Below are 55,701 nucleotides of genomic sequence, written 5' to 3' on the forward strand. Positions count from 1 at the left end.
GGACCCTGCCGCGAAGGCAAATCAGCTCTGGTCGATGGGTTGGTGAAAGGCGGGAGGACGGGAACAACCCACCCCGCACGGCGGTCCGACCACAACGGACGGACTCCTGCATGCCCTCCGTCTGCCCAGCTCACCCACTCCCGCGGTGGGTTCCCGCCTCCCCGGCACCCCGTGCCCCGCCAGGGACGCCCCGCGCCGAACCGGCCGCACTTCCGGAACGGGGCTCCGGTCAGGACGGTTCTGTTCCTCGGGCATTGCCCGACGACCGCGGCCGGCTCGCTCCACCCGGCTGAACGCACCCTGCCCAGCGCAGACCCGCCCGCCTGTTCACCTGACCGGAGCGGGCCGGGACGTGCCAGAGTGTCAGGCATGGATGACGTCGACCGGTCACCGGTCCCGGCCTTGGCCGAGGAAGCGCTGCTTGGCCTCCTGTTCCCGTTCTGGCAGCTCGTCATCGGCGTCGTCGTGCTCGTTGTCCTCCTGGCGTCGGTGGGCAGACTGGCTCGCCGCGGTCCGTCGCGGATGACCACGGCACTGCTTGTCACCGCTGCGGCGATCGCCGGCTTCGCGGTCCTCGGCGTCCTACTGGAGGGCTGAGTCGGCCCGCGGATTAGACCGGTGGATCCGACGGGCCGATCAGACCGGCGAGTTCGGGCCCGCTCCCGGGAAGCGCGCAGGACCCGGGTGGCGCCCAGGGCCGGGGAGCGCGCAGGACCCGGGTAGCGCGCTACCCGGATCAGGTTGCCGGCGTCGCGGCCAAGCCGGCGCTCGCGGCCAAGGCCAGGCGGCCCGTCAGGTGGAGCGGGTCAGGGGTAACTGGACACCGCCGGCTCGGCCCATCACGCCGGCGGGAGGCAAGCACCTGGACCGGCAGTTCGCCCGACCCGTTGCCATCCCGGTCACAGTCGGCGGTTGGCCAGGCTGGGTAGCTCCGCTCGGATCGACCGCAGCCGGTCCAGGTCGAGATCGACCACGGTGACACCCGGCCCGTCCGGCACCTGGCCGAGCACAGTCCCCCATGGGTCGACCACCATGCTGCGCCCATAGCAGGTGCGGCCGGGATCGTGGTCACCCGTCTGGCCGGCCGCCGCCACGAAGCACTGGTTCTCGATCGCCCGCGCCCGCAGCAGGACCTCCCAGTGGTCCCGGCCCGTGTGCATCATGAACGCCGCCGGGACGACCAACAGCTGTGCGCCACCCTCGGTGACGAGCCGCCGGTAGAGCTCCGGGAAGCGCAGGTCGTAACAGATCGACAGACCCACCGGCAGCCCTTCGACGTCGACCACCACCGGCTCGTCACCGGGGGCCACCGTCGCGGACTCCAGGTACGACACCCGGCCGGGGATCTCGACGTCGTACAGGTGGATCTTTCGATAGGTGGCGGCGAGGGCTCCCGCCCGGTCGAACACCAACGACGTGTTCCACGTGTGCGCGGGATCGGGGCCCGCCTCGTGAAACGACCCGGCGATCAGCCAGACGCCGAGCCGCCGGGCCACGCCCGCGAAGAACCGCCCCACCTCGCCGTCGACCGTCTCGGGGGCGGGCATGCCGGCGGCGGGACCGAGGTAGTCGACGTACTCCGGTAGGAGGACGAGGTCCGCCCCGGCGGACGCCGCCCGTTCCACCAGGGCCTCCGCTGCGGCGAGATTCGCCTTCCGGTCGTCGCGGGCGTTCAGCTGGCAGACGGCGACGCGCATGACGCCAGAGTACGGGTGGGCGGCCGGTCAGGACCAGGCGTGTGCCCGCAGGACCGGTGGCCGGTCAGGCCGACTTCTCCTCCCGGTCACGCCGGGCACGGCGGCCGGTGAACTCCCGGGGCACGATCGTCGGGTTCACGTTCTCCAGGACCGCCTCACGACTGATCAGCACCCGCGCCGCGTCGGGGTTGCTGGGCACCTCGTACATCACGGAGAGCAGCACCTCCTCCATGATGGCGCGCAGACCACGGGCACCCGTGCCCCGCAGCATGGCCTGGTCGGCGATCGCCTCCAGGGCCGGCGGCTCGAACTCCAACTCGACGCCGTCGAGCTCGAAGAGCCGCTGGTACTGCCGGACCAGGGCGTTGCGCGGCTCGGTGAGGATCCGCACGAGGGCCGTGCGGTCGAGGCTGCGAACGCTGGTGATCACCGGAAGACGGCCGATGAACTCGGGGATCAGCCCGAACTTCAACATGTCTTCTGGCATGACCTGGCTGAAGATGTCGTCGGTGGAGCGTTCGGACACCGCTCGCAGGCGGGCACCGAAGCCGGTGCCACCGTGGCCCGTGCGGGCCTCGATGATCTGGTCGAGGCCGGCGAAGGCACCACCGCAGATGAACAGCACGTTGGTGGTGTCGATCTGGATGAACTCCTGGTGCGGGTGCTTGCGCCCGCCCTGCGGTGGCACGTTGGCGACCGTGCCCTCCAGCATCTTCAGCAGGGCCTGCTGGACCCCCTCGCCGGAGACGTCCCGGGTGATCGACGGGTTCTCCGACTTCCGGGCGATCTTGTCGACCTCGTCGATGTAGATGATGCCGGTCTCGGCCCGCTTGATGTCGTAGTCGGCGGCCTGGATCAACTTGAGGAGGATGTTCTCCACGTCCTCACCGACGTAGCCGGCCTCGGTCAGCGCGGTGGCGTCGGCGATGGCGAACGGCACGTTGAGCATCCGGGCCAGGGTCTGCGCGAGGTGCGTCTTGCCGCAGCCGGTGGGACCCAACAGCAGGATGTTGGACTTCGCCAGCTCGACGCCGTCGTTGCCGGCGCCCGGCGCGCCGGCCGCCTCGGCCTGGATGCGCTTGTAGTGGTTGTAGACCGCGACGGCGAGCGCCTTCTTGGCCTGGTCCTGACCGACGACGTAGTTGTCGAGGAACTGGCAGATCTCCATCGGCTTGGGAAGCTCTTCCCACTTCACCTCGCCGGACTCGGCCAACTCCTCCTCGATGATCTCGTTGCAGAGATCGATGCACTCGTCGCAGATGTAGACCCCGGGGCCCGCGATGAGCTTCTTGACCTGCTTCTGCGACTTCCCGCAGAAGGAGCACTTGAGTAGGTCGCCGCCGTCACCGATCCGTGCCACCTACGTTCTCCCTGCACTCATCGGCCGGAACCCCGGCCCTGACCTGCGGACGCTGCGCACCGTCCGTCTTCTCGTCATCCACCGGTCCGACCGGCGAAGCGGTACGGAACCGACGTTACCCGCTGGCGGTGGTTTCTCCGACCCCCAAAACGGGTGTGTCAGAGGTCGGCCGGGTACGCGCCCCGGCCGACCTCCGAACCGAACAGCTCAGCTGGCGGCGTTCGCGGCCAGCAGGCCCTTCTTGCGGCTGGTGAGGATCGTGTCGACCAGCCCGTACTCGCGGGACTCCTCCGCCGTCATGATCTTATCCCGATCGATGTCCTTGCGGACCTTCTCGATCGGTCGGTTGCAGTGCCGCGACAGCATCTCCTCCAGCTGCGTCCGCATCCGCAGGATCTCCCGGGCCTGGATCTCGATGTCCGAGCCCTGGCCGTACCCGCCCTCGGTCGCCGGCTGGTGGATGATGATCCGCGAGTTCGGCAGGGCCATCCGCTTGCCCGGCGTGCCGGCGGCGAGCAGCACGGCGGCGGCGCTGGCCGCCTGGCCCAGGCAGACGGTCTGGATGTCGGGCCGGACGTACTGCATGGTGTCGTAGATCGCCGTCATGGCCGTGAACGAGCCACCGGGCGAGTTGATGTACATGATGATGTCCCGGTCGGGATCGGTGCCCTCAAGCGTCAGCAGCTGGGCCATCACGTCGTTGGCCGACGCGTCGTCCACCTGCACACCGAGGAAGATAATCCGGTCCTCGAAGAGCTTGTTGTAGGGGTTGGATTCCTTGACCCCGTACGACGTGCGCTCGACGAACGACGGCAGGACGTAGCGGTTGTGTACGGCCGCGAACTGGGGCGGCAGGCTCAGGTCGGTCATCGTCAGCTCCTCGGTCAGCTCAGGGTCCCGGCGCCTTCCGGAACCTGGGCGGCTCCGGTGATCACCTTGTCGATGAAGCCGTAGTCCATGGCCTCCTGGGCGGTGAACCAGCGGTCGCGGTCCGAGTCCGCCTCGATCTGGGCCTGGTCCTGCCCGGTGTGGAAGGCCACCCGCTCCTGGAACATCCGCTTGGTGTAGAGCATCTGCTCCGCCTGGATGGCGATGTCGGAGGCGGTGCCGCCCATGCCGCCGGACGGCTGGTGCATCATGATCCGCGCATGCGGCAGGGCGTAGCGCTTGCCCTTGGTGCCGGCGCAGAGCAGCAGCTGGCCCATCGAGGCGGCCATGCCCATCGCCACCGTGGAGACGTCGTTGTCGATGTACTGCATGGTGTCGTAGATCGCCATACCGGAGTAGACCGAACCACCCGGCGAGTTGATCCAGAGGAAGATGTCGCGGTCCGGGTCCTCCGCGGCGAGTAGCAACAGCTGCGCGCAGATGCGGTTGGCAACCTGGTCGTTCACCTCGCTGCCCAGGAAGATGATGCGTTCCTTGAGCAACCGGTTGTAGACCGAGTCGTCGAGGTTGCCAATGGTGTCGCCACCGCGGGCGTCGATCGCCCGGAGCGGCTTCGCTGGGATGTGCATGTCGGTCATGGCAGCCCTTCGCTCTCCGTACCGTCGTGTCCGACACTAACCGCTCACCCGGGCGGCATAGCCCCGGTCGGGGCGCTGTTCGCTCTCAGCGCAGCCCCGTCAGGCGTACCCGGAAAAGGGAGCGGGCCACCCCTCGCCGCAGGCGGCGAGGGGTGGCCTCACCCACGATCAGTGCTCGTGGTCGTGGTCGTGCGCCTGCTCGCCCTCGGCACGCAGGGCGTCCAGGGTGACCTCGTTGCCAGCCGAATCCTTGATCTTGACGCGCTCCATGATCGAGGCCAGCGCCTTGCCCCGCCGCACGTCGCCGAACACGGCCCCGGCCGCGCCGGAGCGCACCAACTGGTCGTAGTACTGCTGCGGAGCCATGCCGGCGCGCTGCGCCCGGTGGACGATCTCGTGCCCGAACTCGTCGTCGGAAACCTGCACGTCCTCGGCGTCGGCGACGGTGTCCAGCAGGAGCTGGATCTTCACACCCTGGGTCGCCGCCTCGGTCAGCTCGGCGTCGATCTGCTCCTCGGTCTTCTCCTCGGCGGAGAGGTAGTCCTCCAGGGAGGCGCCGATGCGCTCCAACTGGTCGACCATCGCCTGCTTGCGGTTCTGGACCTCGTCCCGGACGACCCCCTCCGGCGCGGGCACGTCGGCGGCGGCGACCAGCTGCTCCAGGGCCTTGTCCCGGGCGGCGTAGACCTGCTCCACCCGCTTGCCCCGGGCGACCCGCTCGCGCAGGTCGGAGCGGAGTTCCTCGATCGTGTCGAACTCGCTGGCCAGCTGGGCGAACTCGTCGTTCAGCTCGGGCAGCTCCTTCTCCTTGACGGTGCGCACGGTCACCGCCACCTCCGCGTCCCGACCGGCGAAGTCACCGCCGACGAGCTGGGTGGTGAACGTGGTGTCCTCGCCGGCGGAGAGGCCGACGACCGCCTCGTCCAGGCCCGGCAGGAGCTGCTTGCTGCCCACCTCGTGGGAGATGTTGGTGGCCGAGCCACCCGGCACGTCCACGCCGTCGACGGTCGCGTTCAGGTCGACCTGCACGTAGTCGCCCTCGGCGGCGGCCCGCTCGACGGTCTTGAGGGTGGCGAACCGCTCGCGCAGGTTCTTGACCTGCTCGTCGATCTCGCTGTCGTCGATCTGCAGCTCGTCGACCGTCACCTCGACGCCGTCCAGGTCCGGAAGGGTGATCTCGGGACGGACGTCGACCTCGGCGGTGAAGTTGAGGGAGTCACCGTCGTTGAACTCGGTGATCTCGACCTCGGGACGGCCGAGGGTCTTCAGGTCGTGCTCGCGCACGGCGGCGACGATGTTCTGCGGGATGGCCTCCTGCACCGCCTCGTTGAGGACGGTGCCCCGGCCCACCCGCTGGTCGATGATCGCGGCCGGCACCTTGCCCCGCCGGAAGCCGGGAACCTGGACCTGCTGGCCGATCTCCCGGTACGCCTTCTTGAGGCTCGGCTCGAGCTCGACGAACGGCACCTCGATGGCGAGCCGCACGCGCGTCGGGCTCAGAGTCTCGACGGTGCTCTTCACAGGCGTACTCCTTGACGGATCTCGGGTTGAGTCTGGGCGCTCTTACAGCCCATCGAGTGTAGGCGAGCCGGCGCGGCCGACCGGCAGCGCCCAGGGACCCCGCGACGAACGGCGGCGCCCGGACAGCCCGGCCGCGGACGACAGTCGGGGTGGCGGGATTTGAACCCACGGCCCCTCGCTCCCAAAGCGAGTGCGCTACCAAGCTGCGCCACACCCCGTGGCGACGAGCAGTCTATGCCGTCGGCCGGGCCCCGGGGTGCCGGGGCGTCACCCGACGCGCAAACCGGTGTCCCGGCGCCGGCCGGAGGGTCGAGGTGAGCCGCCCCCGGGATGCGGTAGAACGCGGTGACCCGGCCCCGGAACCGCCCGACATGCCGCAACTCGACCGTCACCGGCCGGGTCCGCCGTCGTCGATCGCGCCGGTCGCGACGCGCCGCACGGGCGCGGCTGCACGACCCGCGACCAGATTGGGTACGCTGTCGGCGCGCCCGGCAACAGCGGGGCGCACGCGGGCGTAGCTCAATGGCAGAGCTTCAGTCTTCCAAACTGACGGTGCGGGTTCGATTCCCGTCGCCCGCTCTACAGTTCCAGTGCAGGTCAAAGGCTTGCCGAGCGATCTTGGACCTAGCTACAGAGATCGCAAACAGAGATCATCTCTCACGGTTGTCTCACAGCAGGCTTGGAAGTGCCACCGAGCGCCTGCCGCAGCGTCTCCCCCGCCTCATTCAGCGCCGTCTCTTGGCTGTGCACGTACGTAGACAGCGTGAAGCTCGCACTCGCGTGCCCTAGCCACGCTGAGATGACCGCCGTGGGTACCCCCGCAGGTGCATCAGGGTTCCGCAGGTGTGCCGCGCGTCGTGCAACCGGATCGCCGGAAGCTTCGCCCGCCTGGCCAGCGCATCGAACCGGTCCCCGTACCACTCCGGCCGGTACGGGGAGCCGATCTCGTCAACCACGACGTGGCTTCCGGTGCACACCTCCCCGGTCGCCGGGTCGGCCAACGTGCACGGCTTGGCGTACGCCTCCCCCGCCTCTTCCCGTTCGTCACGCTGCCGCAGTTGCAGTGCCGTGAGAGCAGCCACCAGGGCGTCATCAAGGGGCAGGGTTCGCTTCCCCCGCTCCGTCTTCGGTTCCTTCTCCACGATCTCGCCGGCTACGGACGTGCGCGCCCACCGGACCGTGATCGTCTTGCCGATCAGGTCGACGTCCGGCCAGCGCAGGCCGAGAACTTCACCACGGCGCAGCCCGTACATGGACAACTGCCAGGCCGCGAACAGTCGATCGTCGGCAACCGCGTTGAGGAACACGGCGGCGTTGTCAGCGGTCCACGTCTGCATTTCCGTCTTGGTCTGCTTGGGCCGCTCGGCCAGCTTGACGACGTTGCGACCCAGGAACCCCTGCCGCACCGCATCCTCAAACACCGCAGACAGCGTGATCAGCATGGCGTTGACGGTGCGCGGCGCGAGCTTCGCGGAACGGACGTTGCCGACCCGGCGACCGGAAGCCAGCAGCCCGGTGACCATCTTGTCGACGTCAGCCTTGGTGACCTTCTGCGCTTCCAACTGGCCGATGTGTGCCTTGGCGTGGTTGAGGGAGTCCGTGTAGGTGCGCCTGGTCCCCGTGCTCAGGTTCCGCTTGCCGGCTAGCCACTTGTCGATCAGTTCGGCCACGGTGGTTTTCTCCGGCCGAACGAACGTGCCGCTGGCCCGGTCCGCGATGATGCGTGCCCGCTTGGCGCGTGCCTCTTTCAGGCTGTCGCAGGTGTACGTCCGCTGGTCGCGGCGCCCGTCGGGCTTGCGGCCGACGTCGATGACGAACCGGTACCGGATGGCACCACTTGCGAGCGTCACCTTCTTGATCGGGTCAGCCTTCCTGGCCTCGGCCACTACTCCCCCTTCCTGATCTCGCTCCGGCTGACCGGCAGCTGAGGCAGGGTCATCCCCCGTCGCTGCATTTCTTGGCGATGCTGATGCAGCTCGCGTTCACGCTCATGCGCCTCGGCTTCCGACTCCTCGGCCCGCCGCAGCATGGCCTTGTGCTGGATCGCGTCGGCGGACTCATCTCCTGGGGTCGCCATCGACGCCATCCGTCGGGCTTGATCACGGTCAGACTCGGCGTGCATCCGCGCCAGGTTCCACGCCAAAACCAACTCGTCGTGCTGTCGGAACAGGCGCAGGAACTCGCCGCCTTGGTGCCAGCTATTGAAGTCCGCGCTGCTGATGTCGTACCCGACCACCTGACCGCCGCTGGTGAGCGGTTCGGTTGCGAGGGGCTGCTCGCCGGTGAACCAGAGCAGGGCCGCCCCGGTGTCGACCGGGCGACCGGGCAGCGCCGTAGTTGTCGGCACATCTCCCACCGGGAAGACCAAACGGATCGGGGGCACGCCAAGCACGTAGGCAAGCGCCGCAACCTCGTCCAGGTCGACGCGACGCTCACCCTTCTCTATGCGGCGTAGACCGAGCACAGGAATCGGCTGTCCGAGCGCGCCTAGGCGCTCAGACAGTTCGGTGTAGGGCATTCGGCGGGCTTCGCGGATCTGCCGCACCATCGCGCCGATGTTGCTACTCGGCGTGGGCGGTCCGGGGTTCTCATCAGTCACGCCCGGCAGTCTCGCATCAACTTGATGCGCATGCAAGGCATCCTTGACACTCCCGCGCGTTGCGTGCATCCTGTGCCTTGATCGTATCGATCTAATCCGCCCGCGCATCGGATACCTCTACCGAGGCGCATGGTTCTGATCCTTTGGAGCGTGGGACATGCAGAGTTTGTCCAGCAATCGAGCCATCCCCGACCCGGCGGCGGAGCCGACCATCACCGTCAAGCGCGCTGCGCTCGTCCTCGGAATCTCGATCCGGCACGCCTACGTCGCTGCCGAACGCGGCGACCTGCCGTCAATCCGGGTCGGCCGCAAGGTGGTCGTTCCGACCGCGCGGTTCCTGGCCAAGTACGACCTCGACGACACGTCCAGCGCCCCCACGGCCGCGTGACCGTCAGGTTAGGGATCTGACGGCATGGCCGTTACCTGCGGAAATGCCCCGCCATCTCACGCGAATCTCACCGCTCAAGGCAGGTCAACGGACCCGCCGAGCACCCCAAACGAAAAAGGGGCCGGGACCGCCACAGTCCCGACCACCCCAACCACGCAACTACTAGAGGCAAATCCGGTGACCATCGTAGAACAACCCCCACCCTCCGGTGCTCAGTCGACCGGGCATGCCGTGCCGCACCCGGACCTGTTCACCTACATGGCCGAGGCAGAGCAGGAACGGCAGGCCGAGGCCGCTCGGATCCTCGCCGAGACTCCGCCGGTCGCCGTCGACCAGGGCGACGACGAGGGCAGCCCGCTCGACTACGCTCGCCGGTTCCTCGACTTCCACCGCGCCAACCGACACGTCTACAAGCTGTTTGAGCACCGGATCCGCCGGTACCAACGCGAGGGTGTGACGTACATCGGTGCCGATCTGGTCCTGGCCAGCATCCGCTGCGACTTCACCGTTGTCACCAAGTCAGAGCCGTACAAGATCAACAACAATCATCGGGCGTTCCTCAGCAGGCTCCTGCTACACCGGAACCCGGCGCTGGGCAGCATGCTCAAACTCCGCCGCAGCATCGCCGACGTCGACCTTTCATGGATCGAAGAGGCTGACGCCATCGACGGCTACACCGCCGGGCAGGTGGCCGCGTGACCACCTTCGACATCGACCACTGGATCAGCCGGGCCCAACACCACCGCGACAACAACGGCGGCTACATGTACGAATCCCTCGCCGTCGAAATGGCCGCCCGCCTCGGCTGGGACACACCAGCCAAGCTGGCCCGCCAGGTCGGCAACCTCGCCGACGCTCCCACCCTCTACGCGCACTGTGAACCCGTCGCGGAAGCCGCCGCCCTGCTCGAATGCCTCGGCTGGGCGCAAGGCGTCCTGTTCGCCGCGTGGTTCCGCTCGCTTGAGAACTACCGCGAGGTCCGCGACCACTTCCCAGCCGGCCCCGGCCGCACCGACCTGAGGTGTTCCGCGTGACCGCCACCCTGGAACCCACCATCACCGCAGCCGACGTCACCGCCGCCGCCTGGGCGTGGCACAGCGCCGGGTACGCCGTTGTGCCCATCAAAGCCAACGGTGAGAAGCGGCCCGATGGCAAGTGGAAGCAGTACCAGTACGAGCAGCCCACCGACCGGCAGATGCAGGAATGGTTCGGCGGTCAGCGGCGTACCGGGCTCGGCCTAGTGTGCGGCGCAGTGTCCGGCGGCCTTGAGATGTTCGAGCTTGAAGGCCGCTGCGTCGCCGACGGGGCGCGGGAAAAGCTGGTGCCCGCCCTCAAGGCGGCTGGCGTCTTCGACGTGTGGAAGCGGCTGATCAATGGCGGCGGGTACGCCGAATGGTCGCCCACCGGCGGACTGCACCTGTTGTACCGGCTCACCGACCGGGAGGTGCCCGGCAACACGCCGGTGGCGCAGCGGCCCGCCCGCGAAGACGAGTTGACGGCGGACGAGTTGGAGATCCGGCGGAAGAACCCTTCCAAAGTGTTCCGCCGGGTGCTGGCCGAGACGCGCGGTGAAGGTGGGTTCGTTGTCGTCGCGCCCAGCCACGGCACCACCCACGGCAGTGGGCTGCCCTGGTCGTTCGCCGGTTCCGCGCAACCCGGCCAGGTGCCCACCATCACGTGGGATGAGCGGGTGGCCCTGTTCGCGGTCGTCCACGCGGTTCTCGATGAGATGCCCGCCCCCGAACCCCCTCGGCCGCGCACGCCCCGGCAGCGGGACGACATCGGCGACCGGCCCGGCGACCTGTGGGCCGCACAAACCGACTGGCCTGACGTCCTCGGCCCGCACGGCTGGCAGCACGTCTACCAGCGCGGCGACATGGACTACTGGCGGCGGCCCGGCAAGAACCTGGGCTGGTCGGCGCGCACCGGCGGCCGGCATGACGGCCTGTACGTGTGGACCACCAGCAGCGAGTTCCCGGCCGAGGTGCACATCAGCAAGTTCCGAGCGTTCGCCATCCTCAACCATGGCGGCAACGACAGCGACGCCGCCTCCGAACTGCGGCGACTCGGGTTCGGCAATGACCGTTCCCGGCCGGTGGCCGCCAACCCGGCACCCGCGCCGGTCGCGGTAGCGCAACCGGAACCGCCGCCACCGGTGGACGACAGCGACACCAAGCCGACCGAACTGGTGCGGCTGCCGAACCTGCCACAGTCGTTCTGGGAAGCCCGCCCCCAACTCGGGAAGATCCGAGACGCGGCCTACCACGTCGGGTACAGCGCCGATGCCGTACTGGGAGCCGTGCTCGCACGTGGATCCGCCATGGCCCATCACAAACTGGTGTTCGACTTCGGGCGTGGCGCCGGAAGCCTGAACCTGTTTGTGAACCTGCTCGGCCCGTCAGGGTTCGGCAAGACGAAGGCTGTCGAGGTCGCCCAGGAACTGATCCTGCCGCCGTCGTTCCTCGCCCACGTCAACGGCGAGGTCGACCAGGAACGGTTCAAGGACAGCGTCGGCCTCGGCACCGGCGAGGGCATGTCCGAGGTGTTCATGGGGGTCATCGACCGAGAAACCGGTGAGATCCACCGGAGCGGCCCCAACAAGGGTGACCCGAAGACAGAGAAGGTCCGCGCGCAGGTCAGGCACAACGCCTTCTTCTACATCGATGAAGGCGAAACGCTCTCCAAGATGATGCGTGAGCGGCAAGGAGCCATCATCGCCCCCACCATCCGCACCGCATGGGTGGGCGGCACGCTCGGGCAGACCAACGCTCGGGAGGAAACCACCCGCCTCATACCTAAGCGGTCCTACTCGCTGGGCATGGTCATCGGCTACCAGCCGGATGTAGCGCAGGATCTGCTAGCCGACAGCGGGCCGGGTACGCCTCAGCGGTTCCTGTGGCTGTCCGCCGTCGACCCGCATGTCACCGACGAAGCCCCCGACCTACCTGCCCCGTTCCGGCTGCCGCTCTGCGACGGGAACCGGCAGCCGGTTACCGGAACGATCACCTGCTACCCGGATCTGCGCGCCCAGCTACGGCGGGAACACCTCGCCAAGGTGCGCGGCGAGGCCATCGTCGCCGAGCTGGACGCCCACGCATCACTGATGAAGTGCAAGGTTGCCGCCCTGCTCGCCATCCTCGATGACCGCAAGCACGTCACCGAGGATGACTGGGCGCTAGCCGGGGTGGTCTGGGAAACCTCGTGTGCCATCCGAGACAGGCTGATCGAGTTCGGCAAGCAGAAGGCCGCCCAGGATCACGAGCAGCGCACGGCGGTCTACGTGGACCGCGAGGTAAGGGCGCATGCCGCCAAGCGTGAGGCCGACTCGAACGTCGAGCGCATCGCGCGTTGGATCGGGCGCCGCATCCACGAGGGCGGCAGCGCAACGAAGGGGGCGACCCGCAAGGCGGCAGCCGGACGAGACAAGCCGCTCTTTGAGCCCGCGCTACTCCACGCAGTTCAGCAAGGATGGGTGGTCGTCGCTGATGACGACCGGGAGTTGATGCCTGGCGATGCGAGGCCGGTATGACCGCCACCGCACATCGCCGCAGAAGGGGGACAGGGGGACATGTCCCCCTGCCCCGGACGCAAACCTATCTTGAAAGTCACCCCTATTACCTCTCACCTCTCCTATTTGTGCAGGTCAGAGGTGTTGTCGTTGCGTCACTTCCGGTAACTGAACTTCTGTCCCCCGAACGGGAGGGGGACACGTCCCCCTTGTCCCCCTCCCGGCACGCGGTGGCCGCCGCCCTCTCCCAGTCGGCTCTCGTGTCACGGACCACGCCCCCGGCGGACACCGCCACAGCGGCGCCCTTGACCTGACCCCAACCACCGACGCACCCGGCCCCCGGCCGACCCGCACCCCCACAGCGGAAACCTCCCCCTCCCAGATGCCGCTTTTGACCTGACCGCCACCAGCACACCCGCCGGCTCCTGGCCGACCACCACACCCACCACGGACACCGCCCACATGCTCGACGGGCTAACGCCAGCACCCACCAACCCGGACGCGACCCACCCGCGCCCCTGGCGGCCTACGCCAAAACCAACCCCTACGCCGAAACGAACCGGCCCACCCGCAAACCCACAAGACGCGCAAACCCCGGCCCGGTGAACCCGCCAACATGGGCAACCCGCCAACCCCGTCCCGAACCCACAGCAGGCCATGACCGTCCACCACCGACCCGCACAGCCATGACGGCACCACCCCGCCGGGACACCCGTCCCAACCGGCACGACACCCCACGGAGCAGCACATGCAGCACCCCACCTATGCACTCGACGGCATCCAGGACGGCTATTACGGCGTGGCGGATCCGGACGACGCAGGCCGGTTGACGTTGTGGGAGGTGCGGGCCGGTATCCCGCGTGACTGGCCGCAGGGCACCCGGTGGCGACCGTGGCCGCCCAGCTTCACCCACCTCGACCGGCCCGCGAGGGACGAGGCACGCGACGCCTGGTACCGCGACGTCTACTACCCCTGGCGTGAGCAGGTGTCAGCGGCCATCGCCGCCGACCCTGAGGCGGCCCGTGCCGCGTTCGTAGAGGCCGCCGGGCACCAGGAGCTACCCCCACGCCGCCGCAAGCCCACACGGGCCACCAAGGGCACGCCCAGAGGTGGAGGGAAACGCGCCACAGAGGCGGCCCGTCGGCGCGATGAGGTGGCCCTGCTCGCCGCCGCCCTGCATTCCGGTGGCCGATCCTGGCGTGCTGTCGCCGCCCTGCTCGCCCTGCCGAAAACCTCGGTTCACCGGCTGGCCGCCGACCACGGCCCGGTCGACGTGCCGGAGGCCGCTATTGCGGCGCTCGCCCTGGCCCGCGCCCACGACCTCACCGAGCAGCTACAGCAGATGCGGCAGGCCGCCGACCCTGCCACCCGCCGCACACTCGACGTGCGGATCAACGCTCTGGCCCGGCTGCGACACGAACTGGCGGAGCGCGCAGGTGCGGCGGGTGCGCGGTGAACCGCACGCGGTCCGACACACAGACCACCGACGGGTCCGCGTACACGGCGGCCCGCCCGCTGCTGGGCGCCCACGTGAGCGGCCCCGCCGCCGTGGTGCTGGCGAAACTGCTGGACGAACACCTACCGGACCGGCTGGCCCGCCTGCGGCTGCTGGTGGAACGCGGGCAGCTCGGCGCGGAATGGCTGACCGAGACGCTGCACACCTACCGGGCGGTCCGGGCCGCCGCCGATGCGTGGCGGGATGCGCCTGCCGTCGCTGCCGTCACGGCAGACCCGCCAGCGGCAGCCGGCCGAGACTGTGAAGGAACGGAGATCGGCACCGAAACGGCGGCTGACCTGCTCGGGGTCACCCCCAACCGTGTACGTCAACTGGTGCGCGGCGGGGTGATCAACGGGCGGCATGTGGGCCGGACATGGCGGCTGGACCTCGCCGACGTGAAAGAGCGAATGGAGAAATCCGCGCATGAGCGCATTTGACGAGATGCGGGAGATGTTCGAGGCCGCCGGGCACAGTCCGGCGATGGCCCGGCAGGCTGCCATCGGCCGGTACCGCAACGAGCAGGCGGCCCGTGAGGCACTGGACGGGGTGACCGCTGCCAGCAACCCGGAGGCTGCCGCCCTGGCCGCCGAACACCTCACCCCCGGATCGGCGCTGCCGGTCGTCGACCAGGCGGAGATCCGGCTGTCGTCGGCGGCGTCGACTTACCTCGGGATGGGGCACGCCGAGGCCGAGCAGTACGCGGCCCGGCACCGGGAGCGGGCCGAGTCCCGCCACGGCGACCAGATCGCATCCGCCCGGTACATGATCTCGCTTGCTGAGGCGCTGTCGGCTGTTCCGGTCGGCCCGGTTGCCGTGCGGCCCGCCGCCCCGGTGCTCAACCCGGTCGGCAACCCGGCCGCCACGGCGGAAAGCCTCACCGCAGCCGTCAACCGTGCCGCCGCGCAGGCAGGAAGGCGTGTCGCCGAGATCGTCGCCCAGCGCCCGACCACCGTCCGGCGGGGTGTCCGATGAGGCGCGTCAAGGTGCTGCCGCTGGCCGACGCGCAGGCCGCCCTCACCGCCACTGAGCAGACGCTGACCCGGTGGACCACGCAGGCCGCCGAACGTGGCAAGGCCGCCGACCTGCTCGCCGCCGAGCTGGCCGAGCAGGAAGCGCGGGCCGGTGACGACCTGGCCGCCAGCGACGACCCTGAGACGGACCTCGCCGCAATCGCTGACCGGTTGCAGCGGCTGCGCACCGAGCAGCAGCTTTCCGCCCAGGCTGCCGCCAGTGCCCGCGCCCAGCTCGACACCGCCCGACGGACGATGCTTCCGGCCATGGCCGAGGTGCTGCGCAGCCGGGCGAAGGAACTGCGGGAAGCCGCCACCGCCCGGCAGGCGCGCACCGATCAGATGCTCGCCGAACTGTCGGCGTGGGAAGGCGTCTCGTACGGGCCGGTACCGCGCCGCTCGGCGCTCGGCGACGGGCACACCTGGCGTTCCGTGCCGCTGACCGAGCGGATCACCGAGCGGGCGCAGTGGCTTATCAACCACGCCGACCACCTCGCCCACCTGGCAGAGCACGCGGAAGCCGATCAGGTTCTCTCGGCGGTCAACGCCGGAACGCCGGAGATGACCGACGTGGAGCGGGTCGCGCTCGGCGTCGCCGACTCTGAGCCGGCAGACGCCACCAACTGAGGCCATGCCGTGGGGGCGTCAACGTCACCGGGACCGGTAGCCGGATCGAAGGAACGGGAGCGGCTTTCACCTCCTTTTGCCGCCGAGATCGTTCCTGCGCCCCTCGCCGGGGCGGGCCGGCTACACCCCGACGCCAGCCGGCCCGCCCTGACTCACACGCCCAGGAAGGCGCCACCATGAGCAGCACACCCCCTACGGCAGGCGAGCATCGGCTACTGCTCGCCGAGTCGGTTCCGGTCCTTCCGGCCTGCCAGTTGATGCTGGCGGCGCTGGACGCGGACGGCCCGCAGGTGCGGCACCTGATCGACCGCGCCGACCCGCAGGCGTTGATCGCGTCGCTGATGAAACTGTGCGCCTTCATGGGGGTCGCCGCGTACGGGCCCCACCTGCGGGCACAGATCGCGGTCCTCGCCGCTGACCGCGACATCCACGGAGAGGCCGGTATCGACCGTGTCTGACCGCACCGTGTCCGTTCGCCTGCGGCTGATGGTCCGCGACTACACCAGCGGCGCAACCGAGGCAGAACGCATGACGCGCCGTCTCCGCGACTCGCAGGAGGCGCTGGGCAGCACGTCTCGGCGCACCGCCGCTGACCTCACCAAGTCGGCGAAAGCCATGGACGTCTGGTCGAGGCGGGCATTCATCGGGACCGCTGCGGTAGCTGGCGGTGCTGCCGCTGCCGGCGGATCACTCAAGCTGCTGGCGCCCGCCCTGGTGGCGACCGGCGCGGCGGCTGGTGCCCTTCCCGGTCTGGTCGGTGGCGCTGCCGCCTCGCTGGGAACCCTCAAGGTCGCCACCATGGGGGTCGGTGACGCCCTCGATGACCTGTTCGCCAACGATGATCCGTTCGCCCGCCTGTCTCCGTCGGCAAAGGCTCTCGTCAACGAGATCGGCCGGTTGAAGCCGCAACTGCTCGACTTCCAGCAGTCCGTACAGGATGCGGCGCTGAGCAGTGCAGCGGGCAACTTCAACCGGCTGGCGACCACCACCCTGCCCAGGTTGACCAACGAGGCGGTCATTTTGGGGCGGGCGTGGGATCGCACCTTCACCGCCCTCACCGACGCGGCCACCGATGCGACGGTGCTCGACGGCATCGGGGTGGCCAGCCGCTCAAGTGCCCGCTTCATGGACGAGTTGGCGATACGCACGCAGGCGCTGGCCCGGTCGGTGGCCATCCTGATGATGGCGGCGGATCCGCTGACCCGACTGATCGGTGACCGCCTGGTCGGTGCGATTGACCGCATGAACGCGGCTGCGGAGAAGGCACGCCGCACCGGCTCGCTGGACGAGTTTTTCCGCTCGGGTGTGGAGACTGGTGGGGCGCTGCTGTCCATCGTCGGCGACATCCTGACCATCAGCGGCCAGGTTGTGGCTGCGGTGAATAGGCAGAACAGCTCGATCGTGGGCACCGCTGAGGCGTTGGATTCCTACATCAGCTCGGGTCGGTCGGCCCGCGACATCGCCGGGATCGTTGACACGCTGACCGCCGCGTATGAGGGCATGGCTGACGTGCTGGGCCCGCTCGGTGGGATCGCCCGTGACGCCCTCGCCGATCCGGGAGTCCGTGACGGGCTCGCCCTCATGTTCGAGGTGCTGGCTGCCGGCTCGCAGGCGCTGCGAGTGGTGTGGGACCTGTTCAACGCGCTGGACGATGATTTGCAGGCGGTGGTTATCGCCGCCTTTGCCTTGGGGTTGGCGGCGAAGAAGACCGGTACCGCGTTGACGTTGATGGGTGTGGCGGCGCAGGGTGCCGCAACGAGGTTGACCGCTCTCGGTGCTGCCGGTGCGGTAGCCGGGCGTGGCCTGACCGGGTTTGTGGGCGTCGCAGGTAAGGCACTGGCTGCTCTGGTGGCGCTGCAACTGGCTGGGGTGGCATTCGAGCAGTTTGAGCCCGCAGCGGCAAATGTAGATCGGCTCACCGATTCGCTGCGCAAGTTCACGCAGACTGGGCAGGAGACCGGGGAGCTTACCCGGCTTTTCGGGGACGAACTGAACGGCCTGAACAAAGCGGCTGCGGCGGCTGGTGATGGGTTCTTCGCCAAGACGGCCCGCGCATTGGAGTCGATGTTTCCGCATGTCAAATCGTTGAACGAGATTTTTCAAGGCGGTAGCTTCACTGGCTCGGTGGAGCGGTTCCAAGCCTTGGATGCGGCGATCACTGAGTATGCGCGCACCACCAACGACGCTGCTGGTACGCAGGCCATCTGGAACCGGGTGCTGTCTGAGTCCGGGCTGGACGCCACCGAGTTGGTGGAGTTGCTGCCCCGCGCTACGCAGGAGATGACCCGCCTCCACACGGCTGCGCACACGGGTGCGAACTCGGTGCAGGCGTTGGAGGAACGGTCACGGCTGCTCGGCGACGGGTTGCAAGAAGCTGTCCGCAATGGCCGCAGCTTCATCGATGTGTTCAACGAGATCAACGGCAAGGCCATCGAAACGGCTGAGGCTGAGATTCGGGCTGAGGAAACTGTCGACCGGCTGACCGAGGCGTTGAAGCGCAACGGGAGGGCGTTGAACAAGCGCGGCACCGATTTCGATGTGACCAATGAGAAGGGCCGCGAAAACAAGCAGCTCACTATCGATTTGCTGCGGCTCGGCGCGCAGTACGCGGAGGGCGTCTACCGGGAAACCGATTCGGTGGAGAAGGCAGATGCAGCCTACGAGCGGTATGCGGGCCGCCTGCGGAAGGTGCTCGGCGACAAGAAGCTGACGGCCGAGCAGATTGATGCGCTGATCGCCAAGTACGGGCAGATGCCCGACTACAAAGAGGTGCCGGTGTCTGCGCCGGGTCTGCCCGAAGCGACCGGCAACGTGGAGGATTTCAACTTCGCCGTCAAGAGCGTGCCGCCGTCGAAGACGGTGCCGTTTTGGGCTACCACCGCTTCGGCTGAGGCTGCGGTGCGGGTGTTGAAGAACCGCATCGACGCCCTCAAATCGAAGAACATCTACATCACCGGCACCGTCAGGTGGACGTCGACCGGGGATCTGCGGGTGCCCGGCGGCAGGGTGCTGCGGGGTGTCGAGCGGTGGGGTGGCGTGTGGTCACCGACGGTGGCGATGGCTGCCGGTGGAGTCATGCAGGCCGGTGTGTATGCGCCGTCGAACCCGCCGTTGATCATGTGGGCGGAGCCGGAAACTGGCGGTGAGGCGTACATCCCGCGTAAGGGGGATCCTCGCCGAAGCCTGTCGATCCTGGATGAAGCGGCCGGCTGGTATGGGGCTCAGGTTACGCCGATGGCTGCCGGTGGGATTGTTGGCCCGCAGGTGGTGCCGGCGGCGTCCGGTTTGGTGTCGGTCGGTCGGTCGACGAGCGGTGGCGGGTTGTCGGGTGGCCGGTTGGACACGATCGACGCCTACATTCGTGCCCGCGACGCTTTGGTGTCGCTGAACAAGGAGTTGAAGGAGAACGGGCGGTCGTTCTCGCTCAGCACCGCCAAGGGCCGGGAAAACTACTCGGCGGTCATCAGCGCGGTGCAGGCAGCCAAGCAAGCCGCGCAGGCCAAGTACGAGGAAACCGGGTCGGTGAAGGCAGCGAACGCCGCCTACGACAGCCACATCAAGCGGCTGAGGGCCACCCTCAAACAGCAGGGCGTGAACGCTGCCACCATCAAGAAGCTGCTGTCCAGTCTCACGCAGCGGCCCACGTTCGGTGACGGCCCGCAAGGATCAGCAGCGAACATTGCCGCCACCGAAGCCCGGATTGGTGCGCAGGAGGCGCTGGGGGATCTGGCGGACTACTTCTCGCTGGTGAAACCCACGTTCGACCTGGGTGATGAGACGGGCCGCGACAACTTGAAGGAACTGTTCGAATTTCTGCGGGCGGCGGAGCGTGCAGCGCAGGCTGTGTTCGACCAGACCGGTTCGTCGAAGTCCGCCACGGGGGTGTACGACTCGTACATTGCCCAGCTGCGGCAGATCCTCGCCCGGTCCGGGTTGGGGCAGAAGCAGATCGATGCTCTGCTCGCCCAGTACGGGAAGATCGTTCTCACCCCCAACGCTGTCGGTGGCGTGTACGCCGGCACTGGTCCGCCGCTGCGCCTGTCCGAAGGTGGCCTGTACAACTCGGCCAGGGCGCTGTACGGGTTCGCTGAGCCGGGCACGGGTGGGGAAATGTTCCTGCCCCGGCTCGGGTCGCGGCGGCGCGGTGAGGATCTGCTGTCGATCGGCGCCGGATGGTACGGCGGCAGGTTTGTGCCCGGCGGATCCTCGCAGGCCACACCGACGCAGGTCACCAACACGCTGACCGTCAACGAGGCCGGACGGCGGTTCACGGTCGGCGACATGCAGGTGTTGCTGCGGCAGATGGATGCCCGTGCCCGCGTCGGCCGCAAAGGCTGACCCGCCGTGACGACCAGGAAGACGCTCGACCATCTGACAGAGGCGGTGGCCGCACTGTCCGCCGCCGCCCAGCATCAAGGCGACCTGCTCGCAGCCCAGCAGGCGGCCCGCGCACACCTCGCCGGAATCGACGCCGAGGCCCTGGTCGACGTGTCAGCCCATATCGCCGCCCTCGCAGCGACCGGACTCGAACCGAGGTACCCCCACCCAGCGCGCGGGGTCATTGTCGCCACGGACGCGCGGTACCTCGAACTGTCCTGGTGGTGGGATGCTGTCGGCTTCGCCCTGGCGTGGCTCGAACCGTGCGGCGAATCGCCCAGATGACCGCTGCGAGCACCAGCCAACATCCGGTGAGAAGCGCGTGAGACAGGCGGGTAAAACCGCAGTTCAGCGCGTACCCGTCAGATTCGTTATCTGACGGTCAGCGAAGCTCGATCTTCTCGATGCTCTGCCTTTCCCGCCCGTCTGCAAGCTCGACGGCACCCACGATTCCGAACCCGCCCGACTTGAACGCCGCCTGAGCCGCCCTGGCGACGTTGGCCACCACATCCAAACCAACTGCCCAAGTCTCGGATTCACCCACGTCCAGCCGGCATGGAAGTGGCTTGCCGATCGACTCACCGATCGGCACGAAGGATGGGCCACGGGCGTGTGTCAGCTTCCACCGGGTCACGGTGACCGGGAGCCTGCCAACGTTGGCCACCTCGACGGCGACGATCGGCTGCGGGTATCCCTGCCGGGCGATATCGGCGAGCCATTCCGGGTTGAGGTTTCGCGGATGCGCCGTGATCATCCCGCCCGCGTTCATGGCCCCGACCCTGAGCCGGACCTTCACCCGGCCGCCGGTGAGCACGTAATTTGCTGCCTGCCAACCGAGCGACAGGCAGGCCAGCACCAGGCCACAGATGGCCACGATCAGCGATGCGGTAGCGGTCTGCATGGATGCCGACCGTAGCGGGCCGCCGCCACTACGTACGGCCCGCACCGGGCGGGGCTGGCCTTGGTGGCTCGGCGTAGCAGCCGGCCATAGGCGACGGTGTAGGCGACGGCAGCGAGCAGGAATCCGGGCTGGCCGGTGGAGAGTGCGTACACCACCCACAAGGCTTGTGCGGCCAGGTTGATCGTCCACCCGATGCGCGGCTGCCGGGCTGCGATAAGGAGGCCGAGGATGCCGATGCTGCTGAGCAGGTATGACCACATGCCGCACACCCTGCCGGGTTGCGGGCGCGGGAATCCGGTACTTCTACGGGGTGCCCTGAGGTGGCAGGGTGGGCGGTAGCTCCGGCACGTGAGGCGGCACGTAGCGGCTCCGGCCCACCGATCGCAGGTAGCCGTAGGCGGTGGTGGTGGCCTGGCACATCCACTGGCAGTGGCAGATTGGGCACCAGTCCCGCCGGTTCGGCCTCGGCCAATGATCCGTGATGATCACCTTCGCGGCGATGACCAGCCGATTCTGGACCTGCTGCGGAGTCAGGTTCAACGCCTGGTCCTCTCCGCCAGCCACTGGGCGCGTTCGGCCCGGTGCGCGTCGAGGATCGGCCGGTCTATCTCCAACTGGGGGCAGCCGTCCGGGGTGCACTGCCGGCAGGTGCCGCCGTTCTCGTGCTCGGCGACCGTCTGCGCAGCCAGCGACACCCGCACCGACGCCGACCATTCGTCATACATGCCGGTCACTGGGTGTCGCCGGGTAGCCGGTAGCCGGTCCGCTGGCCGTGGGTCAACCGGATCGGGTTGAGGATCTGCGTGGGCTCATTCCAGAAGGCGACGGAACAGGCGCGGGACTCGGCCTCACCAGCGGCAGCGGGTGACAGCGCCCCCAACCGGTGGGGGTACACGGTGGCCGGTCCGGTCCGGTCGATCGGCTGCACTCGGCGGCGACGGTTGAACGGCCACACACGCACGGTCGGCACCTCCCTGCTCGTGGGGAGGGCGGCGGTGGTGGTGCTGGGGCGCATCGTCTCGGGTTCGGATGCACACCACCGCCACCCACAAGCATCGTGTGATGACACACCGCCACTAGCCAGGGTGGAGGTGTCCGGCACGGTATGCCGGACACCGGCCGGACAGGTCAGCCGGCCGCCGCCAACGCTTCCCGGTACTCGTGCGTCCACGTCGCGTCCTGCTGATCCTCGGGCAGACTGCCCAACCCGGCCCGCAGGTTGTCCACCCCGGCCGCCCGGTCACCGAGCGCCAGGTACGCCAACCCCAACCCCATGCGGCTGAACGTCGGTGTCAACCAGTACGCCAACACTGGCGCCCGCTCGGCCTCGGCTGCGTCCGTCAGGTCGCTGGCCTCACCGAGCAGCCGCACCGCCGCCGCCCGGTCACCGAGCAGCGCATACCCGTGGGCCGCCTGCACGGCGTCCCCGACCCGCTGCAACGCTGTCGCGCCGGGTGTCTGGTAGGCGGCAAGGAAATGCCGGACGATGCCACGCGGGTTGCCGCGCTGCCGTTCCAGGTAGCCGCGAAAGTTTTCCACCTGCGCGGCCATCGGCCCGTTGTCCACCGCATCAGCTTGGGTGGCGGCCTCGGTCAGCACCCGCACCGCCTCACCGTCGTTGCGGGCTGACGCGTGCAGCCAGCCCACGAACTGGGTCCACTCAGCGGCCACCTCATGTAGGGCGGCAGCGTGCGGGCCGCCAGCGTGGGCGGCGAGCTGCTGCACGGTGTGCCACTGCGCCACCATCGACGGCAGGGTGGTGGGGGCGGGCAGCACATCGTCTAGGCGACGCTGCGCGGCCAGCACGTCGGCGAGGATCCTCACCGTGGCGGCGTCGAGGCGGGTCGGTTCCGCGTGCACGTAGGCCAGGCGCTGCTGGTCGTCGCCGGTGGTGACCGCCGGTGCGTCAACAACCAGCGCGGTGAGGGCGCCGTCGGCGTTGAGGATCCGGTCGAGGTGGTCGGCGATCTGCCGTGACGGCCTGGTCGTGCCCGACTCAAGGTCATGGATGCAGCTTTTCCCGACGTGGCCGAGGCGGGCGAGATCCCGCAGCGACAGGCCGCGTGCCTGCCGGTGGCGGCGCAGCTCGGCGGGGAATCGCGGGTCAACGATGGTGTGTGCGCGTGGCGGCATCTGGTGCTCCCAGGTAGAGGACTGGGCGGCGATGCCGCCGGCCTCTACCCCGGCGGCCCGCCACAATCCACCGTACGCCCGGAACACGACCGGCTGCGCGCATGAGATGGAGACAGCGGCGAAGTGTCGGCGTGCTGTCATTGAAGCCTGTCGCACCCGCATGCGACCCTCAAGACATGCCCGACACGATCCCCGCAGGCGTCTACGGCCGCCCGGTCGAGCACATCCACGCCGCCGTCGACATCTGCGCCCAGCAGTGGCGCCGCGACCAGTCCGACAACTGGGTTGGCGGCATGACCGCCGCCGGCTGGTGGCTGCTCGGCCACACCCCCTTCCCGCCGATGAATCCTGACCGTGAGGCTGCGGTCGACCGGCGGGAGATCAGCGAGCAGATGCGGATGGCTGGCATGGCCATGCACGGCACGGCCGGATCGGACAGCGTGCAGTCGTCGTGGGCGCGAGGCGTCTACCGGATGTTGGAGTATGCGATCGGGTACACCGACGAACTGCCGCTGACACCCACCCCCCGCCCCGTCTCGACCTGACAGGCGACACGAAACGGCCCCGGACCATCGTCCGGGGCCGTTCGCGTGTTCAGGTCACAGAGCCAAGTCGGGTTCCCGCTCCCGCTGCCGCTGGGTCTCCGCGTCGGCCGCCTGCTCGGCCTGCCACGCCGCCTGCCGGGCCTCCTGCTCGGCCTCAGCCTGCGCGTGCGCCGCCTCCGCGCTCCGCCGGTCGGCAACCTCCGCCAACGCCAACCGGGCCGCTGCGACCGCCGCCGCCGCCTCAGCCGCAGTCGGCACACCCGCCGGCATGTCCACCTCGACGGTCGACCCGGCCGCCACCTCTTCGACCACCGGCGGCGCGTCGACCACCTCACGTTCCGCCGCCTGGTCGCCGTCGACCACGTCCAGTTCAGTGACCGGCCGGTGCGGATCCTCGGCCGCCATCGCCTCCGCGTGCACCGCCAGCCACTCATCCGCCGTCACCCGGTCATCCTCGCCACCGACATCACGGCCACGCGCAGCCAGCTCGGCCTGCGCCCGCTCCGCAGCCTCACGGGTCGCCGCCACCTCTAAGAACCAGGCAGCCCGCGCCTCCGCCGCCAACTCCATGTCCTGTTCAACGTCGGCCAGCATGCCCGCCAAAGCTGCCTTCTCGTCCGCCTCGGCCAGCATCTGCGCCGCCACAACCGGATCCTGCTCGACCTCGGCCTGTGCCCGCAGCACCGCCGCATCCTGCCGATGCTGGGCCGCCTGCCTGCCGGTGGCGCGCATCTCCGAATCCACGAACTGCGGCGCCCACGCCTGTTCACGCTGCCACGCCTTCACGCGCACCCGCAGCGCCCCGTCGCTCAGATCCTGTTCCTCCTGGCCCGCCTCCGGTCGCCCAGCGGCACGCCACGCCTCATGCCACGCGGCCCGCTTCTCCGTGGACGAGATGCCCGGAGAAGGCGGCAACACCACCGCCTGGTCGTCAAACTCGCACGCCTCCCGGTATGCGGCGATCTGGCTTGCCCGGTGCTCCCACTCCATCCGCTCGGCCATGTCCGCCGGAAGCGGACCCAGGGTTTCCACCGCCCACTGCGGCTGTTCCTGCGCCACCTGAATGCCGAGTTCCCGCCGCCGATCCTCGGCCCGCTCGCCCAACTCGGCGAGGTAGTCACGCCACTGCTCGGACAGGTCATCCGGAACGAGGTCGACCGCACCCGGTGCCGGCGCCAGCCCGACATCCTTGAACGCGCCACTGATCCGGTGGTGAACCACCTGCGCCACCGACCGCGCGCCGTCGAGCGGCCCCGCCGCCAGCGCGGTACGCAGCGCCGCCCGCGCATCATGTCCGGCCTGCTCGACCACCCGCAGCTGACGGGAAAGCTGTTCGGTGCCCTGGTCTGCGGCGAACGCGGCCCGCTGCGCCTCGCTGATCACACCATCTGCGGCCAACTCGTCCAACCACCCGTCGACCCGGTTGCGGCACACCAACCGGATTGCCTGCTCCCGGTGCTCGTGGATGGTGTGCATCGACGCCACCCGCTCCCGGTCGGCGGCACCCTGCGACAGTGCGGCCCGCTGTTCTTCGGCGTCCCGGTCGAACGCCTCGCCCAGCACCGCCGACGCGTCCCGCCGACCTCGGCCGTGGGTTTCACCGGTCGGCGTGTCCTCACCTTCCTGGTAGGTGGCCACGTGCATCGTGTTGCCCTGCCGGCCTCGGGTCATCGCCACGTACTGGCCTTCCAGCGACATGGATCCGTCAGTGACGCCGTGGCAGGTGTCGACGGTGACGCCCTGCGCGGCGTGGACGGTGCCCGCGTAGCCCAACACCACGTGCTCCCGCACGTACGCGGCGGGGACGGTACGGACCTGGGCCGGGTCACCTTCTAGGGTGACGCGCAGCGACCCGTCTTCGTTGACCTCTTCCACCACGTACCGGCGGCGGTTGACCAGGCCGTGAGCCCAGTTGTTGCGGCGGGCCATCACCACGTCACCGACCCCGGCCGTGTTGCCGCAGTCGCCATCGAGCAGCACCCCCTCCGGGGTGACACGACCCAAGCTCACCAACTGGTCACGGATCGTCGCCGACACCGCCGACGCGGCTTCGTTGGTGGGGCACACCACCAGCGACCGCAAACCGGCCAGGGTGTCACCCAGGTACGCGCGGGCCGCCGAACTGGTCGCCGCGTCCAGGGTGCCGCAGTCCACGATCCGGCCTCGCCGGTCGTACTCGTCCAGCACCGACACATCGCCGTCCCGCAGCCGCAGCGACGCGTCAGCTTCCCACCCGGCCTTGAACCGGCGAACCTCCGCGAGGGTGTGCACCTGCGCGCACCCGTCAGTCAGCATCTCCATGCCTCCGCCCGCACCCACAGATGCCAACTGGCGCGGGTCACCGGCGAGCAGCAGCCGGGCCTTCCGGTGCTCGACGTACTCACGGATCCGGTTCATGTCGTCGGTGTCGACCATGCTGGCCTCATCGACCACCACGATGTCGTTGTCGTTGAGCGCCCACCGCATGTCATCCAAGGTGGCTTTGCCGGACGCCAGCCGGTCCTGGGCTGCCAGCCAGCGGGTGGTGTTCATCGCGGTAACCCCGTCGTCGGCCAACACCTCAGTGGCGATCTGGGAGGTTGCCAACCCGAACAGTCGGCCGCCGTCCAAGTCGGCAAGGGCCTTCGACACCGCCCCGACCGTGAACGACTTGCCGGTGCCGGCCGGTGCCGACAACACCGACACCACGGCACCCGACGTGAGAATGCTCCTCACTGCGGCGGCCTGGTCGTCGCCGAGCATCCGCCCCATGTCGTCGTCGGCAAGCCACGCATCCACGTCGGCCGCCGGCACAGTGTGAGCGCCGCGACGCACCGCCGCCCGCCGTAGCGCCTGCTCGGCGACCACGTGATCCCGCATCGCGTACCGCATGCCAGCCGGCGACGCGTACGAGCTACGCCCGTTGGCCACCTTCAACTCGTCCGGCACTTCCTCGGTGACCTGCCGGCCGGTGACCGGCACGACCAGGCCGTCATCGGACAGCGCCTGATCGGCGAGCTGTTCGGCGATCACGTTGACCTGTTCGGGGGTCAGACCGCCCAGGTTGTCGGGCAGCGCCAGCAGGATCTGGCGGATCAGCTTCGACCGGTCGAACGTCGGTTCGGCCTGCTGGCAGGCGGCGACAGCCTCAGCGATCACCCCGGAAGGTGACCATGCCTCGGCTGGCGTCTGCCGGGTGTGCCCGCCGACGGTCTGCGCGACCCGGTGGAGGCCGCCAACAACCTTCGCGTGGAGACGTTCCGCCCACCGGTCGAGCTGTTCGGCTTTCGTCTCCCCCTCGTGCGTCTTCGCGCGGCGGGTGGCCATGCTCGCCTGGCGGCGCAGCCGGTCGATTTCCAGGGAGTTCGGGTCGCGGCCGACCTGCTCACGAAACCGGCTGATCTTCTCCGCCAACTTCTTGGTGATCTTCGCGGTTCGGGTGGAGAACATGTCCATGATTTCCTGGTCGACGCCCACCACTTCCCGTGCCGTGCCGTCGGCGCGCATCTGCCACCGCACACCCAGCTTGGTCGCCAACGCCTCTTCCATGACCCGTTCGCCGATGGTGCCCGCACCCTGCTTGTGCCGGTGGATGGCCTGACTGTCGAGGGTCCGCACCTCACCGTCGGCGCACACCACTCGATTCAAGACAGCGTTGTGAATGTGCAACTGCGGATCCAAGTCCCGGCTGGTCGTCTGGAAGAACGACGCCACCGTCCAGTCCGGGGCGTCGATCCACCGGCCGCCGCCGGCCCCGTGCCGCCCGACCCGCGAGTAGCCGGCCTGCTCGGTCATGTGCCGCAGCATCGCCTGGTTGCCTTCCCACACGGCTTCTTCGACCGCGCGACGCTTCGACGCCCACCCCTGGGCGGCCTCGTCGTCGCCGGCACGCTGTGCGTCAAGCTCCATCCGCGAATACGCAGTGTGAAGAACGGTGACGCTCTTGACGGGTGAGAACGTCAGGTCAAGGAACGCCACCGGCTGACGCTCGGCCCGCTCCGCTTGACGCATCATCGCCGTGATGTCTTCCGGCAGCGCCCCGGTTGCGTCAACCAGTGCGTCACGCAGGGCGCGCGTCGGGTCGTCGGATGCGTCAGCGTGGTGACGCATCTCCGTGAGCCGTGATGCGTCAATGCCGTACGTCTCGGTGACGCGTTCGTTGAGGATGTCTGACGCACGGCGGTACCGGCCGGGGGCGCGGCCGAGACGGTCGGCTGACGCACGGGTGGCCGGGTCGGACCATCGTGCGTCACGCGGGTCGAGGAACTTGCCGTACAACGCCTCCATGTCGTCCACGGCGACTTCACCGGTGAGGCCGAACTTGTCGGCGCCGCCGCCCCACCATCGGCCGGGGGCTTCGCCGTCGGTGGTGGCGTCGAGGTAGTACGACTCGCGTCCGCCGGCTACTTGGCCGTACAGGTACTCGGCTGAGTGGCCGCTAGAGATCGACAACATATCGACTGATGTCCCTTCCTCTGCCCGCCCGTAGGGCCAAGATCAAAACCTATTCGGTCGAGATGCCTAGGTGTGTACTTCTGTGGTCCTGCTGGCTCTCGATCGACTTGGCTACTGGGTGAGGGTTTGACTGTGCTGCTCGGTGCTGACTGCTGGGCTGCTTGCTGGTGCTGGCTGGAAGTGGTGGTGGGTGTGCTGGCTGGCTTGCTGAGAGGGTTCGGGGACGGTTCCTGGTTGGCTGTCGCCTGGTCGAAACCGTCCCCGTGCTGTTGGCCTACTGGTTGCCGTTGAGGTTGGGCTGCTGGCCGTTGACCGCCGCCCCGCGCAGCGGGGCTACCGGGTGTCCGCCCGTCTGCTGACGCGCCGCGCTGACACGCCGCTGCACCGCCCGTGGGTCAACGTCATGCTTCAACGCCGCCGCCCTCGCGCTGACCGATGCGTCATTCAGCACCTCCATGACCGCGAGCGTCATCCGTTCCTCGCGCGTCAGTGACGCGCCGTCCTCGTCCCCGTCGCCGGGATGCGTCACCTTCGTCTGCGTCACCTCGTGCGTCACGTTGACCTCGCCGGGTGCGTCACCGACCGCCGATGCGTCAGCGTCGTGCGTCACCGTGGCTTGTGCGTCAGCGGCCGGACGCCTCACCTGACGCACCGCCGGCTTGCCTGACGCGCCCGCGTCGCCGTCACTGTCCGTGTGCGTCTTCGCCCGGCGGGCTGACGCACGGGCGGCCTTCTCCTGCGCGTCACGGGCCGTCTGCTCGGCCGCCTCGCGTGCCTCAGTCTCGGCCGCCAGCCGCCGCGCGATGTCCGCCTGCGCCCGCTCCGCGTCAGCCACACGCCCCTGCGCCTCACGCACCCGCTCCGCCGCCGCCCGCTCCCGCTCGGCTGCCCGCTGCTGCGCCTCACGCACCCGCTCGGCGGCCTGCCGCGTCGCTTCCTCGGCAGCCAGCACCTCCGGGGACTTCTCGTCACGCTTGCCGTGCATCCCGAGGGTGGTCCGCATCGCGATGATCGGCGGAAGGCACTTCGCCACGATCACCACCCCCCACGGCACCTGCTCGCCGGGGGTGATGAACACGTGCAGCAAGCCGACGACGATCTGAGAACCGACCATCAAGGCCATGGCGATAACGAGATCCAACCTCGACCGCTGCCGGGCGGCGGCGGCCAAGTAGACGTCCAGCGCCACCGGATACGCCCAGGCAAAGTCGCCGTAGCCGACGAGTTGGGCAAGCTTGTACTCCCCGGAGGCCGTGAGGTAGACCGCTGCGGCCATGGCGGCGAAGCCGAGAAGGAACGTCACCCTCTTATCGCTGAACATGCCGCTGAACAGCTTCGTCATCGTCACTCGACCTCCGTCGCGCGGGCCTTCGACTCCGCGAGCATCGCGGGAGACGGACCCGGTGCCGTCTCCCGGCCGCCCGTCTGCCACCACCAGGCCGCCAACGCATCCACCAACTCGGCCCCATGCACGCGCGGCGGCCGGTACGCCTCCGGCCGGTCAGGGGTGTGCTTGCTCAGCGAACAACCGGCCATCTCCTTGCCGATACGGCGGGCAACACCCGGCCGGTACCGGTCCACCCAGTCCATCTGCCGGGCCGCTGAACCCGTCTCCCGGTCGACCGCTGAATACCAGGCATCCCGCAGCGCCAGCAGTTCGGCCACGACCGGCGGATGCCACGCCCAGCAGTCCGGCAGCGGCGTCGACTGCCACCGGCAGTAGACGGTGGCCAGCCAGTCCACGAACCCGCGCATCAGCCGGTCAGCCTCGTCCGGATCCGACACCGTCAACCACGACAGGCCGGGCACCGGCCGCTGAACGTCACCGCCGTCGACCTGGCCGCCAAGCTCGCTGTCCCGCACCAGCGCCACCAACTCTTCGGCCAGCCGGGTCGTGGCCGCCTGCGCCGCCTCAGCGGTGGCCTTCGCCGTGGCGGCGGTGTTCGCCAGCCCAGCCACGCTGGCCTGAACCCGCTGAACCTCCTTCACCACCGCCAGCATCTGGGCGCGCAGCGTCTCCTCAACGCCGCTCACTTGGACACCTCCTCGGCCAGCTTCTCCGCGAACTTGGTTGCCGTGACCTGCCGACCTGCCCGCGCCATGGCCCGGCGGGCGTCACGCCTCCGCCAGATGTTCGGCGTCCGGATGATCGAGATGGGGCCGAGTCCGTACACGACCGCGTGGAACTTCGGCAGCGCCGCAATCTGGTCCCGCGACAGCACCGGCACCTTCCGCGACGACGTGGACGTCACCTTGCCGTCTGCGTCGCGCGTCTCCGACACCTCGTCACGCAGCCCCGACAGGGCCTCCCAGTGGGCGATGTCCGCCGGATCCTTGCAGCCGGCACCGAGCAGCACCGCCGCCGCGTTGCCGAGGATGATCCGGGCGCCCGTCTCACCCCACACCCGGTGCAGCCACGCCAGCGACTGCACCGCAATGTCCAGGACGATGCCCCGGCCGCCCATGTCGGACGTCCACCGGTCCAGCGGACCGGGTGCCACCAGGGCGGCCTCGTCCAGGGCCAGCAGCAGCGCCGGATCCAGCCGGCCGCCCGGCATCGACTCGGCCCGCTGCGTCGCCCGGAAAGCGATCTCCGCGACCAGGGCACCCGTCAACGCCGACGTAACCCGGTTGGTGCCGCCCAGCAGGTACACGGTTCCCTGCGTGTCGAGCAGTTCGCCGACGTTGAGGGTGTCGCCGGTGACCTCCGCGTCGCCGATCGCTGCCGCCGTCGGGTTCGACAGCCACTGCAATGCCGGCATCAGGGTGGTGACGATGGATGAGCGGGTGCGTTCGTTCTCACCGGACATGCCGAAGAACTGCCGGACCGTCTCCCGCATGGCGGCGGCTTCCGGCGCGTCATCGAGGATGCTCTCCACCTGGCGGCCCGCCTTGGTGGCCTGATCGCCGGTCGCTGACACCCACGCCAGTACCCGCGCCATCGTCAACCCGCCACGTGCGGCAGCGAACAGCAGCGGCGCGAGGATCCGCCGGGCCTGGTCGTTCCAGCCTTCCCGCTCATCGGATGAGGCTGCCGGGATCATGTCATCGGCCCGCCGCATCGCCGTTTCGATGGCCTTGCAACCGGCCAGCGGCGACCACTTCAACGTTGAGGCAACATCGCCGATACCGGCCGGGTTGAACACGTGCAGCGGCCCCCGCTTGGCGCGCATCGGCCCCGTCCAGGTGAGCAGGTCCACGCGGGTGGAGGTGACCACCGCCGGGCCGGGGTGGTCAACGATCCGGCACGCCAGTGCGGTGGTTTTACCTGACCGGGCACCGGCCACCCGCAGCACAACGTCTTCGTGGGACGCGTACAGGGTTCGGCCTCCGGACTTGCCGAGCATCGCGGCGTACTCGGTGACAGGAACCCGGATCCGCTGCCAACGGGACATGCGGGCCAGGCTTGGCCGCAGCGCGGTAGCCCGACCGCGCATGGCGAACGATGAACTGGTTTTCAGGTGCCCGGTGAGGGACTGAACGCCGTGGTTGCGGCGGGAGCGCCGCGACCAGCGGTTGATGTGCGAGGTCGTCGCCCGGCGGCTGGTGTGCCAGGTGACGACGCCGCCGCCGACCATGCCGACACCTGCGGCCATGGCCGTCCAGCCGGTGAGCTGCGCGTAGTCGATGGGGAGTTGGGTGATGGCGTAGCCGGTGGACCCGGTGATGAGGCCGATGCCGGTGACCCGTCCTGGCATGCTGCTGGCCATCACTGGACCTCCCGCATCTGCGCGTCGCGGATGGCGGCCTGGTCGCGGAGGATCCGCTTGGCTTCCAGGTACAGCTGGGTGCCATGGGCAAGAGCCACGTCGTCGGGGATCGCACCGAACACCTGGGCGATGGTCGCGCCGGGGGTGGGGCCGAAGTCGCGGCTGGCGTGGCCGCCGACGGTGATGTACGGGCGGCCGGTGATCCGGGTGTAGAGGGCCCCGATCACGCCGCCGTTGGGGGCGAACTGCGGGGCAAGCGGGCCGATACGGTTCATCGGGCCACCGCCTCGACGTCGGCCGGGGCCGGCACGCTGACGTACGTCTTGACCACGACGTGATGCCCGGTGGACGGGTGCCGGGTCGTCCTCGCCTCGTACGGCCGGAACCAGCCGGAGGTGTGCAACTTCGACGCGATCGGGGACAGGGTCATCTCCGGGGCGGGCAGGTCCAGCCACGCCGCCCACCGCTCGACCGCCTCGGCGTCGTTGTCGCGCAGATGCAGGGTCACCTGACCGGGGTTGTGGGCGCTGTCTCCGATGGTGGTGTGCTCCGGAATGGGCAGGCCGGCGGCGACACCGTCGGCGGCGAGCTGCCAGGCGGCCTGGCGCGGGTCGGTGTCGTTCATCGGATCGTCTCCAAAGAAGTCAGGCGGTGCCCACGGCGGGCAACTCCGATAGCGGCGTTCTTCGTGTAGGGGCGGGGTACGCGGGGCGGCGGGGTTTCGCCCAGCTCGGCGAGCATCCGCACCAGCACATCGGCGGTGATCGGCCCGGCTGGTCGGTACACCGTCTGTAGGCGGCTCACCGGGAATCCCCGGTGGTGGTGCGGCGCACCTTGACGGGCTCGCCGATGCGGAACGGGTGGAAGTCGTCGGCGTACTGGTGGGTGCTGGTGCCGATGCGGACGGCGTCCGGCTGGCCCGGCTGCGCCCATCCGTCGACCTCGATGCCGTCGACCTGCTGCCAGTCGCCGCCGACAGCGATGTGGTCGGCGAGGCGCACCAGTTCGGCGGGCATGTCGACACCGGCCGGGCCGGCAGCGTCCAGTGCCTGGGCGCGCAGCTTCTCGGCGACGGTGAGGACGTATGCCGGGAACCCGGACTGTGACGGGATCGGGTCGCAGGTGAGGTAGACGCGAACGTCGCCGCCGGTCCGGTTGAGGTAGGGGCGGGAAACCTGGGTGTTGGGAAGCACCTGCCGGAGCAGGTCAGCGGTGGCGCTGACCTGCTCGGCGGTGCCGTTGAGGCGGATTCTCACTGGCCGGTTCCCTGCCGCGCGGCCCCCGCCCGGTCCTTCTTGACGATCCCGGCGGCCTCGATCAGCAGGGCACCCAGGTTCGCCACACCCTCCGGGCTCAACTCGACCGAACCGGCGTCGAGGAACACGAACGCCTGCCCCGGCTTGCCGTCCCGGTCGCTGCGCTCGACCCGCACCACGATGGTGCTCGGTTCGGCGTCGTTCACCTTGTCGGTGACGGTGCCGACCACACCCGTGTGAAGGGTGCCGCCGCTGTCACGCAGGCAGTCGTCACACCAGTCGGGACACAGGGCACGGAATACGGGGTTCCAACGCGGATCGGCGCTCATGAGCCGGTCGGTGTAGCGCAGCACCGCCTCAGACACCCGGTCACCCAGCGAGCCGACCGGCCCGGGGGTGCCCAGAATCTCCTTGAGGTCGGCGTGCAACTGCGAATCCTCGACCTGCTCGACGTCCCGCGCCAGCGCCAAAACCCAGCGAATGTCGGCGGTGATGGCCGGATCCCGCTCCGGGTCGTCCAGCATTTCCCGCGCCCAGTCGAGCAGTTCCTTACCGGCCTCGGTCGAGGTGAACGGGCGGTGGCTGGCGATCAGGTCGGATGCCGTCCGCTGGCGGGGGATAAGCGGGGTGCGGTCGTCCACCTTCGGGTGGTTCAGCGGCGGGGGGTTGATGGCGGGGAACGTCTCGACGTTGCTGCGCCGGTCGTCGGGGGTGGACGCGGCGGCCTGCGGGGTGATGCTCACTTGGCACCCCCGGTGGTGGCCTTGGTGATGGCGTCGGCGGTGGCTGCGGCAGCGCACCACACCGTCACCGACCATCCGTTGAAGTTGCCGCTGCGGTGGACCTCCGCCGAGTACGTCTGCCACGGGTTGTTGCGGTCGACGTCGAAGACGTGTGCCTGCCGGGTGGGGGCGGGCAGTTCAAGGTAGGTGGCCCACCGGTCGACGGCGGCGGTGTCGTGCCGGGAGAACTGCATCGACATGCTGGTGGTGCTGCCGATGAGGATGTTGGTCGGGACCGGCAGGCCGGTGGCGACGCCTTCGGTGACGAGGGCCAGGCCGTAGGCGCGGGGGTCGGCGGTGGTGTTCTGCTCGATGGTGCTGGTCATGCTCGGGTTCCTCTCCCGATGTGAGGCGCACACAGCCGACGGCCGGGGCCTCGAAGAAACAGGAAGGTGTGCGAGAGAGTCCGGGGCCGTCCGACGGTGGCCGACCCCGGACCTGACGTGTCAGAGGTGGCGGGCCAGCAGGGCGGTGCGCTGCGAGGCGTTGGCGGCGGCGGCGTCGAGGCGGGTCAGCTCACGCTCGCCGGCCGGCGTGATGTGCGCGTGGGAGATGTCGTACCGCTTGCCCGGCTTCATCACCAGCCGCACCAGACCCTTGCGGGCCATGGCCTTGAGGGTGGCCACCGATGCGCGGGTGGGGCCGGCGCCACGGTCGACGCGGCCGAGGGTGGCGGCGGCGGCAAGGGCGCGGTGCTGGGTGTTGGTGACGTTGGCGAGGTGCGCCCCGGCGACCGTCGGGCGGACCTGGCGGTGGGTGCCCTGCTGGGCGATCTCGGCGAGCGTTGCGGGTGCCTGCTCGGCCTCGGCCTTGGCCAGTTCGGCGTAGAGGCGGGCGACGCTGCGGGCGATGTGCTCGGTGGGGTAGCTGCCGCAGTTGTCCTCTACGCGGTAGGTGCCCCGGTAGTAGTCGACCCGGTACGCGCCTTCGCGGACGTACTGCAAGGTGATGGTGGTGCGGCCATCCGGCGTGGTGTAGGTGATGCTTTCGCCGGGGTTGGTGAGCGCGCTGATAGCGTGCATGGCGGACTGACTCCCTGTGCTAGCAGGTGGTTGGTCTATGGCCCTGGGTTGCGAGTGGAGTCGCTTCCTGGGGCCGCCTTGCTTATGCCACAACCCTACGGGGTGTGTGGCATCACGTCAATGGTAGTAGGCCAATCAGTTGAATGGATGTTGCCACGTGTGGCGTGGGATCATGCCACACATGAATGACGAGTTGACTCGCGCTGCCCGCACCTACCGCGACGCAGTCACCGAGGAAGACGCAGCCAAAGACGCCCTCGCCGCCGCCAAGCGCCGACGGGAGCAAGCAGCGCAGCAGGTAGCCGCCTCGCGCGGCCCGCTCGCCGAGCTGATCGTCACGAAGGCGCGCGAGGGCATGAGGCAAGTCGACATCCTCACCGCCATCGAGCACGTATACACCCGTGAGACTGTCCGCCGGATCTGCCGAGCTGCGGGCGTGGAGCCCAGGGGCTAACCGGCACCCGGACGTCTCACCGGTGTCTCACTTCACGCCACGCGCCACCTGCACGTGAGGTCACGTGACGCACGTTGAAGGGGTCGAGACAGCCCAATAACCTGCACTGGAAGCGCGGTGCGCACAGGGGTATACGAATCTGTGCGCCTTCCAAACTGACGGTGCGGGTTCGATTCCCGTCGCCCGCTCCACCAGTACCGGCCCAGGTCAGCGGCGTTCTCGCCGAGCCTGGGCCGATCTCGTTCCAGGGCGATCCGACGGTTCATACCGTCGGCGATCCCACGGACCCGCTCGCTGGTAAGCCAACGACCCGAGGGCCGCGACGAAGGAAGGACATCGGGCCGGCGGAGAAGGTTGACCGACGCCGGGCGCTTCTCATGCCACCCACCACCGGCTATATCCATTCACTTGAATGTTTGGATAGCATCCTGGTTACCCGTCGCGCTCCTCCCGAGGGCCACGAGCCGCCGGGAGGGCAGCCAGGAGGAGGAACCCCATGCCGCTCCCCCGCACCCGGCGCACCCTCGCCGTGGCGCTCACCGCCACCGTCGTGGGCACGCTGGCCGCCGGCCCCGCCACCGCCGCGCCGCCCACCGGGGCGATCCGGTACGCCGATGCCCCGACCGCCGTAGCCGGAAGCTACCTGGTGGTGCTCCGCGACGCCGGTGACACCGCGACCGCCGGCAGCCGCGCCACCACCGGCCGGGCCACCGTCGAGGCGACCGCGCACCGGCTCGCCGCCCGCCACGCCGGCAGTGTGACGATGGTCTTCGGGGCGTCCCTGCCCGGCTTCGAGGCGCGGCTGAGCGCGTCCGCCGCCCGTCGTCTCGCCGCCGACCCCGCCGTGGCATACGTCGAGCAGAACCGCACCGTCAGCCTCGCCCCGCCGGGCGTGCAGCTGAACCCGCCGTCCTGGGGGCTGGACCGCATCGACCAGCGTGCCCTGCCGCTCGACGGCCGGTACGCGTACCCGAACACGGCCCCGAACGTGCACGCGTACGTGATCGACACGGGCGTGCGGAGCACCCACGGTGACTTCGGCGGCCGGGTCGGCGGCGGGATCGACCTGGTCGACGGCGGCCCGGCGGACGACTGCAACGGGCACGGCACCCATGTGGCCGGCACCATCGGCGGCAAGCTGCACGGGGTGGCCAAGGAGGTGCGGATCCGCCCGGTGCGGGTGTTGAACTGCTCGGGCAGCGGCACGTACGCGCAGGTGATCGCCGGGGTGGACTGGGTGACCGCGAACCGGGTCCGGCCGGCGGTGGCGCTGCTGGCCCTCGGCGGCGGCGCGAGCACCGCGCTGGACACGGCGGTGAAGAACTCGATCAACTCGGGGGTCACCTACGCGGTCACCGCCGGCAGCTCGAACGCCAACGCCTGCAACTACTCGCCCGCCCGGGTACCGGCCGCGCTGACCGTGGCCGGCACCACCCGCACCGACGGCCGCTCGCCGAGCGGCAACTACGGCCCCTGCCTGGACCTGTACGCGCCGGGCGCCGGCATCACCTCCACCTGGCACACCGGTGACGCCGCCGTGGCGACCATCAGCGGCGGCTCGATGGCGGCCGCGCACGTCGCCGGATGCGCCGCGCTGGCGCTGTCGGCGAACCCGACCTGGACGCCCGCCCAGGTCGGCGCCTACCTGACCGCCCGGGCCACCGTCGGGGTGGTGGTCGGCGGCTCGACCGGCGGCACCGCGAACCGCCTGCTCTACTGCGGCCCCTGACAAGAACCGGCGGCCCGCCGGCCTGCACCGGCCGGCGGGTCACGCCGGGCAACCCGCGACGCCTGGCCAACCGCCACGCCGGCCAGCCGTCCGCGCCGGAACAGCGGGCCACGTCGCCGGCAGCGGCTCCGACCGGGCAGAACGGGTGCACGTGCGCGAACTCCGCCCAGCTCACCGGCTCCGCCGTCAGGCCGGCTGCGGGTCCTGGTAGCCGGCGGCCTGGAGGCCGAACAGCCGGGCGTACGCGCCACCCGCGGCGAGCAGCTCGTCGTGGGTGCCGCGCTCGGTGACCACCCCGTCGGCGAGCACCACGATCTGGTCGGCGTCCCGCACGGTGTTCATCCGGTGGGAGATCAGCAGGCTGGTCCGACCGGCGCGGTGCTCGGCCAACCGTCGGCCGATCTCGTGCTCGGCCTCGGCGTCGAGGCCGGCGCTGGGCTCGTCGAGCACGAGCAGGTCGCAGCCGTCGCGCATGAGGGCCCGGGCCAGCGCCACCCGCTGCCACTGGCCGCCGGAGAGCACCACCCCGGAGGCCGGGTCGTCGCGGTCGGCAGCGTTCATGTAGACCCGGGTGAGCAACGTGTCGTAGCCGCGCGGCAGCGCGGCCAGTACCTCGTCGACGCCGGCCAGGCGGGCAGCGGCCCCGATGCGGTCGAGGTCGTCGAGGGCGGAGACGTCGCCGACACCGATGTTGTCGGCGGCACTGAGGTCGTACGACATGAAGTCCTGGAACACGACGCCGATGCGTCGGCGCAGCTCGGCCGGCGGCAGGTCCCGCAGGTCGACGCCGTCCCAGCGGATGCTGCCCCGGTCCGGGTCGTAGAACCTGCACAGAAGCTTCACCAGAGAACTCTTGCCGGCACCGTTCAGCCCGACGAGCGCGAGCGACGTGCCGGCGGGGATGGTCAGGTTCACGCCGCGCAACACCCAGGGCAGCTCGTCGTCGTAGCGGAACCAGACGTCGTCGAACTCGACGCCCTGCCGCAGCGGTGGCGCCGACGGCAGCTGCCCCGCGCGGGGCGGCAGGTCCGGCGGTGCCTCGACGACGAACCGGTAGTGCCCGAACACGAGCATCGCCTCGTGCAGCCGCCCGGCGTTGACGAAGACCGTGCTCATGCCGCCCTGCACGCCCGCGACGGCGGCGACGAACACCGTGACGTCGCCGACGGTCAGCGCCCCGGAACGGGCGGCCCCCACGGCCCAGACCAGACCCAGGCCGGCCACGACGGCGCCGAGCAGCCCCTGGAGGGTGGCGACGAGCAGTTCCCGCCGGTCCATCCGCCGCTGACCGGCGTGGAGGGAGCGCAGCTCGGTGAGCATCCGGGTGCCGAACAGCCCGCCCAGGCCGTAGAGGCGTACCTCCTTGGCGGCGGTGACGCTGGTCATGAGCTGGGCGTAGAAGAACTCCCGCCGCGCCGCGTGCCCCTGCTCCCAGAGCAGTCCGGCACGTTGCCGGGACAGGCGCAGCTCGGCGCGCAGGGTGGGTACGGCGGCGACCGCGACGACCAGCAGCATCCACGGGTTGATCGTGGCCAGCGTGGTGAGGAACGCGAGCATGGTGATCAGCCCCTGGGCGGCACCCAGCGAGCTGCTGAGCACCTCGGGCGGGCCGGTGGGGCCGGTCTCCGCGGCGAGGCTGAGCCGGTCGTGGAAGGCCGGGTCCTCGAAGCGGCGCAGCCCGGCCATCCGGGCCACGGCCGCGTAGAGGTGCTGACGTGCGGTCAGCCCGACGCGGCGTTGCAGCTCGGCGTCGGCGTACCGACCCAGCTCGGGCAGCAGCACCGTCGCCACCCCGGCGGCGGCCAGCAGCAGCACCGGGCCGGTCAACGGCTGCCCCCCGCCGGCCAGCCGGTCGAGGACGACCTTCATCAGCCAGGCTGCCGCCACCGGGACCGCGCCGGTGGCCACGGTGAGCAGGATCCGCACGACGAGCCAGCCGGCGGCGGCGTCCCGGGCGATCCGGGTCGCGGCGAGCAGGGAGCCCCACGCCGAGGCGGTCACGACGCGGTGGTCTCGGGAACCCGGTCGAGGACGAAGTGGCTGGCGACCATCGTGTCGTCGGCGAGCAGCCCGAAGGCGGGGTAGCCGTCGACGCCGAAGGCCCGGGAGACCGGCCCGCGTTCGGGTTCGACGACCACCCGGGCCACCGGGGTGAGCTGGTCGCTGAGCCGGCCGGCGGCCTCGCCCGCGCCGAGCACCACGGCGAGCACGCCCTCCCGGCCCTCGGGTCGGGCCTCGGCCCGGGCGACGAAGCCGGGCAGGCTCTCGGCGCAGGCCGGGCAGCTCGGGGAGACGAAGGCCACGAGTGTCTCGCCCCGCAGGTCGGCCCGGCTGACCGGGGTGCCGTCGACGGTGGTGGCGGTGAAGTCGCCGACCGTCGCGCCGGCCGCGAGCATGATCGGCGCCGGGTTGGCGACCCCCTCGATGCTGACCTTCAGCAGCGTGGACTGCTGTCGCAGCTGCCGCAGCACCAGGGCGAGCACCACCGTGTTGATCAGGCAGACCACGGTGAGCAGCGTCAGCACCAGGGGAAGGTGGGACATCTCGCCTCCCGACCAGCCGGGCGGCCCGCCGGTGCCCGTCAGGGGCACCGGACGCGCTCCGCCGAGTGTGAGGACCGTACCGCCGCCGGCCACCGCCGTCAGCCCCAGGTTGCGGGCCAGCTGGACGGGGCCGGGCGGGGCGTCGGTGGCGCCGAAGCAGCGGCACGGCTCGCGTACGCCCCGGCGGATCATCACCGCGACCGCCGCCGTGAACGCGGCCAGCAGGGCGGCGGCCAGGGCGTACCCGGTCGGGGCGAGCGCCGGGACGACCAGCGCCGCCATCAGCGTGACGACGGTGACCACCTCGGCCGCGACCACCCCGACGGCGAGTGGCCGGGCCAGCCCCGCCGGCACACCGAGGGTGCGGGGCAGCGACGCGCGGAAGGCCGCGTGAGCGGCCCGGCGCAGCTTGCCCGCCGCCGACCAGCCGAGGGTGACCGCCAGGACGAGCTGACCGGCGAGCAGCAACGCTCCCGTCATGTCAGTAGCCGACCTGGGTGACCTCGCCCCGCCGGTACGGGCCGCCGGCCAGCAGCAGGTTCGCGACGGTGTCGCCCAGCGGCAGCCCCAGGTCGTGCTGCATCCACATGAACTGGCCGCCGGGGTTGACCTCCAGGAAGACGTGCTCGCCGTCGGGGGTGACGATGAAGTCGATCGCGGCGTACACGATGTCGAGGCGCTCGAGCATCCGCTGGACCTTCGCCACCACGTCGTCTGGCAGCGGCTTGTACGGCCCGTAGGGCAGGTGGTTCTCGCCGCGCCAGTCGACGGCGGTGGTGGGCATGGCCTGCGAGTCGATGACCACCGGGAACCAGGTGTCGCCGATGACGGTCAGCCGCACCTCGTACGCCTTGTCGACGTACTCCTGGAACATGCAGACGGTGTGCCGGACCCGGTCGGCGTGCGTCAGGATCTCGTCGCCGACCTTGGTGGTGTAGAGCCCGCTGGGGAAGGCACCCGGGTAGTGGATCACCCCGCCGGTGAGCGCCTTGTAGACGATCGGCCGGTCGGCGGACTCCACGAGAGCCCGCACCTCGGCCGGGTCGTTGGTGAGCAGGGTGCGCGGCACCCGCATGCCGAACTGCTTGGCGAGCTGGAGCTGGTAGGGCTTCAGCTCGGCGACGGCGTCGACGTCGGGCCGGTTGACCCAGAGGCAGTCGGTGGCGCGCAGGATGCCCCCGATACCGTGCAGCGCCTCGTTGCGGGCGAACTGCTGCTCGGCCTCGCTCATCTGCGCGTCGAAGCGGAACGCGGTGGGACGGCGGTACCACACCCCGGAGAGCCGACCGAGGTCGATCTCCCGCCCGCGGTGCAGCAGCCGCCGTCGTTCGCCATCGAAGTCCGAGGTGGTGAACGTCAGCGTCTGCGGGAAGCAGCTCAGGTCGACGCGTACGACGTTGGCGCCTCTCGCGGTGAGACTCCGTACGACGGGATCGACCGTGGGGTCGAAGTCCTGGGTGAGGATCAGGATCCCGGGATCCGATGGCGACGTGGTCACAGGGTGTCCCTAGGCGCAGACGTCGTCGGTCACGCAGTCACCGCAGTTCGCCCCTGAGGTCCGGGTCTTGGTGTAGATGCCGGCGGTGATGCCGCCGTCGGGGGTGACCCACACCTGCTGGTCGGCGTCGTAGTGGCCCAGCTCCGCCTCGGCCTCCTCCGGCATGCCCGGGTCCCAGTTGGCGAACAGGTAGCCGAAGGGCTGCTTCTCGTGGTCGGCCGGCAGTGGCTGGCTGAAGTCGTGTCCGCTGGTCATGGACAGGGACGTCCGCAGGGGGTTGCGGGTGAGCGTGGTCGTCATTCCTGGTCTCCTTCGTTTCCGGCCGGCGGGGTGCCGGCCGACGACAGCGGCTCGGTGAGCCCGATGATTCCGGGCACGTCGGCGGAGAACGACCAGACCAGGTTGTCCTCGTCGTAGTGCCCGGCGTCGAGAGTGAGATCGGATTCCAGCTCGTCGTGGTCGGAGCGGTCGTACAGATAGCCCAGCGGCGCGAAGGGGTGCACGCGGCGCTGTTCCCGCAGGTCGACGTCGACCGCCCGGACGACGAGACGCGTCCCGTCGAGTTCCGGACGGTCCAGTCGCAGGACGGTGGCGGGGATGGTCGCCCGCCCCGGGGCCTCACCGTCCTCAGCTGGCCCCTCGTCGTCCACCCCCACATACTCATTGATTGATCTGAGTTTGTGAAGGTCTTCGGAACTGAAACTTCCACGCTTTCCGAAAGGGGTCGTCACCAGTTCGGCACGGAATCGCCACCACATTCCGCCGGTTCCACGGATGGCATTCCCACGGAAAGGACTCGCGTGGCGGAAGCGCGGGACCGCACCGCCCCGACGCCGGCGCGGGACAGCGGGACGGCACCGCCCGACGCCGGGCGCGAAACGCCGGACCGGGCGGTCTGCCGGGTGGCGGAGGCGCGGGAGCCGGACCGGGGGACGTCGGCCGCCGGGCCGCGGGACGGATGAACGGCGGTGGGCCGGGTATGCGGGCGGTCCTGGTGGAGTGACGACCACGGTCGCGGCCGGCCGCGACCGGACCCCCGGGCGGGTCGCTGACGTCGGCCCGCCCGGGACGGCCCCTCAGTTGCCGGTCAACCAGCCCCAGGCCGACACGACCCACGTGGTCTGCTGGAGGTAGGCCACCCCCAGGCCGACCAGGAACACCGCCGTCACCAGGTGCGCGCCGCGGGCGCTGCGCCGCACCCGCCCCAACTGGCGTTCCAGCACCAGCCGGCCGAGCAGTCGGGACAGCGCGAACAGGCCCACGCCCACCAGCAGGCTCAGCAGGAAGATCAGGAACGGGCCGGCGAGGTCGCCACCGCCCGAGATCGCCCAGACGCCCCAGCAGACGAACGCGAACAACGCGCCCGCCGCGCTCCACTCACCGCCGCGCTTGAGCTGCTCCACATGCCAGCTCAACGGCCGGCGCGGTGTCGTGTCCCGGGCCCACTCGTCGGTGTGCGGCTCGACCGCCGGGAACGACTCGGTCCGGGAGGTGCGGGGAGCGCGGGGGGCGCCGACGGAGGCCACCCCGCGCCGGTACGGGTCACGCTGCGGGGGCACCCCGGCGCCCTGCTGTGGCGGCACCTCCACGGTCCGCTCCGCCCACGGCTGTGTCTGGTCGGCCATCTCGACGTTCCCTCCCCCTGGACCGGCGACCACCGGTCACCGTCTGCCTACGAGGGTATCGAGGCGGCAAACCGGTCGCCCCACCCGCGTTCGTCGGCTAGACACGAACGGTGACAACGACCCCGCTCAGCATGCGACCCGCCCGTCCCGAGGAGTACGACGACCTCGGCCGGCTGCTCGGCGACCTCTTCCACGGCGGCTTCGACGCCGACTTGCTGGAGATCGAACGCGAGGTGTTCGAGCCGGAGCGCACCCTGCTGGTGCACGACGACGAACTGGTCGCCAGCGCGACCGCGTTCAGCCGGGAGCTGACCGTGCCCGGCGCGACGGTGCCGGCCGCCCACGTCAGCCTGGTCGGCGTGGCGCCCACCCACCGGCGCCGGGGCCTGCTGACCGCGCTGATGCGCCGCCAGCTCCGCGAGATCCGCGACGCCGGCCGGGAGCCGGTAGCGCTGCTGTGGGCCAGCGAGGGGCGGATCTACCCCCGGTTCGGCTACGGCATGGCCGCGCAGCGCCTGCTGGTGGAGTGCGACACCACCGAGCTGCGCCTGCCGTCCCCGACGCCCGCCGAGGGCCGGCTGCGCCTGGCCGACCCGCCCGCGCGGCAGGCCGAGCTGGCCCGGGTGTACGAGCGGGTACGCCCCGACCGCCCCGGCTGGTCCACCCGCAGCGAGTCCTGGTGGCGGTACGTGCTGGGCGATCCGGCGTCGCAGCGCGGCGGGGCCACCGAGCGGCGGGTGGTGTTGCACGAGGGCGCGGACGGCGTCGACGGGTACGGCCTGTTCCGGACGAGGAGCGAGTGGGACCGGTCGGGGCCCCGGGGCGTCACCAACGTCGACGAGGTGGTCGCCGCGACACCGCAGGCGTACCTGGCGATCTGGCGGATGCTGCTGTCGATCGACCTCACCCGGCAGCTGCGCTGGCAGCGAGCGGCCGTGGACGAGCCGCTGCTGCGCATGGTCAACGAGCCCCGCGCGCTCGGCGGGCACCTGGCGGACGCGCTGTGGGTGCGGCTGGTGGACGTGCCGGCGGCGCTGGCGGCCCGGCGGTACGCGGGCCAGCTCGACGTGGTGATCGAGGTCACCGACGACCTGCTGCCGGAGAACACCGGCCGGTGGCGGCTGCGAGGTGGTCCCGACGGCGCCGACTGCACGCCCACGGACGACCCCGCGGATCTGGCCTGCGACGTCCGGTGCCTCGGAGAGCTGTACCTGGGCGGGGGCGGGCTCGTGGCACTGGCCGCCGCGGACCGGGTACGGGAGCTGCGGGCCGGCGCCCTGACGGCCACCGCCGCCGCCATCGGCTGGTACCGCGCCCCCTCGGCCATGGAGGTCTTCTGACCCGGCCCCTGGCCGCCGGTCCCCGGGTGTTCGGCGGCCACCCGGACCGGGGCGGATCGGAGACGAGGGCGGTAGGGTCGGGTGGTGGCGGAGGCGGAGCGGAGACGGCGACGGGCCCGGCACCCACAGGGCCAACCGGCCCAGGGCCAACCCGCCCAGGGCCGGGTTTCCGGCGAGGGCGGCAGCGCCGTCACCGGCGCGGTGCACGACGGTGTCGAGCCGCCCCGGGGGCGGCGCGGCGGTGACGAGGGCGAGCGCGGGTTGCGCGGGCTCGTCGGCTCCGGGTCGTCGCAGGTCAGCGTCACCGCGGCGATGCGTGCCCGGGACGCCGCCCAGCCCTCGGAACAGGATCTCGCCGACGCCGAGGCCCGCGTGGTCGTGGTCCGCCGCAACTGGACCCCCCGCGAGGACCTGCCGCGCCGCTGACGCGAGGACTCGCCGCGCCGCTGACCGGGGCGACCTCGACGGCGGGGCGACACCGACGGCGGGGCGGGATCCGCCCCGGACCGCCGGCAGCCGCGATCAGGGCAGCTCGGGAAGCTGCCGGGTGCGCTCGTACTCGGCCATCTGGTCGATCCGGCGGGCGTGCCGGTCGCTGCCGCTGAACGGCGTCGACAGGAACGCCTCCACGATCGCGGTGGCCTCGTCGAGAGTGTGCTGCCGGCCGCCGACCGCCACCACGTTCGCGTCGTTGTGCTGCCGGCCCAGTTGCGCGGTCTCGACACTCCACGCCAGTGCCGCCCGAACCCCGGCGACCTTGTTCGCGGCGATCTGCTCGCCGTTGCCGGAACCACCGATGACCACTCCCAGGCTGCCGGGATCGGCCACCACCCGGCTGCCGGTGTGCAGGCAGAACGCCGGGTAGTCGTCGTCGGGGTCGTACGCCTTCGGGCCGACGTCGACCACGTCGTAGCCCTGCGTGGCCAGGTGGTTGGCCAGGTGCACCTTCAACTCGTAACCGGCGTGGTCGGAACCCAGGTAGACACGCATACCGGGCAGTCTGTCAGGCCGCCTCCGGGGGACGCCGCGCGGGCGGCGCCCCCACCGGCGGGTGGCCTCAGGCCGGCAGTTCGGCCACGACCAGGCCGCCGCGCGCCTTCGGGGTGAACCAGGTGCTCTTGCGCGGCATCTTCTCCCGCGCCAGGTTGACCGCGACGAAGTCGTCCACGGTCACCGGGGCCACCAGGACCGCCAGCTCGGCCCGGCCGGCGTCGACCTCGCCGACCAGCCAGCTCGCCGGGTAGTCGCCGCCGACGTAGGTGATCCGCTTGTCGCCGGGATCGAGGCCCAGCGCGTCGCGCAGCAGCAGCCGCTCGACCAGGGCGTGGTCGAGGTTGTCCAGCCGCCCCTGGCCCACCTGCGGCAGCGTCACCGCGTAGCCCTGACCCGCCAGGTAGAGGTGGACGGTGCCGCCGGCCGCCGGCACCTCGACCGGGCCGGCGGCCGGGCTGACCTGCGCGCCCGTGGCGCGCAGCCGGTCGAGCAGCTCCTCGGGTGTGGTGGTCAGCTCCGACACCAGCCGGTTGTAGGGCTGGATGGCGACGGACTCCGGTGTGGTGACCACCGCCAGGAAACGCGACAGGCCGCCGGTCTGCGCGGCCAGGCTGCGGTGGTTGCCGTCGGCGACCACCAGCTCGCCGCCCCCGGCGAGGGCGGTCAGCTCGTCCTGTTGGGGGCCGGGACCGAGCAGCCAGATGGCGTGGGTACGCCCCGCCTGGTCGGTGTCCGTCGCCGCCGGCACGCCCGCCGCGTCGGTCGCCGCCGCGAGCGCGGCGTGCAGCTCGTCACCCCGCCCGGTCTGGAGCAGGAGTACGGGCGAGAGCAGGTGCCCCAGCGACTCGGCCAGGGCGACCCGCTCGCGCACCTTGGCGATGAAGACGTCCTCGTTGCGGATGACCAGGCCGGGTTCGTCGGCGCGGGTGGAGATCTGGTCGGTGTCGACCATGGCGAACAGCCCGTAGGCCGCGGGCTCACCCGGGGCGGTGATCCGGTAGAGCACCACCACCCCCTCCGCCGGGGTGTAGCTGCCGTCGGCCTTGGCCTCGGCCAGCCGGGCCGCCGCGTCGGGCAGCGCGTCGAGGAAGGACCTGCCCAGGCTCTCCGGCGCCCGGTGCGGCATCTCGATGCCGAGGGCACTGTGCGGATTCGCGTCGATGATCGCGGTGATCTCCGCGTCGTCGGCGAACTCGTCATAGTTCTGCGCGCCGGTGCCGCCAGTGGTGATCCAGGCCCGGGCGATCGGATGCACGACCGTCATGACCGGTGACGCTACCGGCGGCCGGGGCGGCGGCGGCGCGGGACCCGGGTCGAGTCCACCTGGTGACCGTGCCACACGTCAGTCGACCGGGTCGGTGGCGCGGCGGTGCCGGCCGGCGGCGGGTGTGCCGGCCGGGCGGCGCGGGCCGGCGGGCGGACGCGGCGCCGCCGGCCAGCCCGGCCCGGCCCCGGACGGCGGGGTCAGCCGGGAGGTCGGAGCGACCCTCGCGACGCCCACCACCCCGGGGGCGGCTGCCGCCGGCCGGTGCACCGGCCGGGGCTCGGCCCACGGGGAGTCGCGGGAGGGGCGGCGGGGCGGGGCGGTCGTCCCGCCCCGCGACTGCGGAACGTCACCGGGTGCGCGGTGCTTCGCCATCGGAGTGCCTCCACGAACAGCGGGGGTGCGGCCCGGCAGGGCCGCCACGACGGACACCGGGAGAACGAGTCCGCCGGCCCGCCGGTGACGCGGCGCGTGGGCGGAGCACTAGTCGAAGATGGGTTCCAGATCCCGACTGCGCTTCAGCTCGAAGAACCCCGGGGTGCCGGCGACCAGCAGCACCCCGTCCCACAGCCGCCCGGCGGCTTCCCCCTTCGGCGCCGGCGTGACCACCGGGCCGAAGAAGGCGACCTGCCGCCCGTCCGGGCCGGGCGCGTGGATGACCGGGGTGCCCACGTCCGTGCCGACGGGCTGCATGCCGGCGGAGTGGCTGGCCCGCAGCGCCTCGTCGTACGTCGCGTCGTCGGCCGCTGCGGCCAGCGCCGGATCGAGCCCCGCTTCGGTCAGCGCGGCGGTGTACAACTCCGGGCCCACCTGCTCCTTGCCGAGGTGGATCCGGGTGCCGAGGGTGGTGTAGAGGCGGCGTACCGCGTCCGCACCGTGCCGTTGCCGCACCGCCACGCAGACCCGCACCGGGCCCCACCCCGTCCGCATCAGCTCCTGGTAGTGCTCCGGCAGGTCCCGCCCCTCGTTGAGCACCGAGAGGCTCATCACGTGGAACCGGACCTCCAGGTCACGGACCTGCTCCACCTCCAGCAGCCAGCGCGAGGTGATCCACGCCCACGGGCAGATCGGGTCGAACCACATGTCCACGACGGTGCGCTCACTCACGGTGACGTCCCTTCACGACGAGGTCGGGCCGGTGTCCGGCGTCCTCTGCGATCTTCACCCCACAGGGCATCGATCGACTCGGGAATGAGACCGTGACCTCGGCCACCGCTGGAACCCAGCGCGTGGAAGACTCGTTCCAGCCGGTCGCCACGAGCGGTCGGTGAAGGGCGCCGCCGTGGCGTACGGCGAGAGTGGGATGGAGACGAACGTGCCGGGAGTGCGCAATCTGACGCAGGTCGAGGCGACCGAGCGGGCCCGCCTGCTCGACGTGACCGCATACGACATCAGCCTGGACCTGTCCAGCGCCGTGCAGGCGGCGGCGGGCCGCACCTTCCGCTCGACCACCGAGGTGCGCTTCACCTGCGCCGAGCCCGGCGTCGGCACCTTCGTCGAGGTGGCGGCGGAGCAGGTGCACTCGGCGACGCTGAACGGCACGCCGGTGGACCTGGGCGACTGGTCGGCCGAGAAGGGGCTCACCCTGACCGGGCTGGCCCGGGAGAACGTCCTGGTGGTCGAGGCGGAGTTCGCGTACTCGAACTCGGGGCAGGGCCTGCACCGCACGGTCGACCCGGTCGACGGCGAGACCTACCTGTACAGCCAGTTCGAGACGGCTGACGCGCAACGGGTGTTCGCGTGCTTCGACCAGCCCGACCTGAAGAGCGTCTACACGTGGCACGCCACCGTGCCGGCCCACTGGCGGGTGGTGTCGAACATGCCGGTGGAGCGCGAGGACACCGCCGGCGTCGGGGTGAAGACCGTCCACTTCGTGCAGTCGGCGCGGATGAGCACCTACATCACGGCGCTGTGCGCCGGGCCGTACCACGAGGTGCGCGACAGCCACGACGGCATCGACCTGGGAGTGTTCTGCCGGGCCTCGATGGCTCCGCACCTGGACGCCGACGACCTGTTCCTCATCACCAAGCAGGGCTTCGACTTCTTCCACGACAAGTTCGGCGTGCGGTACCCGCTGCCCAAGTACGACCAGCTCTGGGTGCCCGACTTCAACGCCGGGGCGATGGAGAACTTCGGCTGCGTCACCCACGCCGAGTCGCACTACCTGTTCCGCTCGCAGGTCACCGACTTCGAGTACGAGCAGCGCGCCAACACGATCCTGCACGAGATGGCCCACATGTGGTTCGGTGACCTGGTCACCATGCGCTGGTGGAACGACCTGTGGCTCAACGAGTCGTTCGCCGAGTGGGCCAGCCACTGGTGCAACACCCACGCCACCCGGTTCACCGAGGCCTGGACGACGTTCCTGTCGATCCGGAAGAACTGGGGCTACCGGCAGGACCAGCTCTCCTCCACCCACCCGGTGTACTGCGAGATGCCCGACCTGGAGGCCGTCGAGGTCAACTTCGACGGCATCACGTACGCCAAGGGCGCGAGCGTGCTCAAGCAGCTCGTGGCGTACGTGGGCGAGGAGCCGTTCGTGGCGGGCCTGCGGGCGTACTTCGGCAAGCACGCCTGGGGCAACGCCACCTTCGACGACCTGCTGTCGGAACTGGAGACGGCCTCCGGTCGGGAGCTGCGCAAGTTCGCCGCGCAGTGGCTGGAGACGGCCCAGGTGAACACGCTGCGGCCGGAGGTCACCATCGACGCCGACGGGGCCTACGGGCGGGTGCTGGTGCGCCAGGAGGCCCCCGCCGGCCACCCGACGCTGCGCACCCACCGCATCGGCGTGGGCCTGTACGACCTGACCGACGGCCGGCTGCTGCGCCGCGAACGGTACGAGGTCGACGTGACCGGTGAGGTGACCGAGCTGACCGAGCTGGCCGGGGTGCGGGCCGCCGACGTGCTGCTGCTCAACGACGACGACCTCACCTACGCCAAACTGCGCCTGGACGAGCGCTCCCTGGCCACCGTGATGCGGCACATCGCCGGTTTCGACTCGTCGCTGGCCCGCGCGCTGTGCTGGACGGCCGCCTGGGACATGACCCGCGACGCCGAGTTGGCCGCCCGCGACTACGTGGCGCTGGTGTTGGCCGGGCTGCCCGCCGAGACCGACATCAACCTGGTCACGGCGACCGTGCGGCAGGCCACCACGGCGCTCAACGTCTACGCCGACCCGGCGTGGGCGCCGACGGGCTGGGCCGAGCTGGCCCGCACCGCGAAGGCGGCGTACGCCGCCGCGGAGCCGGGCAGCGGCTTCCAGCTCGCCTGGGTCCGGGCGTACGCGTCGGCGGCCCGCTCCGCCGAGGACCTGGCGGTGCTGCGCGGCTGGCTCGACGGCACCGGTGTGCCCGAGGGGCTGACCGTCGACACCGAGCTGCGCTGGACGCTGCTCGGTGCGCTGGTGGCGAACGGCGCCGCGGGTCCTGACGAGATCGAGGCGGAGCTGGCCGCCGACCGGACGGCCAGCGGCGAGCGGGAGGCGGCCTACGCCCACGCGCTCGTGCCGACGGCGGAGAACAAGGCTGCCGTGTGGGCGCAGCTCACCGGGCCGGAGTCGCTGCCGAACTGGCGCAACCGGGCACTGTTGCAGGGTTTCAGCCACCCGTCGCAGGTCGAGCTGGTCGCCCCGTACCGGGAGCGGTTCTTCGAGGCGGTGGGGCAGGTGTGGGCCAGCCGGGACAGCGAGCCGGCGCAGGAGTTCGCGCAGCTCGGCTACCCGGTGTACCTGGTCTCCGAGGAGACCGTGTCCGCCACCGACGCCTGGCTCGCGCAGGACGGCCACCCCGCGCCGCTGCGCCGGCTGGTGGCGGAGGGGCGCGACGGCGTGGTCCGCGCCCTCGCCGCCCGCGCGAAGGACGCGCAGAGCGCCTGACCCTCCTGCACCGGCACGCCGGGCGGTCGTCGTCGACGGTCTCGGCCGGCTCGCCGGTGCGTCGGGGGGGCCGTCCGCTCGGAACGGACACGCGGTCCGGGGGCCGGTGGGGCACCGGCCCCCGTCGGCCCTCGTCGGCCCCCGGGCAGGTGATCCGGCGTGGGCACCGGCCCCCGTCGGCGCCGGGCAGGTGATCCCGGACGACGCCGGCGACCTGGGGCCCGCCGGCCCACCGCACCCGACAGCAGCGAAGCCCGGCCCGCGGGATCAGCGCGGGCCGGGCTTCGTCGTCGGGGTGGGTCAGGGACGACCGGCGTGGCTGGCGAGCTGGTCGAGGCCCTGGATGATGCCGCCGGCCAGGTCGCCGCCGCCGAACGACGCGACCATGGACAGCGCGGCCAGCTTGGCGTACGTGTCGGGGATGCGCTTGCGCGCCTGCCGGCCCGTGACGATCTCCAGCTTGCGCTGGTTCGGCGACACGGCGATCAACACCGACCGGTCCGGCTCGGCGAGCTGGCGGTGCAGCCGCTGCGCGTGCTCGCGGATCGGCTCGTCGAGGCGACCGACGAAGACCGAGAAGACCAGGCCGGTGCCGTTGTCGGCCAGGCGCAGCGCCTCGTCGATGCGCAGCAGCTGACGGGTCGAGAACGGCCCGTCGAGCACCTCGGGCGGGGTGCCCGTCCCGGTCTCGGGCTGCTTCTCACCAACGGTCACTTGCGCCTCCGGTTCCGCCGGCCGGCGGCTCGACGCCGGCCTGCTCCTGCTTGCGGCTGGTCAGCGCCGGCGCCTGGGCACCCGCCGCCAGCGCGGTGCCGGCCGAGTCGGCCAGCTGCTCCGGGCGGCCGAGGAACCACACCGGCGTGAAGTCGAAGGGGCGGCCCGGCCGGTACCGTTTGGCACCGCCACCGCTGCCGCCACCACCCACGTAGGCCAGGCCGGCGACCACCAGAATCACGGCCGCCGGGATGCCGACGAAGACCACCAACGTCTCGGTTACAGACAATCCCAACGCCCCCAGGCGGAAGAAGAGATGTTGATTGGTTGGGCCGGGTGGACGGTCACGACGCTGGCCGTCCGACTCCGCCGCCATTCACGTTAGCGGAGCCCACCGCCCGCCAGATTGCGGGGTGGCGATCCCACCCGCCACTGGAGTGCTCCAGTTGCGCAGCGGTCGCGATGAGTCGCACGTCGTCGCCGTACCGGCCCGTCAGGAGCACCCCGACCGGCAGGCCCCCGGCGGTCGTTCCCAACGGCAGCGAAACGGACGGTTCGCCGGTGACGTTGAACACCGCGCAGTACGGCGAGAACCGCCGCTGCCGGTCGAAGTCCTCCGCCGGCTGCCGGCCCTCGACGAACCACCCGACGGGTGCCTGCGGGGCGGCGAGCGTGGGGCACAGCAGCAGGTCACAGCCGGCCGTCCGGCGGGCGCCGAGGCGTACCTGCGCCTGCAACTCGCTCAGCGTGGCGATGAGGGTGCCGGCGGAGATCTCCGCTCCCCGGGCCCGCAGCAGCCGGGTCAGCGGCAGCAGCACACTCTCCGCCTCGGGCGGTACGGGGGCCAGCGCGAGGACATACCAGACGATCTCGAACAGCGGCCAGACCTGCGGCCCGACGGGCGCGGGCACCTCGACCACCTCGTGGCCGGCGGCAGTGAGCAGCGCGGCGGCCCGGTCCACGGCGGCGACGCAGTCGGGGTGCACGGGCTCGTCGGCGAGCATGGGGGTGGTGAAGCGCCCGACCCGCAGCCGGCCCGGGGCGGCCGTCCGGGCGGCACCGAGGTAGCCGTCGGCGGGCGCGGCCGGAGGCAGGTACGGCTCACCGGGCGCCGGCTGGGCCAGCACGTCGAGCAGCGCGGCGACGTCGGCCACCGTACGCCCGATCGGGCCGTTGGTCGGCAGCCCGAACGCGCCGAAACCGACCGGGCCGCCCGGGACCACGCCCCGGCTCGGTTTGTAGCCGACCAGCCCGCACAGCGCCGCGGGGATGCGCACCGAGCCGCCCCCGTCGGAGCCCTGCGCCACCGGCACCAGGCCGGCGGCCACCGCCGCCGCCGCCCCCCCGCTGGAGCCTCCGGCGGTGTTGGCGAGATCCCACGGGTTGCGGGCCGGTGGGGCCACGAGGCCCTCGGAGTACAGCGAGCAGCCCAGCTCCGAGGTGGTGGTCTTGCCGAGGCTGACCAGCCCGGCGGCCCGCATGAAGCGGACCACGTCGGCGTCGACGGGCGGCACGAAGTCGACGAAGGCGGCCGAGCCGAAGGTGGTGCGGACCCCGGCGGTCAGCGTCAGGTCCTTGATCGCGGTCGGCACCCCGTGCAGCGGGCCGCGCCGGTCGGCCGGGACCGCGTCGGCGGCCTCGGCCGACCGGCGGGCCTCCTCCGCGGTGACCGTGACGAACGCCCCGACGGTGTCGCCGAGGGCCGCGACGCGGTCCAGGTGGTGCGCGACGAGTTCCCGGCTGGACAGCTCGCCGCGCGCGATCGCGGCCGCCTGCTCCAGCGCGGTCAGGTCGTGCGGCTCGGCCATGGGCCCATCCTGCCCCTCCGGCCTCCGTCCCGCTCCCCCCGACACGGTTCCATATCGCACCGACATGACCAGACCGGGATTGCCCACGTCCGCATCCGTCCCCGGACGATGAGGCGATCGACCAACGGCGATCGATACACCGGGTGCCCCGCCTTCCACGGGTCACCGCCACCGCGTCCGTCTGGAGCCGCCACGTGCAGCCTGTCCCCTCACCCGACGACTACCAGCCCCGGCCGCGATCCGGCCGCCGCTGGTTCCACCACGCCCTCCGTCCCCTGCTGGCCCTCGCCCTGACCGGCGTGGGCGTGGCCGCCGCACCGGCCCTGCGGGCCGACGCGGTCGACTTCATGGCTGCCGCCAACCCCTACCAGCGCGGCCCCGCACCCAGCGTGGCCAGCATCGAGGCCACCCGGGGACCGTTCGCGATCGCCCAGACCACCGTCTCGGCCTCCAGCGTGCAGGGCTTCCGCGGCGGGACGATCTACTACCCGACCAGCACCGCCGAGGGCACCTTCGGCGCGGTGGCGATCTCCCCCGGCTTCACCGCCCGCCAGTCCAGCGTGGCCTGGCTCGGCCCGCGGCTGGCCTCACAGGGCTTCGTGGTCATCACCATCGACACCCTGTCCGTGTGGGACCAGCCGGCCAGCCGGGGCACCCAGCTGCTCGCCGCCCTCGACTACGTGCGCAACACCAGCGCGGTCCGCGCCCGGGTCGACGGCAACCGACTCGCGGTGATGGGCCACTCGATGGGCGGCGGCGGCAGCCTGTCGGCCGCCGCGACCCGGCCCCAGTTGCAGGCGGCCATTCCGCTGACCGGCTGGCACTCCACCAAGAACTGGTCGTCGGTACGGGTTCCGACGCTGGTGATCGGGGCGGAGAACGACACGGTCGCGCCGGTGTCGTCGCACTCGGAGCCGTTCTACACCAGCATGCCGGCCACCCTGGACAAGGCGTACCTGGAGTTGAACGCCGCCAGCCACTCGGCGCCCACCTCGTCGAACGTGACGGTCGCGAAGTACAGCATCTCCTGGCTCAAGCGGTTCGTCGACGACGACACCCGTTACGAGCAGTTCCTGTGCCCCGCGCCCCGGGGCACCACGATCCAGGAGTACCGGGACACCTGCCCGCACTCCTGACCACACGCGCCCACGCGCCCGCCGCGTCGACCCGGGGACGTCGTCACCAGCCGGTTCCACACGTGACGACACCCCGGGATCGGCGGGACGGGGCGGGGGTCAGCCAGACGGGCGGGCCAGGAAGCGCAGCGCGTTGCCGCCGAGCAGGGCCGCCCGCTCGGCGTCGGTGAGGAAGTCCGCCTCGCGGACCACCCGACCGGCCGGCCGCTCCCCCAACGGGTACGGGTAGTCGCTGCCCAGCAGCACCCGGTCCGCTCCCATCGTGTCGACCAGCAGGCGCAGCGCCGGCGGGGCGAAGACCACCGAGTCGACGCAGAACCGGTCCAGGTACGAGCCGGGCGGGGCGGTGGACGCGCCGCGTACCAGGTCGGCCCGGCGGTGCCAGGCGTTGTCGGCCCGGCCCAGCCAGAACGGGAAACTGCCGCCGCCGTGCGCGAAGCAGATCCGCAGGCTCTCGGGCACCCGGTCGAAGACGCCACCGAGCACCATCGCCAGCACCGACAGGTGCGTCTCGGCGGGCATCCCGGTCAGCCAGCGGGCCATCCAGCGGTCCAGCCGGGGGCCGCCGGGCATGTCCCACGGGTGCACGAACACGGGCGCGCCGACCTGCGCGCAGTGGGTCAGGAACTGCACCACCCCCGCGTCGTCCAGATCGCGGTCGCCGACGTGGTTGCCGATCTCGACGCCCGCGTGGCCGGCGGCGAGGCAGCGGTCCAGCTCGGCGCAGGCCGCGTCCGCGTCCTGCAACGGCACCTGGCAGAACGGCACCAGCCGGTCGCCGCCGGCGGCGGTGACCTCCAGGGTGAGGTCGTTGAAGATCCGGGCGACCCTGACCGCCTGGTCGGCCGGGCGCTCGTAGCCGAAGAAGACCGGGGTGGGTGAGACCACCTGCACGTCGACGCCGTCGGCGGCCATGTCCGCCAGTCGCGTCGACGCGTCCCAGCACTCGGCCCCCACCGGCCGGAACTCCGTCTCCCCAATCATGATCATGGCCGCGCGCTCGGAGTCGACCCGCAGCCAGGGCCAGCCGGACCCGCCGCACGCCGCGCCCAGGTCCGGCCATCCCTTCGGTACGACGTGCGTGTGCACGTCGACCACCGGAGCCCGCATCAGCCCCTGCCCGGATGCAGCGCACCGCAGTTGCCGCAGGTGCGGGCCGCCTCGTCGGCGTAGAACGCGGCGAACACCGGGGGCAGGTCGGCGGCGATGTCGCGGACCTGCAACTCGACCTCGTGCACCTGGTGGCCGCACCCGGGGCAGTACCACTGGAACTTCTCCAGCGTGCCCTCCGGGCGGACCCGCTCGACGACCATGCCGATCGAGCCGGCCTCCGGCCGCTGCGGCGAGTGCGGCACGTTGCGCGGCAGCATCCACATCTGCCCCTCGCGCACGTGCACCGTACGCGGCCCCTCGGGCGTCATCAGGTTGATGTGCATGTTGCCCTTGATCTGGTAGAAGAACTCCTCGTACGGGTCGACGTGGAAGTCGGTGCGCTGGTTGGGCCCGCCCACCACCATCACGATGAAGTCGTCGGAGCCGGGGAACAGCTCCCGGTTGCCCACCGGCGGCTTGAGCAGGTGCTGATGGTCGGCGAGCCAACCGGGGAAGCTGAACGGCTCGGGGATGTCACTCACGACTTACCTCCCGGGAAGAAGGGCCACTGCCTGCATCTCGATCAGCAGGTGCGGGTGCGGCAGCTGGTGCACCGCGACCGTCGTCCGGGTCGGCCCGGAGGCGTCGAAGAACTCCGCCCACACCTCGTTGTATCCCCCGAAGTCGTTCATGCTGACCAGGTACGACGTCACCTGCACCAGGTCGGCCAGGTCCGC

58 protein-coding genes and 2 tRNA genes (1 of these 60 only partly in view) are annotated in these 55,701 nt (G+C 70.7%); 20 read left to right on the forward strand and 40 right to left on the reverse strand.

What is annotated here, in order from left to right; all coding sequences use genetic code 11:
* Positions 1-369: 369 nt before the first annotated feature.
* Positions 370-597, forward strand: a complete 228-nt coding sequence (locus GA0070616_RS06465; protein ID WP_091077834.1) for a hypothetical protein — start codon at positions 370-372, stop codon at positions 595-597.
* A gap of 302 nt (positions 598-899) precedes the next feature.
* On the opposite strand, the gene GA0070616_RS06470 is transcribed toward GA0070616_RS06465, so the two are convergent.
* From GA0070616_RS06470 to GA0070616_RS06495, 6 genes are all read right to left on the reverse strand, one after another.
* Positions 900-1,697 (reverse strand): carbon-nitrogen hydrolase family protein, encoded by a 798-nt coding sequence (locus tag GA0070616_RS06470; RefSeq protein WP_091077838.1) that lies wholly within the window; start codon positions 1,695-1,697, stop codon positions 900-902.
* A gap of 64 nt (positions 1,698-1,761) precedes the next feature.
* Entirely contained in the window at positions 1,762-3,057 is a 1,296-nt protein-coding gene (gene clpX, locus GA0070616_RS06475) for an ATP-dependent Clp protease ATP-binding subunit ClpX (protein ID WP_091077842.1), read from the reverse strand.
* A 207-nt stretch (positions 3,058-3,264) separates the two neighbouring features.
* Positions 3,265-3,927 carry an ATP-dependent Clp protease proteolytic subunit gene (locus tag GA0070616_RS06480; RefSeq protein WP_091077845.1) on the reverse strand — a complete coding sequence of 221 codons (663 nt, stop codon included), beginning with the start codon at positions 3,925-3,927 and terminating at the stop codon, positions 3,265-3,267.
* 14 nt (positions 3,928-3,941) lie between these two features.
* Positions 3,942-4,583: an ATP-dependent Clp protease proteolytic subunit gene (locus tag GA0070616_RS06485; protein WP_091077850.1), complete on the reverse strand. Its 642-nt coding sequence runs from the start codon at positions 4,581-4,583 to the stop codon at positions 3,942-3,944.
* A 168-nt stretch (positions 4,584-4,751) separates the two neighbouring features.
* The gene (gene tig / locus GA0070616_RS06490; RefSeq protein ID WP_091077853.1) at positions 4,752-6,104 is read right to left on the reverse strand and encodes a trigger factor; all 1,353 of its coding nucleotides are present in this window, start codon (positions 6,102-6,104) and stop codon (positions 4,752-4,754) included.
* Between the two features lie 144 nt (positions 6,105-6,248).
* Positions 6,249-6,322 (reverse strand) — tRNA-Pro (locus GA0070616_RS06495).
* A gap of 290 nt (positions 6,323-6,612) precedes the next feature.
* Between GA0070616_RS06495 and GA0070616_RS06500 the strand changes: the two genes are divergently transcribed.
* Positions 6,613-6,683 (forward strand) — tRNA-Gly (locus GA0070616_RS06500).
* A 206-nt stretch (positions 6,684-6,889) separates the two neighbouring features.
* Here GA0070616_RS06500 and GA0070616_RS06505 read toward each other — a convergent pair.
* Both GA0070616_RS06505 and GA0070616_RS06510 read right to left on the reverse strand, forming a co-directional pair.
* Positions 6,890-7,990: a site-specific integrase gene (locus GA0070616_RS06505; RefSeq protein WP_091077857.1), complete on the reverse strand. Its 1,101-nt coding sequence runs from the start codon at positions 7,988-7,990 to the stop codon at positions 6,890-6,892.
* Positions 7,990-8,703, reverse strand: coding sequence for a helix-turn-helix domain-containing protein (locus GA0070616_RS06510; RefSeq protein WP_175439993.1), 714 nt, complete (start codon positions 8,701-8,703; stop codon positions 7,990-7,992). Before GA0070616_RS06510 ends, GA0070616_RS06505 begins: the two co-directional genes overlap by 1 nt.
* A gap of 157 nt (positions 8,704-8,860) precedes the next feature.
* On the opposite strand from GA0070616_RS06510, the gene GA0070616_RS06515 reads away from it, so the two are divergent.
* The 11 genes from GA0070616_RS06515 (at position 8,861) to GA0070616_RS06565 (ending at position 20,396) form a co-directional block, all read left to right on the forward strand.
* Positions 8,861-9,091 carry a helix-turn-helix domain-containing protein gene (locus GA0070616_RS06515; protein ID WP_091077864.1) on the forward strand — a complete coding sequence of 77 codons (231 nt, stop codon included), beginning with the start codon at positions 8,861-8,863 and terminating at the stop codon, positions 9,089-9,091.
* Positions 9,092-9,268: 177 nt separating this feature from the next.
* Positions 9,269-9,790 (forward strand): hypothetical protein, encoded by a 522-nt coding sequence (locus GA0070616_RS06520; RefSeq protein ID WP_139128850.1) that lies wholly within the window; start codon positions 9,269-9,271, stop codon positions 9,788-9,790.
* Positions 9,787-10,125, forward strand: coding sequence for a hypothetical protein (locus tag GA0070616_RS06525; protein WP_091077870.1), 339 nt, complete (start codon positions 9,787-9,789; stop codon positions 10,123-10,125). The genes GA0070616_RS06520 and GA0070616_RS06525 overlap by 4 nt, the downstream gene beginning before the upstream one ends.
* Positions 10,122-12,620, forward strand: coding sequence for a bifunctional DNA primase/polymerase (locus tag GA0070616_RS06530; protein ID WP_175439994.1), 2,499 nt, complete (start codon positions 10,122-10,124; stop codon positions 12,618-12,620). The genes GA0070616_RS06525 and GA0070616_RS06530 overlap by 4 nt, the downstream gene beginning before the upstream one ends.
* A gap of 727 nt (positions 12,621-13,347) precedes the next feature.
* Entirely contained in the window at positions 13,348-14,055 is a 708-nt protein-coding gene (locus GA0070616_RS06535) for a hypothetical protein (protein WP_091077877.1), read from the forward strand.
* The gene (locus tag GA0070616_RS06540) at positions 14,052-14,534 is read left to right on the forward strand and encodes a helix-turn-helix domain-containing protein (RefSeq protein ID WP_091077881.1); all 483 of its coding nucleotides are present in this window, start codon (positions 14,052-14,054) and stop codon (positions 14,532-14,534) included. Before GA0070616_RS06535 ends, GA0070616_RS06540 begins: the two co-directional genes overlap by 4 nt.
* Positions 14,521-15,069, forward strand: a complete 549-nt coding sequence (locus tag GA0070616_RS06545; protein WP_139128851.1) for a hypothetical protein — start codon at positions 14,521-14,523, stop codon at positions 15,067-15,069. Before GA0070616_RS06540 ends, GA0070616_RS06545 begins: the two co-directional genes overlap by 14 nt.
* On the forward strand, positions 15,066-15,734 hold the full coding sequence (locus tag GA0070616_RS06550; RefSeq protein ID WP_091077887.1) for a hypothetical protein: 669 nt from the start codon (positions 15,066-15,068) through the stop codon (positions 15,732-15,734). The genes GA0070616_RS06545 and GA0070616_RS06550 overlap by 4 nt, the downstream gene beginning before the upstream one ends.
* A 176-nt stretch (positions 15,735-15,910) precedes the next feature.
* On the forward strand, positions 15,911-16,192 hold the full coding sequence (locus tag GA0070616_RS06555) for a hypothetical protein (protein WP_139128852.1): 282 nt from the start codon (positions 15,911-15,913) through the stop codon (positions 16,190-16,192).
* Positions 16,185-20,072 (forward strand): hypothetical protein, encoded by a 3,888-nt coding sequence (locus GA0070616_RS06560; protein WP_091077896.1) that lies wholly within the window; start codon positions 16,185-16,187, stop codon positions 20,070-20,072. Before GA0070616_RS06555 ends, GA0070616_RS06560 begins: the two co-directional genes overlap by 8 nt.
* A 6-nt stretch (positions 20,073-20,078) precedes the next feature.
* The gene (locus GA0070616_RS06565) at positions 20,079-20,396 is read left to right on the forward strand and encodes a hypothetical protein (RefSeq protein ID WP_091077901.1); all 318 of its coding nucleotides are present in this window, start codon (positions 20,079-20,081) and stop codon (positions 20,394-20,396) included.
* A 97-nt stretch (positions 20,397-20,493) separates the two neighbouring features.
* Here the strand turns inward: GA0070616_RS06565 and GA0070616_RS06570 are convergent, their stop codons facing one another.
* The 5 genes from GA0070616_RS06570 to GA0070616_RS06590 form a co-directional block, all read right to left on the reverse strand.
* Positions 20,494-21,012 (reverse strand): hypothetical protein, encoded by a 519-nt coding sequence (locus GA0070616_RS06570; protein WP_091077905.1) that lies wholly within the window; start codon positions 21,010-21,012, stop codon positions 20,494-20,496.
* Positions 20,988-21,272 carry a hypothetical protein gene (locus tag GA0070616_RS27515; RefSeq protein ID WP_139128853.1) on the reverse strand — a complete coding sequence of 95 codons (285 nt, stop codon included), beginning with the start codon at positions 21,270-21,272 and terminating at the stop codon, positions 20,988-20,990. Before GA0070616_RS27515 ends, GA0070616_RS06570 begins: the two co-directional genes overlap by 25 nt.
* Positions 21,273-21,548: 276 nt before the next feature.
* Positions 21,549-21,737, reverse strand: a complete 189-nt coding sequence (locus GA0070616_RS06580; RefSeq protein WP_139128854.1) for a hypothetical protein — start codon at positions 21,735-21,737, stop codon at positions 21,549-21,551.
* Positions 21,738-21,742: 5 nt separating this feature from the next.
* Positions 21,743-21,973 (reverse strand): hypothetical protein, encoded by a 231-nt coding sequence (locus GA0070616_RS06585; RefSeq protein ID WP_245712683.1) that lies wholly within the window; start codon positions 21,971-21,973, stop codon positions 21,743-21,745.
* Positions 21,974-22,140: 167 nt separating this feature from the next.
* The gene (locus tag GA0070616_RS06590) at positions 22,141-23,145 is read right to left on the reverse strand and encodes a helix-turn-helix domain-containing protein (RefSeq protein WP_091090069.1); all 1,005 of its coding nucleotides are present in this window, start codon (positions 23,143-23,145) and stop codon (positions 22,141-22,143) included.
* A 176-nt stretch (positions 23,146-23,321) separates the two neighbouring features.
* Between GA0070616_RS06590 and GA0070616_RS06595 the strand changes: the two genes are divergently transcribed.
* Positions 23,322-23,690: a hypothetical protein gene (locus tag GA0070616_RS06595; protein WP_091077919.1), complete on the forward strand. Its 369-nt coding sequence runs from the start codon at positions 23,322-23,324 to the stop codon at positions 23,688-23,690.
* Positions 23,691-23,744: 54 nt separating this feature from the next.
* On the opposite strand, the gene mobF is transcribed toward GA0070616_RS06595, so the two are convergent.
* From mobF to GA0070616_RS06645, 11 genes are all read right to left on the reverse strand, one after another.
* Positions 23,745-28,124 carry a MobF family relaxase gene (gene mobF, locus GA0070616_RS29120; RefSeq protein WP_091077923.1) on the reverse strand — a complete coding sequence of 1,460 codons (4,380 nt, stop codon included), beginning with the start codon at positions 28,122-28,124 and terminating at the stop codon, positions 23,745-23,747.
* Between the two features lie 274 nt (positions 28,125-28,398).
* Entirely contained in the window at positions 28,399-29,466 is a 1,068-nt protein-coding gene (locus GA0070616_RS06605; RefSeq protein WP_091077928.1) for a hypothetical protein, read from the reverse strand.
* A gap of 2 nt (positions 29,467-29,468) precedes the next feature.
* A complete protein-coding gene (locus GA0070616_RS06610; protein WP_091077932.1) occupies positions 29,469-30,158 on the reverse strand; it encodes a hypothetical protein in 690 nt (229 codons plus the stop codon).
* Entirely contained in the window at positions 30,155-31,834 is a 1,680-nt protein-coding gene (locus tag GA0070616_RS06615) for a type IV secretory system conjugative DNA transfer family protein (RefSeq protein WP_091077934.1), read from the reverse strand. Before GA0070616_RS06615 ends, GA0070616_RS06610 begins: the two co-directional genes overlap by 4 nt.
* The gene (locus GA0070616_RS06620) at positions 31,834-32,109 is read right to left on the reverse strand and encodes a hypothetical protein (RefSeq protein WP_091077937.1); all 276 of its coding nucleotides are present in this window, start codon (positions 32,107-32,109) and stop codon (positions 31,834-31,836) included. Before GA0070616_RS06620 ends, GA0070616_RS06615 begins: the two co-directional genes overlap by 1 nt.
* Positions 32,106-32,459 (reverse strand): hypothetical protein, encoded by a 354-nt coding sequence (locus GA0070616_RS06625; RefSeq protein ID WP_091077941.1) that lies wholly within the window; start codon positions 32,457-32,459, stop codon positions 32,106-32,108. Before GA0070616_RS06625 ends, GA0070616_RS06620 begins: the two co-directional genes overlap by 4 nt.
* Positions 32,456-32,638: a hypothetical protein gene (locus GA0070616_RS27520; RefSeq protein ID WP_139128855.1), complete on the reverse strand. Its 183-nt coding sequence runs from the start codon at positions 32,636-32,638 to the stop codon at positions 32,456-32,458. The genes GA0070616_RS06625 and GA0070616_RS27520 overlap by 4 nt, the downstream gene beginning before the upstream one ends.
* Positions 32,635-33,090, reverse strand: coding sequence for a hypothetical protein (locus GA0070616_RS06630; protein WP_091077944.1), 456 nt, complete (start codon positions 33,088-33,090; stop codon positions 32,635-32,637). The genes GA0070616_RS27520 and GA0070616_RS06630 overlap by 4 nt, the downstream gene beginning before the upstream one ends.
* A complete protein-coding gene (locus GA0070616_RS06635) occupies positions 33,087-33,833 on the reverse strand; it encodes a hypothetical protein (protein ID WP_091077947.1) in 747 nt (248 codons plus the stop codon). Before GA0070616_RS06635 ends, GA0070616_RS06630 begins: the two co-directional genes overlap by 4 nt.
* Positions 33,830-34,198: a hypothetical protein gene (locus GA0070616_RS06640; RefSeq protein ID WP_091077950.1), complete on the reverse strand. Its 369-nt coding sequence runs from the start codon at positions 34,196-34,198 to the stop codon at positions 33,830-33,832. The genes GA0070616_RS06635 and GA0070616_RS06640 overlap by 4 nt, the downstream gene beginning before the upstream one ends.
* 120 nt (positions 34,199-34,318) lie before the next feature.
* Positions 34,319-34,894, reverse strand: coding sequence for a hypothetical protein (locus GA0070616_RS06645; RefSeq protein WP_091077953.1), 576 nt, complete (start codon positions 34,892-34,894; stop codon positions 34,319-34,321).
* A 181-nt stretch (positions 34,895-35,075) separates the two neighbouring features.
* On the opposite strand from GA0070616_RS06645, the gene GA0070616_RS06650 reads away from it, so the two are divergent.
* Together GA0070616_RS06650 and GA0070616_RS06655 are read left to right on the forward strand one after the other, a co-directional pair.
* Positions 35,076-35,348, forward strand: coding sequence for a hypothetical protein (locus GA0070616_RS06650; RefSeq protein WP_139128856.1), 273 nt, complete (start codon positions 35,076-35,078; stop codon positions 35,346-35,348).
* A 496-nt stretch (positions 35,349-35,844) separates the two neighbouring features.
* Positions 35,845-37,077 (forward strand): S8 family peptidase, encoded by a 1,233-nt coding sequence (locus GA0070616_RS06655; RefSeq protein WP_091077960.1) that lies wholly within the window; start codon positions 35,845-35,847, stop codon positions 37,075-37,077.
* Positions 37,078-37,263: 186 nt separating this feature from the next.
* Here the strand turns inward: GA0070616_RS06655 and GA0070616_RS06660 are convergent, their stop codons facing one another.
* The 6 genes from GA0070616_RS06660 to GA0070616_RS06685 all read right to left on the reverse strand — a co-directional run bounded on the left by GA0070616_RS06660 (position 37,264) and on the right by GA0070616_RS06685 (position 42,743).
* A complete protein-coding gene (locus tag GA0070616_RS06660; RefSeq protein ID WP_091077964.1) occupies positions 37,264-39,078 on the reverse strand; it encodes an ABC transporter ATP-binding protein in 1,815 nt (604 codons plus the stop codon).
* Positions 39,075-40,100: a TlpA family protein disulfide reductase gene (locus GA0070616_RS06665; RefSeq protein WP_091077967.1), complete on the reverse strand. Its 1,026-nt coding sequence runs from the start codon at positions 40,098-40,100 to the stop codon at positions 39,075-39,077. The genes GA0070616_RS06660 and GA0070616_RS06665 overlap by 4 nt, the downstream gene beginning before the upstream one ends.
* A 1-nt stretch (position 40,101) precedes the next feature.
* A complete protein-coding gene (locus tag GA0070616_RS06670; protein WP_091077971.1) occupies positions 40,102-41,118 on the reverse strand; it encodes an MvdC/MvdD family ATP grasp protein in 1,017 nt (338 codons plus the stop codon).
* Positions 41,119-41,127: 9 nt separating this feature from the next.
* Entirely contained in the window at positions 41,128-41,418 is a 291-nt protein-coding gene (locus GA0070616_RS06675; RefSeq protein WP_245712684.1) for a hypothetical protein, read from the reverse strand.
* Positions 41,415-41,768 carry a hypothetical protein gene (locus GA0070616_RS06680; protein WP_091077975.1) on the reverse strand — a complete coding sequence of 118 codons (354 nt, stop codon included), beginning with the start codon at positions 41,766-41,768 and terminating at the stop codon, positions 41,415-41,417. Before GA0070616_RS06680 ends, GA0070616_RS06675 begins: the two co-directional genes overlap by 4 nt.
* A gap of 426 nt (positions 41,769-42,194) precedes the next feature.
* Positions 42,195-42,743 carry a hypothetical protein gene (locus GA0070616_RS06685; protein ID WP_091077978.1) on the reverse strand — a complete coding sequence of 183 codons (549 nt, stop codon included), beginning with the start codon at positions 42,741-42,743 and terminating at the stop codon, positions 42,195-42,197.
* A 131-nt stretch (positions 42,744-42,874) separates the two neighbouring features.
* On the opposite strand from GA0070616_RS06685, the gene GA0070616_RS06690 reads away from it, so the two are divergent.
* Together GA0070616_RS06690 and GA0070616_RS06695 are read left to right on the forward strand one after the other, a co-directional pair.
* Positions 42,875-44,083, forward strand: coding sequence for a GNAT family N-acetyltransferase (locus GA0070616_RS06690; RefSeq protein WP_091077981.1), 1,209 nt, complete (start codon positions 42,875-42,877; stop codon positions 44,081-44,083).
* An 84-nt stretch (positions 44,084-44,167) separates the two neighbouring features.
* Positions 44,168-44,509 (forward strand): hypothetical protein, encoded by a 342-nt coding sequence (locus GA0070616_RS06695; protein ID WP_091090074.1) that lies wholly within the window; start codon positions 44,168-44,170, stop codon positions 44,507-44,509.
* A gap of 96 nt (positions 44,510-44,605) precedes the next feature.
* Here GA0070616_RS06695 and GA0070616_RS06700 read toward each other — a convergent pair whose 3' ends face one another.
* The 4 genes from GA0070616_RS06700 to GA0070616_RS06715 all read right to left on the reverse strand — a co-directional run bounded on the left by GA0070616_RS06700 (position 44,606) and on the right by GA0070616_RS06715 (position 47,447).
* On the reverse strand, positions 44,606-45,073 hold the full coding sequence (locus GA0070616_RS06700) for a ribose-5-phosphate isomerase (RefSeq protein WP_091077985.1): 468 nt from the start codon (positions 45,071-45,073) through the stop codon (positions 44,606-44,608).
* 67 nt (positions 45,074-45,140) lie between these two features.
* Complete coding sequence (locus GA0070616_RS06705; protein ID WP_091077988.1) at positions 45,141-46,340, reverse strand: DUF1015 family protein; 1,200 nt, start codon at positions 46,338-46,340, stop codon at positions 45,141-45,143.
* Positions 46,341-46,418: 78 nt separating this feature from the next.
* Positions 46,419-46,715: a hypothetical protein gene (locus tag GA0070616_RS28010; RefSeq protein WP_091077991.1), complete on the reverse strand. Its 297-nt coding sequence runs from the start codon at positions 46,713-46,715 to the stop codon at positions 46,419-46,421.
* A gap of 108 nt (positions 46,716-46,823) precedes the next feature.
* Positions 46,824-47,447 (reverse strand): mycothiol-dependent nitroreductase Rv2466c family protein, encoded by a 624-nt coding sequence (locus GA0070616_RS06715; protein ID WP_091077994.1) that lies wholly within the window; start codon positions 47,445-47,447, stop codon positions 46,824-46,826.
* A 217-nt stretch (positions 47,448-47,664) separates the two neighbouring features.
* Here GA0070616_RS06715 and pepN point away from each other — a divergent pair, with 217 nt between their 5' ends.
* Entirely contained in the window at positions 47,665-50,214 is a 2,550-nt protein-coding gene (gene pepN / locus GA0070616_RS06720) for an aminopeptidase N (protein WP_091090077.1), read from the forward strand.
* A gap of 300 nt (positions 50,215-50,514) precedes the next feature.
* Here pepN and GA0070616_RS06725 read toward each other — a convergent pair whose 3' ends face one another.
* The 3 genes from GA0070616_RS06725 to GA0070616_RS06735 are packed head-to-tail and all read right to left on the reverse strand — an operon-like array spanning position 50,515 to position 52,736.
* The gene (locus GA0070616_RS06725) at positions 50,515-50,928 is read right to left on the reverse strand and encodes a DUF5130 family protein (protein ID WP_091077998.1); all 414 of its coding nucleotides are present in this window, start codon (positions 50,926-50,928) and stop codon (positions 50,515-50,517) included.
* The gene (ctaJ, locus tag GA0070616_RS06730) at positions 50,915-51,217 is read right to left on the reverse strand and encodes an aa3-type cytochrome oxidase subunit CtaJ (RefSeq protein WP_483819050.1); all 303 of its coding nucleotides are present in this window, start codon (positions 51,215-51,217) and stop codon (positions 50,915-50,917) included. Before ctaJ ends, GA0070616_RS06725 begins: the two co-directional genes overlap by 14 nt.
* 55 nt (positions 51,218-51,272) lie before the next feature.
* Complete coding sequence (locus GA0070616_RS06735; protein WP_091078005.1) at positions 51,273-52,736, reverse strand: amidase; 1,464 nt, start codon at positions 52,734-52,736, stop codon at positions 51,273-51,275.
* Between the two features lie 299 nt (positions 52,737-53,035).
* On the opposite strand from GA0070616_RS06735, the gene GA0070616_RS06740 reads away from it, so the two are divergent.
* Positions 53,036-53,872, forward strand: a complete 837-nt coding sequence (locus tag GA0070616_RS06740) for a poly(ethylene terephthalate) hydrolase family protein (protein ID WP_245712948.1) — start codon at positions 53,036-53,038, stop codon at positions 53,870-53,872.
* 99 nt (positions 53,873-53,971) lie between these two features.
* Here the strand turns inward: GA0070616_RS06740 and GA0070616_RS06745 are convergent, their stop codons facing one another.
* The 3 genes in view from GA0070616_RS06745 to GA0070616_RS06755 are tightly spaced (at most 3 nt apart) and all read right to left on the reverse strand, a layout consistent with a single transcriptional unit that may run on beyond the window.
* Entirely contained in the window at positions 53,972-54,982 is a 1,011-nt protein-coding gene (locus GA0070616_RS06745; protein ID WP_091078008.1) for an amidohydrolase family protein, read from the reverse strand.
* Complete coding sequence (locus tag GA0070616_RS06750) at positions 54,982-55,506, reverse strand: 3-hydroxyanthranilate 3,4-dioxygenase (RefSeq protein ID WP_091078012.1); 525 nt, start codon at positions 55,504-55,506, stop codon at positions 54,982-54,984. The genes GA0070616_RS06745 and GA0070616_RS06750 overlap by 1 nt, the downstream gene beginning before the upstream one ends.
* A gap of 3 nt (positions 55,507-55,509) precedes the next feature.
* Positions 55,510-55,701 carry the 3' end of a RidA family protein gene (locus GA0070616_RS06755; protein ID WP_091078015.1) on the reverse strand. 225 nt of this gene lie beyond the right edge of the window, so only the last 192 of its 417 coding nucleotides appear in the window; its start codon lies off the right edge, out of view; its stop codon occupies positions 55,510-55,512.

Source organism: Micromonospora nigra (genome assembly GCF_900091585.1).
GTDB classification, from domain to species: domain Bacteria; phylum Actinomycetota; class Actinomycetes; order Mycobacteriales; family Micromonosporaceae; genus Micromonospora; species Micromonospora nigra.

Excerpts from the sequence above, each read along its gene's own strand:
- GA0070616_RS06465 (WP_091077834.1), top strand. The coding sequence starts at position 370 with ATGGATGACGTCGACCGGTCACCGGTCCCGGCCTTGGCCGAGGAAGCG.
- GA0070616_RS06470 (WP_091077838.1), bottom strand. The coding sequence starts at position 1,697 with ATGCGCGTCGCCGTCTGCCAGCTGAACGCCCGCGACGACCGGAAGGCG.
- GA0070616_RS06480 (WP_091077845.1), bottom strand. The coding sequence starts at position 3,927 with ATGACCGACCTGAGCCTGCCGCCCCAGTTCGCGGCCGTACACAACCGC.
- GA0070616_RS06485 (WP_091077850.1), bottom strand. The coding sequence starts at position 4,583 with ATGACCGACATGCACATCCCAGCGAAGCCGCTCCGGGCGATCGACGCC.
- GA0070616_RS06515 (WP_091077864.1), top strand. The coding sequence starts at position 8,861 with ATGCAGAGTTTGTCCAGCAATCGAGCCATCCCCGACCCGGCGGCGGAG.
- GA0070616_RS06535 (WP_091077877.1), top strand. The coding sequence starts at position 13,348 with ATGCAGCACCCCACCTATGCACTCGACGGCATCCAGGACGGCTATTAC.
- GA0070616_RS06545 (WP_139128851.1), top strand. The coding sequence starts at position 14,521 with ATGAGCGCATTTGACGAGATGCGGGAGATGTTCGAGGCCGCCGGGCAC.
- GA0070616_RS06550 (WP_091077887.1), top strand. The coding sequence starts at position 15,066 with ATGAGGCGCGTCAAGGTGCTGCCGCTGGCCGACGCGCAGGCCGCCCTC.
- GA0070616_RS06555 (WP_139128852.1), top strand. The coding sequence starts at position 15,911 with ATGAGCAGCACACCCCCTACGGCAGGCGAGCATCGGCTACTGCTCGCC.
- GA0070616_RS06570 (WP_091077905.1), bottom strand. The coding sequence starts at position 21,012 with ATGCAGACCGCTACCGCATCGCTGATCGTGGCCATCTGTGGCCTGGTG.
- GA0070616_RS27515 (WP_139128853.1), bottom strand. The coding sequence starts at position 21,272 with ATGTGGTCATACCTGCTCAGCAGCATCGGCATCCTCGGCCTCCTTATC.
- GA0070616_RS06580 (WP_139128854.1), bottom strand. The coding sequence starts at position 21,737 with ATGTATGACGAATGGTCGGCGTCGGTGCGGGTGTCGCTGGCTGCGCAG.
- GA0070616_RS06590 (WP_091090069.1), bottom strand. The coding sequence starts at position 23,145 with ATGCCGCCACGCGCACACACCATCGTTGACCCGCGATTCCCCGCCGAG.
- GA0070616_RS06595 (WP_091077919.1), top strand. The coding sequence starts at position 23,322 with ATGCCCGACACGATCCCCGCAGGCGTCTACGGCCGCCCGGTCGAGCAC.
- mobF (WP_091077923.1), bottom strand. The coding sequence starts at position 28,124 with ATGTTGTCGATCTCTAGCGGCCACTCAGCCGAGTACCTGTACGGCCAA.
- GA0070616_RS06605 (WP_091077928.1), bottom strand. The coding sequence starts at position 29,466 with ATGACGAAGCTGTTCAGCGGCATGTTCAGCGATAAGAGGGTGACGTTC.
- GA0070616_RS06615 (WP_091077934.1), bottom strand. The coding sequence starts at position 31,834 with ATGGCCAGCAGCATGCCAGGACGGGTCACCGGCATCGGCCTCATCACC.
- GA0070616_RS06620 (WP_091077937.1), bottom strand. The coding sequence starts at position 32,109 with ATGAACCGTATCGGCCCGCTTGCCCCGCAGTTCGCCCCCAACGGCGGC.
- GA0070616_RS06625 (WP_091077941.1), bottom strand. The coding sequence starts at position 32,459 with ATGAACGACACCGACCCGCGCCAGGCCGCCTGGCAGCTCGCCGCCGAC.
- GA0070616_RS06640 (WP_091077950.1), bottom strand. The coding sequence starts at position 34,198 with ATGACCAGCACCATCGAGCAGAACACCACCGCCGACCCCCGCGCCTAC.
- GA0070616_RS06645 (WP_091077953.1), bottom strand. The coding sequence starts at position 34,894 with ATGCACGCTATCAGCGCGCTCACCAACCCCGGCGAAAGCATCACCTAC.
- GA0070616_RS06650 (WP_139128856.1), top strand. The coding sequence starts at position 35,076 with ATGAATGACGAGTTGACTCGCGCTGCCCGCACCTACCGCGACGCAGTC.
- GA0070616_RS06655 (WP_091077960.1), top strand. The coding sequence starts at position 35,845 with ATGCCGCTCCCCCGCACCCGGCGCACCCTCGCCGTGGCGCTCACCGCC.
- GA0070616_RS06665 (WP_091077967.1), bottom strand. The coding sequence starts at position 40,100 with ATGACGGGAGCGTTGCTGCTCGCCGGTCAGCTCGTCCTGGCGGTCACC.
- GA0070616_RS06675 (WP_245712684.1), bottom strand. The coding sequence starts at position 41,418 with ATGACGACCACGCTCACCCGCAACCCCCTGCGGACGTCCCTGTCCATG.
- GA0070616_RS06685 (WP_091077978.1), bottom strand. The coding sequence starts at position 42,743 with ATGGCCGACCAGACACAGCCGTGGGCGGAGCGGACCGTGGAGGTGCCG.
- GA0070616_RS06690 (WP_091077981.1), top strand. The coding sequence starts at position 42,875 with ATGCGACCCGCCCGTCCCGAGGAGTACGACGACCTCGGCCGGCTGCTC.
- GA0070616_RS06700 (WP_091077985.1), bottom strand. The coding sequence starts at position 45,073 with ATGCGTGTCTACCTGGGTTCCGACCACGCCGGTTACGAGTTGAAGGTG.
- GA0070616_RS06705 (WP_091077988.1), bottom strand. The coding sequence starts at position 46,340 with ATGACGGTCGTGCATCCGATCGCCCGGGCCTGGATCACCACTGGCGGC.
- GA0070616_RS28010 (WP_091077991.1), bottom strand. The coding sequence starts at position 46,715 with ATGGCGAAGCACCGCGCACCCGGTGACGTTCCGCAGTCGCGGGGCGGG.
- GA0070616_RS06735 (WP_091078005.1), bottom strand. The coding sequence starts at position 52,736 with ATGGCCGAGCCGCACGACCTGACCGCGCTGGAGCAGGCGGCCGCGATC.
- GA0070616_RS06745 (WP_091078008.1), bottom strand. The coding sequence starts at position 54,982 with ATGCGGGCTCCGGTGGTCGACGTGCACACGCACGTCGTACCGAAGGGA.